General features: G+C 37.4%; 38 protein-coding genes. 21 read left to right on the top strand and 17 right to left on the bottom strand.

Annotation, left to right across the window (positions count from 1 at the left end):
- Positions 1 to 98: 98 nt before the first annotated feature.
- The 5 genes from HDC90_RS22075 to HDC90_RS22055 form a co-directional block, all read right to left on the bottom strand.
- Complete coding sequence (locus HDC90_RS22075; RefSeq protein WP_184470292.1) at positions 99 to 1,217, bottom strand: GNAT family N-acetyltransferase; 1,119 nt, start codon at positions 1,215 to 1,217, stop codon at positions 99 to 101.
- Positions 1,218 to 1,289: 72 nt separating this feature from the next.
- On the bottom strand, positions 1,290 to 1,481 hold the full coding sequence (locus HDC90_RS22070; RefSeq protein WP_057935224.1) for a hypothetical protein: 192 nt from the start codon (positions 1,479 to 1,481) through the stop codon (positions 1,290 to 1,292).
- An 88-nt stretch (positions 1,482 to 1,569) separates the two neighbouring features.
- Positions 1,570 to 2,136 (bottom strand): SMC-Scp complex subunit ScpB, encoded by a 567-nt coding sequence (scpB, locus tag HDC90_RS22065; RefSeq protein WP_184470290.1) that lies wholly within the window; start codon positions 2,134 to 2,136, stop codon positions 1,570 to 1,572.
- A 251-nt stretch (positions 2,137 to 2,387) separates the two neighbouring features.
- Positions 2,388 to 5,393, bottom strand: coding sequence for a sensor histidine kinase (locus tag HDC90_RS22060; protein WP_184470289.1), 3,006 nt, complete (start codon positions 5,391 to 5,393; stop codon positions 2,388 to 2,390).
- A complete protein-coding gene (locus tag HDC90_RS22055; RefSeq protein WP_184470287.1) occupies positions 5,383 to 6,168 on the bottom strand; it encodes a LytTR family DNA-binding domain-containing protein in 786 nt (261 codons plus the stop codon). The genes HDC90_RS22060 and HDC90_RS22055 overlap by 11 nt, the downstream gene beginning before the upstream one ends.
- A 125-nt stretch (positions 6,169 to 6,293) precedes the next feature.
- Between HDC90_RS22055 and HDC90_RS22050 the strand changes: the two genes are divergently transcribed.
- Both HDC90_RS22050 and HDC90_RS22045 read left to right on the top strand, forming a co-directional pair.
- Entirely contained in the window at positions 6,294 to 7,028 is a 735-nt protein-coding gene (locus HDC90_RS22050; protein WP_184470285.1) for a ferritin-like domain-containing protein, read from the top strand.
- 19 nt (positions 7,029 to 7,047) lie between these two features.
- On the top strand, positions 7,048 to 7,938 hold the full coding sequence (locus HDC90_RS22045) for a ferritin-like domain-containing protein (RefSeq protein ID WP_184470283.1): 891 nt from the start codon (positions 7,048 to 7,050) through the stop codon (positions 7,936 to 7,938).
- 263 nt (positions 7,939 to 8,201) lie between these two features.
- Here the strand turns inward: HDC90_RS22045 and HDC90_RS22040 are convergent, their stop codons facing one another.
- Entirely contained in the window at positions 8,202 to 9,326 is a 1,125-nt protein-coding gene (locus HDC90_RS22040) for a CofH family radical SAM protein (RefSeq protein ID WP_184470281.1), read from the bottom strand.
- Positions 9,327 to 9,561: 235 nt separating this feature from the next.
- Here HDC90_RS22040 and HDC90_RS22035 point away from each other — a divergent pair, with 235 nt between their 5' ends.
- Both HDC90_RS22035 and HDC90_RS22030 read left to right on the top strand, forming a co-directional pair.
- Entirely contained in the window at positions 9,562 to 10,806 is a 1,245-nt protein-coding gene (locus HDC90_RS22035) for a pitrilysin family protein (protein WP_184470279.1), read from the top strand.
- A complete protein-coding gene (locus HDC90_RS22030; protein WP_184470277.1) occupies positions 10,799 to 12,082 on the top strand; it encodes a pitrilysin family protein in 1,284 nt (427 codons plus the stop codon). The genes HDC90_RS22035 and HDC90_RS22030 overlap by 8 nt, the downstream gene beginning before the upstream one ends.
- A 110-nt stretch (positions 12,083 to 12,192) precedes the next feature.
- Here the strand turns inward: HDC90_RS22030 and HDC90_RS22025 are convergent, their stop codons facing one another.
- The 4 genes from HDC90_RS22025 to HDC90_RS22010 form a co-directional block, all read right to left on the bottom strand.
- Entirely contained in the window at positions 12,193 to 12,474 is a 282-nt protein-coding gene (locus HDC90_RS22025) for a pyrimidine/purine nucleoside phosphorylase (protein ID WP_184470275.1), read from the bottom strand.
- Positions 12,475 to 12,482: 8 nt separating this feature from the next.
- On the bottom strand, positions 12,483 to 14,378 hold the full coding sequence (locus HDC90_RS22020) for a DUF3857 domain-containing protein (protein ID WP_184470273.1): 1,896 nt from the start codon (positions 14,376 to 14,378) through the stop codon (positions 12,483 to 12,485).
- Positions 14,378 to 16,381: a DUF3857 domain-containing protein gene (locus HDC90_RS22015; RefSeq protein ID WP_184470271.1), complete on the bottom strand. Its 2,004-nt coding sequence runs from the start codon at positions 16,379 to 16,381 to the stop codon at positions 14,378 to 14,380. The genes HDC90_RS22020 and HDC90_RS22015 overlap by 1 nt, the downstream gene beginning before the upstream one ends.
- A 140-nt stretch (positions 16,382 to 16,521) precedes the next feature.
- Positions 16,522 to 17,529, bottom strand: coding sequence for a sterol desaturase family protein (locus HDC90_RS22010; RefSeq protein WP_184470269.1), 1,008 nt, complete (start codon positions 17,527 to 17,529; stop codon positions 16,522 to 16,524).
- Between the two features lie 227 nt (positions 17,530 to 17,756).
- Here HDC90_RS22010 and guaB point away from each other — a divergent pair, with 227 nt between their 5' ends.
- From guaB to HDC90_RS21985, 5 genes are all read left to right on the top strand, one after another.
- Positions 17,757 to 19,226: an IMP dehydrogenase gene (gene guaB / locus HDC90_RS22005; RefSeq protein ID WP_184470267.1), complete on the top strand. Its 1,470-nt coding sequence runs from the start codon at positions 17,757 to 17,759 to the stop codon at positions 19,224 to 19,226.
- Positions 19,227 to 19,592: 366 nt separating this feature from the next.
- Positions 19,593 to 22,172: a TonB-dependent receptor gene (locus tag HDC90_RS22000; RefSeq protein WP_184470265.1), complete on the top strand. Its 2,580-nt coding sequence runs from the start codon at positions 19,593 to 19,595 to the stop codon at positions 22,170 to 22,172.
- 383 nt (positions 22,173 to 22,555) lie between these two features.
- Positions 22,556 to 23,149: a TIGR00730 family Rossman fold protein gene (locus HDC90_RS21995; protein ID WP_184470263.1), complete on the top strand. Its 594-nt coding sequence runs from the start codon at positions 22,556 to 22,558 to the stop codon at positions 23,147 to 23,149.
- Between the two features lie 119 nt (positions 23,150 to 23,268).
- Positions 23,269 to 23,730: a MaoC family dehydratase gene (locus HDC90_RS21990; protein ID WP_167294853.1), complete on the top strand. Its 462-nt coding sequence runs from the start codon at positions 23,269 to 23,271 to the stop codon at positions 23,728 to 23,730.
- 61 nt (positions 23,731 to 23,791) lie between these two features.
- Complete coding sequence (locus tag HDC90_RS21985) at positions 23,792 to 24,331, top strand: hypothetical protein (RefSeq protein WP_184470261.1); 540 nt, start codon at positions 23,792 to 23,794, stop codon at positions 24,329 to 24,331.
- Here HDC90_RS21985 and HDC90_RS21980 read toward each other — a convergent pair.
- Complete coding sequence (locus tag HDC90_RS21980) at positions 24,328 to 24,804, bottom strand: DUF1801 domain-containing protein (protein ID WP_255497809.1); 477 nt, start codon at positions 24,802 to 24,804, stop codon at positions 24,328 to 24,330. The two genes, HDC90_RS21985 and HDC90_RS21980, sit on opposite strands and share 4 nt — an antisense overlap.
- The gene (locus HDC90_RS21975) at positions 24,791 to 25,222 is read right to left on the bottom strand and encodes a DUF2721 domain-containing protein (protein WP_184470259.1); all 432 of its coding nucleotides are present in this window, start codon (positions 25,220 to 25,222) and stop codon (positions 24,791 to 24,793) included. Before HDC90_RS21975 ends, HDC90_RS21980 begins: the two co-directional genes overlap by 14 nt.
- A 238-nt stretch (positions 25,223 to 25,460) precedes the next feature.
- Between HDC90_RS21975 and HDC90_RS21970 the strand changes: the two genes are divergently transcribed.
- From HDC90_RS21970 to HDC90_RS21945, 6 genes are all read left to right on the top strand, one after another.
- A complete protein-coding gene (locus tag HDC90_RS21970; protein ID WP_184470257.1) occupies positions 25,461 to 27,089 on the top strand; it encodes an acyl-CoA carboxylase subunit beta in 1,629 nt (542 codons plus the stop codon).
- Between the two features lie 268 nt (positions 27,090 to 27,357).
- Entirely contained in the window at positions 27,358 to 28,518 is a 1,161-nt protein-coding gene (locus HDC90_RS21965) for a dipeptidase (protein WP_184470255.1), read from the top strand.
- 173 nt (positions 28,519 to 28,691) lie between these two features.
- On the top strand, positions 28,692 to 29,648 hold the full coding sequence (trxB, locus tag HDC90_RS21960; RefSeq protein WP_184470252.1) for a thioredoxin-disulfide reductase: 957 nt from the start codon (positions 28,692 to 28,694) through the stop codon (positions 29,646 to 29,648).
- A 996-nt stretch (positions 29,649 to 30,644) separates the two neighbouring features.
- The gene (locus tag HDC90_RS21955; protein ID WP_184470250.1) at positions 30,645 to 32,555 is read left to right on the top strand and encodes a beta-N-acetylhexosaminidase; all 1,911 of its coding nucleotides are present in this window, start codon (positions 30,645 to 30,647) and stop codon (positions 32,553 to 32,555) included.
- 60 nt (positions 32,556 to 32,615) lie between these two features.
- The gene (locus HDC90_RS21950) at positions 32,616 to 33,242 is read left to right on the top strand and encodes a hypothetical protein (RefSeq protein WP_184470248.1); all 627 of its coding nucleotides are present in this window, start codon (positions 32,616 to 32,618) and stop codon (positions 33,240 to 33,242) included.
- Between the two features lie 141 nt (positions 33,243 to 33,383).
- Positions 33,384 to 33,755, top strand: a complete 372-nt coding sequence (locus HDC90_RS21945; RefSeq protein ID WP_184470247.1) for a diacylglycerol kinase family protein — start codon at positions 33,384 to 33,386, stop codon at positions 33,753 to 33,755.
- Here the strand turns inward: HDC90_RS21945 and HDC90_RS21940 are convergent.
- The 3 genes from HDC90_RS21940 to HDC90_RS21930 all read right to left on the bottom strand — a co-directional run bounded on the left by HDC90_RS21940 (position 33,744) and on the right by HDC90_RS21930 (position 35,479).
- Positions 33,744 to 34,310, bottom strand: coding sequence for a DUF922 domain-containing protein (locus tag HDC90_RS21940; RefSeq protein ID WP_184470245.1), 567 nt, complete (start codon positions 34,308 to 34,310; stop codon positions 33,744 to 33,746). The two genes, HDC90_RS21945 and HDC90_RS21940, sit on opposite strands and share 12 nt — an antisense overlap.
- 85 nt (positions 34,311 to 34,395) lie before the next feature.
- Entirely contained in the window at positions 34,396 to 34,995 is a 600-nt protein-coding gene (locus HDC90_RS21935) for a hypothetical protein (protein ID WP_167294843.1), read from the bottom strand.
- Positions 34,982 to 35,479 carry an RNA polymerase sigma factor gene (locus HDC90_RS21930; RefSeq protein ID WP_086546642.1) on the bottom strand — a complete coding sequence of 166 codons (498 nt, stop codon included), beginning with the start codon at positions 35,477 to 35,479 and terminating at the stop codon, positions 34,982 to 34,984. Before HDC90_RS21930 ends, HDC90_RS21935 begins: the two co-directional genes overlap by 14 nt.
- Before the next feature lie 303 nt (positions 35,480 to 35,782).
- Here HDC90_RS21930 and HDC90_RS21925 point away from each other — a divergent pair, with 303 nt between their 5' ends.
- The 4 genes from HDC90_RS21925 to HDC90_RS21910 all read left to right on the top strand — a co-directional run bounded on the left by HDC90_RS21925 (position 35,783) and on the right by HDC90_RS21910 (position 39,783).
- Positions 35,783 to 37,168 (top strand): dicarboxylate/amino acid:cation symporter, encoded by a 1,386-nt coding sequence (locus HDC90_RS21925; protein ID WP_184470243.1) that lies wholly within the window; start codon positions 35,783 to 35,785, stop codon positions 37,166 to 37,168.
- A gap of 91 nt (positions 37,169 to 37,259) precedes the next feature.
- Positions 37,260 to 37,760, top strand: a complete 501-nt coding sequence (locus HDC90_RS21920; RefSeq protein ID WP_184470241.1) for a hypothetical protein — start codon at positions 37,260 to 37,262, stop codon at positions 37,758 to 37,760.
- A 161-nt stretch (positions 37,761 to 37,921) separates the two neighbouring features.
- Entirely contained in the window at positions 37,922 to 38,284 is a 363-nt protein-coding gene (locus tag HDC90_RS21915; protein WP_108201046.1) for a BlaI/MecI/CopY family transcriptional regulator, read from the top strand.
- 5 nt (positions 38,285 to 38,289) lie between these two features.
- Entirely contained in the window at positions 38,290 to 39,783 is a 1,494-nt protein-coding gene (locus HDC90_RS21910; RefSeq protein ID WP_184470239.1) for a M56 family metallopeptidase, read from the top strand.
- Between the two features lie 153 nt (positions 39,784 to 39,936).
- On the opposite strand, the gene HDC90_RS21905 is transcribed toward HDC90_RS21910, so the two are convergent.
- Positions 39,937 to 42,597, bottom strand: coding sequence for a carboxypeptidase-like regulatory domain-containing protein (locus HDC90_RS21905; protein WP_184470237.1), 2,661 nt, complete (start codon positions 42,595 to 42,597; stop codon positions 39,937 to 39,939).
- Complete coding sequence (locus tag HDC90_RS21900) at positions 42,594 to 43,550, bottom strand: GLPGLI family protein (RefSeq protein WP_184470235.1); 957 nt, start codon at positions 43,548 to 43,550, stop codon at positions 42,594 to 42,596. Before HDC90_RS21900 ends, HDC90_RS21905 begins: the two co-directional genes overlap by 4 nt.
- A 714-nt stretch (positions 43,551 to 44,264) precedes the next feature.
- Here HDC90_RS21900 and rplU point away from each other — a divergent pair.
- Positions 44,265 to 44,576 carry a 50S ribosomal protein L21 gene (gene rplU, locus HDC90_RS21895; RefSeq protein WP_039476071.1) on the top strand — a complete coding sequence of 104 codons (312 nt, stop codon included), beginning with the start codon at positions 44,265 to 44,267 and terminating at the stop codon, positions 44,574 to 44,576.
- 52 nt (positions 44,577 to 44,628) lie between these two features.
- Positions 44,629 to 45,045, top strand: coding sequence for a 50S ribosomal protein L27 (gene rpmA, locus HDC90_RS21890; RefSeq protein WP_167294835.1), 417 nt, complete (start codon positions 44,629 to 44,631; stop codon positions 45,043 to 45,045).
- Positions 45,046 to 45,235 lie beyond the last annotated feature (190 nt).

Genomic DNA, 45,235 nt, shown 5'->3' with positions numbered 1-45,235 from the left:
AAGGTCATTAGTGTTTATTCGCATAAATCATAATTAGCTATTTACAAAGCTAATTCTGTTACCGAATTACTAAACCTTTACAGCAATGACGATTTGGTTTAAAAGATTTTCCGCATAGTGAGGTGCTTTTTGCCGAAAGTTGCGCCCGTAGCTTTATGTATGGCAATCATCTGTTCATTAAAATCGCCTACCCAACTTAATTCGAGTTCTTTGTACTGGTTTTTAGGTAATACATATTCTCCCAAACGGATAAAAAGAACTGATTCTAAGCCATGTTTCTGGAATTTAGGTTTAGTACCCATCACAATGGCCCGCATGCGCGTAACCCCCACCCAGCGGCGGTAAGCAAACTTTAATTTTTCGATTAAACCCAGTTTTCCATCAAAACCTTTAATCATCTGGTTTGCATCAGGAATCAATACTACAAATGATGCTGGTTCGCCATTAAAGTATGCAAACTGGATCAAATGTTCATCCATAATGGGCTCCATACTTTTAAAGCTCTCTTCGAGGGTTTCTTTTTTAATAGGAACAAAGTTTTCAAAATTTTGCCAGCCATCATTGTAAATTTCCATTAAATCATTAATGTATTTACTGGAATTGGCTTTGCTGAAATACTCGAAAGTATAACCCGGTTTATTTCTTACCCAGTTGGCAATTTTGGTAAAGCGCTCCGGAAAAGGAATAGTAAGGTTAATATGATTGGTTAATTGCTCATATTCCGTAACAAAGCCATATTTCTCGAAAAATTTCTGGTAGTATGGAAAGTTATAGTTCATACCAAACGATGGTGGAGTGAAGCCTTCAACCAGTAGGCCCCAGAAGCTATCATTTTCGCCAAAATTAATCGGACCGTCCATTGCTTTCATCCCATTTTCGGTTAACCAGTTTTTAGCTGTATCGAATAAAAGAAAGGCCGCTTTTTCATCATCAATACATTCAAAAAAACCCATCCCGCCGGTTGGCTGGTCGTAATGGTAAGCTTTTTTCTCATTTATAAAAGCTGCTACACGGCCAATCAGTTTTCCTGCATCGTCTTTTAAAACCCAGCGCGTACATTTTCCATGCGCAAAAAAGGTGTTTTTTTTAGGATTAAAAACATTTTCTACTTCACTATCCAACGGACAGATCCAGTTTTTATCGTTTTTATACAGGATTTTTGGGGTGTCTAGAAAGTCTTTTTTTAATGATGAATTGCTTACGGATATAACTTGCATGGGCAGATTTTAAAATTAAAAAGCATCCTACCAAGCGGTCGGATGCTTCTTCAAATATATGCTTTTTAAATATTAATAATCGTCGTCGTCATCGTCGAAATTATCGAAATTATCAAGATCATCTAATGGCATATCAAAATCATCATCGTCATCATCTTGAGGCTTCTTTTTTGTTGTTTGAATATCGTCATCTTCAAGATCATCATCTTCGTCTACCTGTTTCTTAGTAGTCGGCTTAGTTGGGAGTTTCTTTGGCGCTTTCATAACACAAAAATAAAAATTGCTTTTATAGTTTAAAAATACAAAAAAACTTTTTTTAATAACAACCTGGAAGTAAATTAATTAATTTATTTTATTCCACATTTTCTCCTACCGCATTTTCCTCTTTTACGATATCTTTTAACTGAGGAAGCTGGTTTAGGTTATTTAAGCCAAAATAATCCATAAATAATGTACTGGTGCTGTACAGGATAGGTCGGCCGGGAGTTTCTGCTTTTCCATCGATACTGATTAGCTCTTTTTCCAATAGGCGTTGCACTGAATAGTCTGAATTTACACCTCTTATCTGTTCAATTTCTAGTTTAGTAATGGGCTGGCGGTAAGCAATAATGGCCAGTGTTTCCATAGCGGCCTGACTTAGTTTTTTCTTTGAGCGATGTAACTGAAGCTGGTTAACCGTTTCATGGTAATCTTTTTTGGTGAGAAACTGATAACCATTGTTTAAGAATACCAATTCGATAGCTAAATCATCATGGCTATATTTTTCCTTAATCTGCTCTATGCTATCGAATACTTGAGCTTCGGTAAATTCTTCATTGAAAACTGCATTTAAGGCAAGTATAATTTCTTGTGTACCTATGCTTTGGCTGGAAGAAAATACAAGGGCTTCGATGTGCCTGGTGATGTTGTGATTGGGCATATACAAAAATAGAATTTTTGATCATAAAAAAAGCGGTCTCGCTTTTAAAAACAAGACCGCTTTCAACACACAAATGAAACCTGAATTAAGATATAGTTTTAGGTTAGGTTATTAAATATCTATATCAATTCTATAAGAACGTCTTTGATAAACACTATCGTTTATTGCTAACACAAGTTTAAGGCTAAACGAGGTTGGATCAAGATTCTATTTAGTGAGTGGTATTAATAATTGAGTAAACGGTAAATTCTCTATTTTAACGGTATAGAAATGGATACCGTTGTACCATTTGTGGCATTCTGCCTAACATTTAAGTGTATAGGTTTTGCTCCAATCTGACCTAAAAGGTGCAATCTTTCTTTGGTTAGCTGCATGCCTTTACTAATATGTGTTTCCTTTTTATTCTTTAAGGAGTTATCTATTCCAATCCCATCATCAATAATTTCGATGTTAAGATAGAATTTATCTTTCAGTTTAATGTTGATCAGAATTTCGCCACCAGTTTCTTTTGGCATAATGCCATGCCATATTGCATTTTCTACGTAGGGTTGCAGCAACATAGATGGGATAAAGGTTTCTTCTTTGTCGATATCTTCATCCACATTAAAAATATAGGCTAATTTATTACCAAAGCGGTTCTTCTCCAGTTTCAGATACAGGTTTAGGTATTCTAGTTCTTCTTCAAGTGATATATAGCTCTTTGTACAGATTTCCAGGTTTTTTCTGATCAACCTGGCAAATCCCGTTAAAACTTTATTGGCTGAAGCTGTATTCTGCGTATTTATATAATGCTGAATGGAGTTCATCACATTAAATACAAAGTGTGGATTCATCATCGCCTGCAAAGCCTGCTGCTCCAACATGAGTACTTTGTTTTTTAATAACAATTGTGCTTGCTCCTTATCTTTTTGCTTGCGGGTAATGTAAACGGCTACCTTGTAAAAGATATAAGCAACTAACAATATTAAAATAGATAAAAACCATAGGCTTTGCCAAAAATGCTTTTTAATGGTAAATGCGATTTTTGCCGATTCGCCCCAATTCCCATTTTGGCTTTTTGCATTTACTTCAAATACATAATCGCCTGATTGTAGCGAGGAAAAATCCAATCGCCTGGTACGGGTTTCTACCCACGCTGAATTTTCATTTAGACGGTAACGATAGGTAATATCGCTGGTTGTAAAATCGACTGCACTAAAGGTAAACAGAATGGTATTGTTACCAGTTTCGAAAGTAAAATTGTCTTGATCAACCGGTAAACGTTCGTTGTCTTTAATAATAGAAGTAACGTACACCTTAGGAAGATTCCTAACGATGTTTTTATTATTGTATTTAAATAAGATTAGGCCTTTGTTTGTTGCAAAATAGGCAGTGCTATCATCAATGAACAAACTGTTGATATCATCACTTAAAAGATCTTTACCATAGTCGAAATTAGCTACGGTGGGTTGACTGGGATAATCGGCTATTTTGTTAACACCTTTATTGGTTAATACCCATATTTCATTGTTTTTTACAAATATTTTGGTGCAGATATTATTGGTTAGGCCATCTTTTTGGGTAATCTGCCTGGTAATCTGATCGTTCTTATAAAAAATTAAACCATAGCCGTCAGTAGCTAAAATTAATGTACCATCGGCAAGCTGTTGAATGTCGTTTATCCTTTTGGTAAGTAGGGGATGATTTTCGTAGTGTTTAATTAGTTTCCCTTTCGAAAATTGAGAAAGTCCATTAATATTCGAAAACCACAAATTGCCTTCCCGGTCATAAAAAACATGATAAGATCTATCTTTAAAAAAATCTTCTTTTTCGCGGTACTTTGCAGCATTAAACTCAAATTTGTTTCTTCTGTCTGATAAGAAAACAACACCCGATGATAAGGCTAGGGCAAGGTGATTGTTATTTTCACCCAAGCTAAAGTGTTTAATTACGAACATCGAGTTATTAGATTCCTTCAAATAACTTACCTCATTACTGCTGTTATAAATATTTTTGAAAACACCCATTCCATAATCGGAAGCAAAATATATAGATTGGTCTTTTGGGTCGAAAGTAATCTGTTTAATGGTTTTGTATTTCTTAAAATCATCTAACCCAATTTCATCAACCTGATAATTGTTGATGGTTAATACGTCAATTACAGCATCATCTGTACCCAGCCACAGGCGGTTTTTCCCGTCTTTGGTAATGCTTTTGATTACGTTGCTACTCAGACCAGATTCTGCATCGATAATCGATAACCGGTTATTCGCATTAGGAAGCATGTAAATTCCCTGATTGGTGGCAAACCACATATTTTGGTTATTATCCTTGATGACCTGATTAACCGAAATATCCTGAAGATATTGCACTGTTTTTCCACTTTTATCGAGTACAAAGGCGCCATTGGCATTCGATAACCAAACTTCTTTGGTTGTAACGTCGTAATAAAAATATCCCGACATGTTCTTGATCAGATTCTGAGGGATAGGGATGAGGTCGTTGATGCTTCCATGCCTATATTGTTTTAAGCCCCCACTGTCTAGGTAAAATAAAGATCTGTGGCTACTGTTCGCAGCAGTCATGTACGAAAGGGGCTGCACTTTTGAGCTGATTATGGAAAAAGTTTTTCCATTAAATTTCTGTACGCTTAAGTCGCTGTACGCAAATATATTACCTTGCTCATCCTCGTGGATAAAGGCATTGATAAATTTATCGGTTAAATTAGGAGAAATATATTTTTTGATGGTTTTACCATCCCAGCAAACAATCAGGTTGGCATTTGTTCCAAGCCAGATCCGGCCCGATTTATCTACTAAAAAGGAAACAATTACAGTATTAAAGTTTAGTTTTTTAAGTAGTTCATCGTTATCCTGGTTATAAAATTTTCCTTCTTTTAAGTAACTCAGCTGACCATTCAGGGCGAAAAACCACAATCGTCCCTCTTTATCTTCCTTCATCTGAAGGATTTGGGTATCTGGAAGTCCGTCTTCTATGGTGAAATTCTGAAAATTTGTGCCGTCAAAACGGCTCAATCCATTATCGGTGGCGATCCATATAAAACCTTTTTTATCTTGTAAAATGTAATAACAGTTATTGCTGGCGAGCCCGCTTTTAGTATTATAATGAGGGAGATAAGTGGTTTGGGCGAGCAGTGTTTCTGGTGTGCCAAGTACAATGATCCCGAATAAAAAAGCAATAAAAGCACGGCCGAAGTTTAACCTCAGAATTGCTTTTTGAGCAAATAAAAGCGCTTTTATGCGTAGTTTAATGGTCACTGTTTGCCTTTGTAAATAACTTTATTTTTTCAAAAAAATCGCTTGCTCTTCGTCTCGAAATATTAATGCTTTCTCCATTTTTTAAGAAAACCTGAAGCCCGTTTTTAGAATTATATTCTTTTAAGTGGTTGAGGTTGATAATGCTCGACTTATGGATCCGTACAAATTGGTCGCCCGGCAAAAGCTCTTCAAATTCCCGTAAAACTTTCGAAACCGTTATTTTATCGTGGTTGTTTAAGTGTACAATAGAATAATTACTATCTGCTTCAATATATATAATATCGTCAATATCAATCATTTTAAAACCCTGGCCATAAGGGAGTGTAAGCTTCCTTATTTCCGATTTCGAACTTAAACTTGATGCCAGATTATTGATTCTTTCGTCGTTTTCATTCTGACCTCTAAAGCGTTTAATGTGCTGAAAAACCTTATCTACAGCTATTTTAAGTTCATCAATATCAATTGGCTTTAACAAATAATCCAATGCATTTGCCTTAATCGCTTTTAATGCATATTGATCGTAAGCAGTGGTAAATATAACGGCGGCATTGTGTTTTTGTGCGTCAGGAATCAGTTCAAAGCCGTTGCCTCCAGGCATGGCTATATCCAAAAAGATTAAATCAATAGGGTGGTGTGCCAAAATATCTTTTGCCTCCGTTACAGATCTTGCAATACCAGTAATTTCTACCTGCGGGCAGTTCTGTTGCAGTAAAAAAAACAATGATGATCGGGCAAATTCCTCATCATCAACAATAATGGCTTTTAATGTCGTCATAACTATAGGTTGGTGAATGTATTAAAATGCGCTTATAAAAAAAAATGCAAATCAAAAAAACCAGTGTTCTGATTGTCACGTATGTATCATCAAACGAATTCAAAACCACTAAACATTAGATGAGTATGAAAAACAATGAACTAGAAACAAAAAGTGAACTTCAGGAAGAAAGTTTATTTGACAAAACTGTAGGCAGAAGATCTTTTCTTCAGTACGCAGGTGCAGGCGCTGCAGGTATTGCTTTGGTAGCTGCCGGTTGCAGAAAAGATCGTGGTTACGACAATCCGGTTATGGGTGGTGTAACGTTAGATTTTAAAGATGATTTCGGTGTGTTAAATTATGCTTATGCTTTAGAGCAATTAGAAGCTGCATTTTACATACAGGTTGCGAATAGCAATACTCAGTTTACTGGTACTAATGCTGCAGCAAAGAAAGCATATTTTCAGGATATCCAGTTTCATGAAATTGCCCACAGGGAGTTTTTTAAAGCTGCTTTAAGTACAGCTGCAATTGGAAGTTTAGAGGTAGATTTTTCATCAATTGATTTTACCAGCGAAGCTAGCGTTTTGGCTGCCGCTATGGCTTTTGAAGATTTAGGTGTTTCTGCTTATAACGGAGCAGGGCCAAGAATTAAAAACGGAACTTATTTGTTATTAGCCGGTAAGATTGTTTCAGTTGAAGCCCGTCATGCGGCCTATGTTCGTGATTTGATTTCAAACGGATCATTTGCAGACCTTAATAGTCTTGCTTCATTGGGAGCCAATAACTCAGCTGGATTGGATGCCGCTTTAACACCAGATAAAGTTTTGGCTGCTGCTCAGAAATACATCAAAACCAAAATTAATGTAATCAATCTTTAATTTTTAAAATCAGAAAATCATGAATATCGTAAATATATTAGAAGAAATTGAAAAAGTTGACGGTGAAATCTATGAGAGATTAAATCCGAGAAGAGCCGCGATGAAAAGCTTTTTCAACATAGGAAAGAAAATTTCATTAGCTGCAATGCCTTTAGCTTTGGGCTCCATGTTTCAAAAAGCTTATGGACAATCTACTTTGCCATCAGGAGTTGTTGATGTATTAAACTTTGCACTATCATTAGAGTATTTAGAATATCATTTTTATAATCACTGTATTGTAGGAAAAACTCCTGGATCGGCAGTAATTGATGTGACTTTTAATTTTCCTAACGCGGCCAGCCAAGCTGCCATCACGACCATTCGCGATCACGAAAAAGCACACGTTGATTTGTTGGTAGGTGCTTTGGGTAGTTCTGCCCGCGCACCAATTGCTTATGCCGACACAGATTTTAGAGCAGGTGGGACATTTGCTGCCGTATATTCTGATTATAATACCTTTTTAGCGGTAGCTCAAGGCTTTGAAGATACGGGAGTAAGGGCATATAAAGGGCAGGCAGGAAACCTATTGGTTAGCCCTGGCGTGTTACAAACAGCTTTGCAAATCCACTCAGTAGAAGCCCGCCATGCATCTCATATTCGTCAAATGCGTACTGCTGCAGGTTCTGCCGTTTATAAACCATGGGTTAGCCTTGGTGTTTCCGGACAAGCAAATGACTCAGGTGTTGCAGCTGTTGATGCTGTTTATGCCGGTGAGGATTTAACTGTACAGGCTGGGGCAAATATTGTAGGTATTGGTGGTAATGCAGGCATTACCAAAGCAGCTGCTGTAGAAAGTTTTGATGAACCTTTAGATAAAGCTAGTGTAGTTACCATAGCCAACTTATTTTTAAGAGACGGTAAAAAACTATAACCGTACTCTAAAATGTTGACATTATTGATTAGGTAATGTTTAGTTTAAGGTAGGGGAGTAGAGCTTTGATTCTACTTCCCTTTTTTGATTAGAATTTTCAAGATTATGAGATTTTTAGGATCGATAAGGAAATAAGCATGTCTTTTCTTCTGCCTGCATTATGGAATAAAGAATTAACTGCTAGTAAACCTGTTGCTATTGATCATTGTAAGTTGGTCACTGATCCTTTCATTATCCGTCTCAATTCTTCCTTGTTATATCATTTAATAGGTGATCACCTGTTCTTCTAAATGCTCAGGCAAATCTCTGTAGTTATATTTTTGTCCGCGTAACTGAGGTTCAAAGCCTGCTGCTTTAATAGATTGCTGAATGCCGTTCGCCGTAAAACGGTGTGGTGCACCTGCAGCCGATACCACGTTTTCTTCAATCATAATCGATCCAAAATCATTTGCTCCAGCATGTAAACAAAGCTGAGCGGTGGTTTTTCCAACGGTTAACCAACTGGCCTGAATGTTTTTAATATTTGGCAGCATGATACGGCTCAACGCAATCATACGGATATATTCATCGGCAGTTACCGTGTTACTGATGCCACGGAGCCTTTTTAATAAAGTACCATCATCCTGAAAAGGCCAAGGGATAAAGGCTAAAAATCCGTTTGCATCGGCAGGTTTTTCGCTCTGTACCTGGCGGATCCAAACCAGATGTTCAAAACGTTCTTCTATAGTTTCCACATGGCCAAACATCATCGTTGCCGAAGTAGTGATGTCTAATTGGTGGCATGCACGCATTACATCAAGCCATTCTTGTCCGCCACATTTACCTTTCGAGATTAAACGCCTTACACGATCGTTTAAAATTTCTGCACCAGCACCTGGAAGAGAATCCATGCCAGCTTCCTTTAATGCTTTTAACACCTCGGTATGCGTCATGCCTTCCAGCTTTGCAACGTGTGCAATTTCTGGTGGGCCTAAAGCATGCAATTTTAAATCAGGATATAATTCTTTTAATTTTCTGAATAAGTCAGCATAAAATGCTAAACCTAAATCGGGGTGGTGGCCACCCTGTAATAATAATTGATCTCCACCTAAGCGGAAAGTCTCTTCAATCTTTACCTTATAGGTTTCGATATCAGTAATATAACTTTCATCATGCCCAGGCCTGCGAAAGAAATTACAGAATTTACAGTTGGCAATACAAACATTAGTGGTGTTTACATTACGGTCTATCTGCCAGGTTACTTTGCCACTGGGCACTTGGATTTTTCTTAGCTCATTGGCTACAAACATTAAAGATGCAGTATCTGCATTGTGATATAAATGTACACCTTCTTCGAGGTTTAAAAAATCAAAATGTAATGCCCGTTGTAGTAAATCGGCTGTATTCATAGTACAAAGATAATGAAAAGGGAGGGAAGGTTGAAGGTATAAGGTTTAAGCTTTGTAAAAAAAGTAGAGCATGCGGAGTAGAGAACAGTTGGCGAATTACATTGGACGGAGAATTACATCATCCGTTTTCATCCAACATCATTTATTTGTCCGTCATTTGCCATTTTACATTCTCCATCATTTTCCATGTTCCAATTTCCCTTAAAACAATATCTTTACGGTTCTAAAAATAAATATGGTAGATTTTAATCGTTTTACACTAGCCAATGGCTTAAAAGTTTTGGTGCATGAAGATGCTACTACGCCAATGGCTGTTTTAAATATTTTATATGATGTGGGTGCCCGTGATGAGGACCCAGAAAAAACGGGTTTCGCACACCTATTTGAACATCTGATGTTCGGCGGATCGGTAAACATCCCTAATTATGACGAACCTCTGCAACGTGTAGGAGGTGAGAATAACGCTTTTACAAGCAACGACATCACTAATTATTACATCACATTGCCTGCAGAAAATATAGAAACTGCATTTTGGCTGGAGAGCGACCGTATGCTGAGCCTGGCTTTCTCTGAAAAAAGCTTAGATACCCAGCGAAATGTGGTAAGCGAGGAATTTAAGCAACGTTATCTTAATCAGCCTTATGGTGATGTTTGGTTAAAGTTGCGTCCGCTGGCTTATAAAAAGCACGCTTACCGCTGGGCAACTATCGGTAAAGAACTTTCGCATATCGAAAATGCGACAATGGATGATGTGAAAGCATTTTTTAAGAAACATTATACCCCACAAAATGCAATTTTAGTAGTAGGTGGCAATGTAAAAACTGAAGACGTGAAAAAACTCGCCGAAAAATGGTTCGAACCTATTCCGGCAGGAGATAAATATCACCGCAATTTGGTACAGGAAGCCCCTCAAACCGAAGCCAGAACAGAAACGGTTAAAGCTAATGTACCCTTAAATGCAATTTATATGGCTTTTAAAATGCCAGGACGATTAGATCGGGATTATTATGCCTTTGATTTATTATCGGATATTTTATCACGGGGACAGTCTTCGCGCTTGTACAATAGCCTGCTAAAGGAACAGAAACTTTTTAGCGATATCAACGCCTATATTTCTAACAGTTTAGATCCGGGTTTATTTATTGTTGAAGGTAAATTGGTAGAAGGTGTAACCATCGAAACGGCAGAAAAGGCAATCTGGGTTGAACTGGAAAAATTAAAGGCCGAGCTGGTTTCTGAAACTGAATTAACCAAAGTAAAAAACAAAGTAGAATCGGTACTTGTTTTTTCTGAGATGAGCCTGCTCGATAAAGCAATGAACCTGGCTTATTACGAATTATTGGGCGATGCTGCTATATTTAACCGGGAAACCGAAGAATTTTTAAAAGTAGGGGCAGCAGATATCAAAAGGATATCTAACGAAACTTTTAACCATACATCATCATCTACTTTATATTACCTAACTGAAGAAAATGCTTAACAGACAACAAGCGCCTGATTTTAAGCAGGTATCTACAATAAATTTTATCCAGCCTGAAAAAAAAGTCCTAGATAATGGTGTACCCGTTTTTACTATTTACTCTGGAGAACAGGATCTGGTACGTATCGAATTTATTTTTGATAACGTAAACTGGAAACTCGAAAAACCATTACAGGCTATTGCGGTAAGCGCATTAATCAATAACGGAACGAATAAATTATCGGCAAAAGAGATAGCTGAACAAATTGATTTTTATGGTGCATTTTTCCAGACAGAATATGCCCAGGATCAATCATCGGTTACGCTGTATACTTTAAATAAACATTTACATTCGGTATTGCCCATTGTGAAAGATGTTTTATCTGAAAGTCAGTTTCCACAGCACGAGCTCGATATTTACATCCAAAATCAAAAACAAAAGTTACAGGTAAACCTGAAGAAAAATGATATCCTTTCGAGAAAGGAATTTGCCCATGCTTTATTTGGCGATACGGCCTATGGGGTAAATATTAAAGCAGAACATTATGATGCCTTGCAACGTGAGGATCTGGTTGATTATTTTAAAGCTGCCTATGCTCCTAATAATTGTACCATTGTGATATCTGGTAAGTTTGATGATACTGGGTTTAATCTTTTAAACAAAGCTTTTGGCCGTGATTGGGAAAAAAGCGATGCAGTAAAGAATAGCTTCAGTTTTACTTTAACAACAAAACAGTTTGTTTATACCGAAAAACCAGAGGCATTACAATCAGCTATCCGCATAGGCCAATTGGCCATAAACCGTAAACATGAGGATTTCTCTGGACTTCAGATTTTAAATACTGTTTTAGGTGGGTATTTTGGTTCACGTTTAATGAACAACATCCGCGAAGATAAAGGTTATACCTACGGAATTGGCTCCGGAATTTCTTCGCTGCAGCAGGCAGGTTATCTTTTTATTGCTACCGAAGTTGGTGCTGATGTATGTTCGGCTGCTTTAACTGAGATTTATAAAGAGATAGAGATCTTGAAAAATGAACCAGTAGGGGAAGAAGAACTGAACCTGGTTCGGAACTATATGCTCGGATCAATGTTGGGCAGTTTGGAGAATGTTTTTTCTCATGCCGATAAATTCAAGAACATTTATTTTGCAGGCTTGGATTACGATTACTATACAAAATATATAGAGAAGGTGAAGACTATAACTGCCGAAGAATTACTTGTTTTGGCCAATAAATACCTTAGAACCGATCATTTTACAGAAGTGGTGATCGGAAAAAAAATAAGTGTAAATTAAGCGCCTAGAGGTCGTCATTTCGAGCGGAGTGCAACGAAGTCGAGAAATCTATCGGGATAGATCTCTCCATTCCACTGCGTTTCAGTTGAGATGATGACCTTGATATAAATCTATCTATACTGGCATAAATATGCCGTTTGTACAGTAGCTTTTACTTTGAAAGATGAATTTGCAGGAACTTCGAAAGTGCTGCCTGCTTTAATGCTTTGCCAATCTATAGTATTTGGTAAAAGAGCTGTTAGTTCGCCTTCTATAACATGCATAATTTCTTTCTGAGCAGTTCCAAAAGTATATTCCCCTGGATTTATAATGCCGATAGTCGATTTTCCTTCAGCGGTTTCATAGCCTAACGATTTAACGTTGCCATCAAAATATTGGTTTTCAGTAATCATGTGCTAATTTATAAAGTTTTCGCTAAAACTGCTTTTTGTTTATCAGCCTGGTAAATCTTTTTGTAAAAGTCTACATATTCACCATATTTTTCTGGTGGATACTTTTTATCGTTCATCGTTTGTGTTCTATTATAAACAATCATATTATCCTTAACGCTAAATTTCGCTGTGTACGATCCAAACTCAGAGTTAATTACAATATCTTTTGGAATAAACTCTACATTATAGCCTTTTGGTAAGATATAACTAATTTCATCATCATCATTATAACTAAAGGGAACAGCAAAGTATGTTTTTCTTGCTTCTACTTTAAGTGGAACGCTCTCACGGCGGTTAACCTGGTTTACCACCAAAAACAGTTTATCTCCACCTTTGGTTAACAATGTATTGGTTTTAAAGTTAATCTCTTCGGTAAGCACAGGCACTGTTTTATCTGGTTGTGTATACTTATAGCTAATGAGCTCAGCCACTGAAATGGGACTCTCTTCTATTATTTTTTTTCTGAGATCAACAGGTTCCATCAATGTCATCGAAAAATTTTCTTCAAACTGCGCGTTGCCATAAGTAGATTTTATCTCAGCGCTTGCCGTGGCGTCTTCAGCTAATGTAATTTTGGTTTTTCTGACCTGATAATTTTCTTTGGCATTATAAGCAGGGGTATGCACTATTTTCCCTCCACCTTCAGTAACCATCAATACATTGCGGTCAGAGTTGCTATAGCCGATAAACCCCATTGGTTTATATTGGCTGGTACACTCTAAAAATGTGGTATCTTTTGCTAACGGAACACATAAAATCATGTGGTTTGCCTGCCCCATACTCGAGTAATTCGGGTTTAAACTAGGCATATCATTTCCGATGACAATTAAATTTGAGGCAATTCCCGCTTCGTTTAGTAAGGCCTTCATATAATTAGAAAGCGCTTTACAATCGCCGTAATTTACCTGTGCAACCTTTTCTGCTAAAATAGGTCTAAAACCACCAATGCCCAATTGAACACTTACATAACGGGTGTTTTGTTGCAAATGGTTATACAAAATTCTGATCTTCTCTTTTGGCGTCTTGGCATCTTTGATTAAATTCTGTACCATTAATTTGGTTGTTTCAGGAAGTTTATTTCCTCCCTGATTTAAGGTGAAAAGCCATGAACCGAAATTTTTCCAGTTATCGAAATTACCTGTCGAACCATCATATTCAAACTGATTAGGTGAGGCTTTTACCCATGCAGAAATGTTATCAATACCTGTACTTAGAGGTTCTTCAGCAACTGCTGCAACATTGGCACTTTTCCATTTGTACTGTATCTTTTCTCCATTAATTACTGAGTCGGTCTGTAAATTCGAACTCGTAATGTACCTCATTTTATAGCTTTTTGCCTTCTGGATAGTGTAAGCCGATTTTTCTACTGATACTCCAAAACCTTTCAGGTCGTGCCACGAAGGAAAAGAAAGCAATCCGTTATAGTCCTGACTATAGCTGTACTCTATTGTGTAGGGATAAGTTATACTTACAAATTTCAAGAGTTTAAGCCTATTGTCTTCGAAGATAGAAAAATCCGAAATCAGGCTTTGGTCTTTGATGTCTGAACTTTTATAATCTTTTACTTTTTTTCCTGCTGCATCGTAAAGGGTAGCCCTAATGTTGTATATACTGCTAAACTTATCGTAAACTTTAGCCATTTCACCATATTCTTCGCCAGCCTTGTTTAAAATGGTTATCGCCACTTTATAATCCATTTTTGCCTCACCTAAACCCTTAACATCAAAAAAAGATTCTTCGTTTCTAATTACAACAATAGCATCTTTTTTCAGGTTTTCAGGGATCTTTGCTACATCGTAATCCATCTGTGCTAACGCACTATTAATACTTACAAGGGCAAGCGCCAAGCTTAAATAGTATTTCATTATACTTTCTTTTTAAATACGATCTGTTCGGCCTGTTTTTCTACAACCGTTTTAAATAATTCTTTTAAATCGAAATATTCTTCAGGCGTATAAAGCGATTTACTTACATTAATGATACTTTTCACCATTAGAGTTTTACCTTCGGTCACATAATTAATGGTAAAGGTTCCGTTGTCTTCCGGAAGTTTGTAAATACCTCCTTTAGGAAGTTTGTCTATTTCGTAATCATCTGGGAAGTTCACTGTAATGCGATAGCTTTCTTTGAATGGATAAGCAAAATCGACCGGGAATTTTCGTTGCTCCAGTTTAAATAAATTTTCTTTAGTTCTTTCGAAGAGAAGAGGCGTAAAATACACCAGATTCCCAGCTTCTTCTACATTATCTTCAATCACAACGTCCATATTTTCTGTTAATAACTCGTCGAGATTATCCAAATTGTCGATCTTATATGTCGAGATTTCAAGCCCGGCTTTATCTTTTTTGAAATTTTTAATAAACTCAGTCTCGTTATTTGTTTTTCTATACTTGTTTCGAAGATTTAACGCTGCATAACCTTTTGAATATTGGTTAATCTTTCCGGTTAATTTATGGTCTTTATCAAGCGTCATATTGTAAACAAAAACCTTTTCGCTCGATACACTTGGTTCTGTAGAAAGCCACTTTCCATTAAAACTTTTTAAATCCATGTAAAAGCCCTGGTGACTCAGATTTTCATAATCTAACATGCCTGCGGGAAGATCTCTATCTGTAGCATCAAGGAAATAAAGTGTATTTCCGATCTGTGTAACACCAATTACATTATTGAATGCCGATACAACCGGATAACCTGGGTGTTCGCCATTTTCCCTTGTGCTGATCAGAACAGGAAAGGCCTCAATTTTAGCTTCTTTTAATAAACTCAATAAAGCGAGGTTAATATCCGCAGATGAACCTGTTTTCTTTTCGAAAATGCTTTTTGGATTGGTTTCGTTAGCATACTTCGAATATTGTTTATTCCATTTTAAGTTGTTTTTAACATAGTTGAAAATGAGTTTCACTGCAGCAAGGGTATCTTTCTCTCCTTTTAGAATGCCCGGCAGTACAGATTTGGCATAACTGTTTTTGTTAATAAAACCACCAAAGTTTTCGTCTTCTGCCAACCCATTGATGATTTTTGGCCACGAGCCATTAAAGTCTTGATACATTGCGCCGGGAAATTGGGTGCCCCTAAGTTCAAATTCAATTTTAGGGGTATAATCATCCATAGTAGTTACATATGGCTCCTCTTTTAAGGCCGGTACATTTGCCGCGCAATATTTGTCGTAAGCTGCATTAGAACTTAAGCCTGGAATATAGGATGCAGTTGCAGTTTCATGAACTGGATGCTCAATTTGGTAGTATCCACTCGTATTGGTTTTGTATATAAAGTATTCCGGAATTTTAACGTTGTACTCAGACCATAATGTCGGAATACTTGATTGGAATTTCCACCCGCGGAGTGTAAATGTAAAATCTGATCTAATTTTATATTTAAACTCGATAATCGATCCCTCTTTAACATTAGGTAATGCAAATTTTTTGATTACATAATTTTTGTTAAACTCTTCGGTAAACTTGGCATCCTTATTCAGTTTACTGGTAACCATTTTGCCATCAACCATATTATAGGTTGCAGCATCCATAAAACTGAGATCCTCTTTTGCTGAGTTACCATTTCTGTAAAGTTCTACCTGGAAATTAGCCAGATCGTAACCATTTTTGTTTAAGATTTTGTAACGGATATGTCGTTCAAATACATAAATAAATCCTCCAGTGGAGTTGTATTCGAAATAACAGTCACCAACATCGAACAGTTTAATTGCTGAGGCAGAAGAGTCCGGCCCAGATGCTTTTACTTCGAATTCTGTCGGTACAATTTTACCAAACTTGAATTCTCTTTTTACAGGTTGAGTAGTTTGGGCATAAAGGGTTCTAACTCCAATGCATAGCATTAAAGTCAGAAATTTGAGAGCATTTTTCTGCATTTATAAAATTAGTTTTTTGGTTGTGCAATATTAAAAAGATTCATCGAAATATGATCAATTAATTGACAACATATTTTATATACTTTAAAATTAGTCTATATGGCCATGCAAAATTTTATAAATTGCTGCTGTTTTCTTATTTATGGCGTGGCCATTTCAGTTTTGTAGGTTTTCAGATATTCTGTTCTTACTATTTTTGCTGTTTTATGGTCTTTGGTGTGACTCCATCCCGGAGGCATAAAAATGTATAGAAACTTGTTTTTAATACCCGGTGCATGCCAAACATCTTTGGCCAAAAGAATAATTTCGCCGAAATAAGCATCTAAAAAACTGTGTTTTTTCATCTCCCTGGTAATGCCATATTCAATTTTTATCGTTTTATCCTCTTCCTGATAGGTTTTAAAAATATGGTCCCAGATGGGCAACAGGTTGCAGAAGTTGGTATCCATATACAATGCATTTTTGGCATGGTGTACACGATGATGTGAAGGAGTAAGGATTATTTTATTTAAAAAACCGAAACGGCCATCCTTAGAAATATTTTCTCCAATATGGATAAAAGAGCCCCAAACCGCATCAATAAACATAATTAAAAAGAGGAGTGAAGGACTTACACCTAAAAGAATACAAGTTGTTGTTCTAATCAGGTCTGCATATGGTGCTTCAAGAAAAAAGTGAGCAAAATTTACCGATAGATTCATGGTTTCTGGTGCATGATGAGTAGAGTGCAAACACCAAAACAGCCTAACTTTATGTGCTAAAAAATGGTAAATGAAATGACCAAATTCCCATATTACATAACCATAAATAAGCCAATACCAGGTAATTTCGGTTTTAAAAATGGCATATTTTCCGAATAAACCAATGCAGATGGAAACCATTCCGATTGAAATAATACGACCAATAAAGGAGTTGAAAACCAGCGAAAAGAAAGAGATACGGTAATCTACCACCTTAAAACGGCGGTAAAATGCCATTCTAATGATTTCAAAAACCAATAGAAAAGGAATTAAGGGACCAATAAGTGCACTAATTCCATTCCAGCTCATAAACTGGCTATAATCATTAGTTTGCAACAACTGTAAAAGTGCCGATAGGCCGAAAAAGCCAATCAGCCATTCCTTTGTTCCTTCAAGAAAATCGATCATGTTTATATATTTGGTTCGATGAATTTATACAAATCTCGAATTTAATCAAACTAAATCGATAAATAATTAGCGCGATTAGCCCTTAGCAGTTCCTGAAAACCTTGTCAATTTAGCGATGCTGCAATTGTCAGGCAAGCTCAATATTTAAGCATTTTTATCTTTATGCTTTTATTTTCCCTTAATTTTTGTATCTTTGCCTGGCAAATAATAATCCTAATTTATTTGCTATGCAACTCGATTCCACAAAATTTATTGCCACAGGTTTAACGTATGACGATGTACTTTTAGTACCCGCATATTCGGAAATTCTGCCCCGTGAAGTAAATACAGCCACTTTTTTAACAAAAAAAATTAAACTTAACGTTCCATTGATTTCTGCAGCAATGGATACTGTAACTGAAGCCGAACTAGCCATTGCCATTGCGCAAAACGGCGGTATTGGTATGCTACATAAAAACATGACTATAGACAGACAAGCTGCGGAAGTACGTAAAGTTAAGCGTTCGGAAAGCGGTATGATCCAGGATCCTGTTACCTTATTGGAAACAGCTGTAGTAGCCGATGCTTTCAAGATCATGAAAGAGCATAAAATTGGTGGTATTCCGGTTGTAAGTAGCGATAATAAACTAGTGGGGATTATTACAAACAGAGATTTACGTTTCCAAAAGGATATGAAGAGACCGATTTCTGAGGTAATGACTAAAGAAAATTTAATCATTGCGCCAGAAGGAACTACTTTGGTTCAGGCAGAAGAGATTCTTCAGAACCATAAAATCGAGAAACTTCCGGTAGTGAGCAAAGATGGTTACTTAAGTGGTTTAATTACTTTTAAAGATATTTCTAAAGTTAAAAATTATCCTGTTGCCTGTAAAGATGAGCGTGGCCGTTTAAGGGTAGGTGCTGCGGTTGGGGTTACAGCCGATACTTTACAGCGTGTTGATGCTTTGGTTCACGCTGGTGTTGATGTAATTACCATCGATACAGCTCATGGCCATACCAAAGGTGTAGTTGATAAATTAAAGGAAGTTAAATCAAAATATCCTGATTTACAGGTGATTGTTGGTAATATTGCTACCGGTGCTGCTGCGAAATTTTTAGCAGATGCTGGTGCTGATGCCGTTAAGGTAGGTATTGGTCCGGGTTCTATCTGTACCACCAGAATTATTGCAGGTGTTGGCGTTCCTCAGTTATATGCTGTTTACGAATGTGCCAAAGCTTTAAAAGGTACAGGTGTACCTGTTATTGCTGATGGCGGTATTAAACACACCGGCGACATAGCCAAAGCGATTGCGTCGGGTGCAAGCACAGTGATGGCAGGTTCGCTATTTGCAGGAGTAGAAGAATCGCCAGGTGAAACCATTATTTACGAAGGACGTAAATTTAAGTCTTACCGTGGAATGGGGTCAATCGAAGCAATGGAGCAAGGCTCTAAAGACCGTTACTTCCAGGACGTGGAAGATGATATTAAAAAACTAGTTCCAGAAGGTATTGTTGGGCGTGTGCCATTTAAAGGTACTTTAGCTGAAGTAATGTACCAGTATATTGGTGGCTTACGTGCAAGTATGGGTTATTGTGGAGCGGCAACTATAGAAGCTTTACAAGAAGCGCAGTTTGTACAGATTACCGCTGCTGGTATGCGCGAAAGCCACCCGCACGATATTACCATTACTAAAGAAGCACCTAATTACACCAGATAAGGTTACGGCATAAGTTAAATATAATATCGAGATATTTAAAACAAAAAAACGGGGCATCGGTTTACGATAGCCCCGTTTTTTGTTTTAATCGCCCGTCCTGAACTTATTTTAAGATCTTTTATGCTAAACCCCGCAGTTTTCTAAAATCCGCATAGTCTTTAATTAATACAAAAAACACAAAATAAAATTTGGTAGATAAAAAAAATTAATATATTTGTCGACTAAATCTATAGGATTTATATAATAATTATGAAGACAAATCAAAAAACACGCTCGTATTGTTGTTGTAGCCACTCTAAAACAGTAATCGAATACTTTCGAACGAGTCATTAATCAACAACATTTAAACAAACTATATAACTAATCATGAACAAAAGTTTACTTTTTCTCTTTTCATTTTTACTTGCGGCAGGTTTCGCTTTTGCGCAAAGTCCTGTAACTGGAGTAATTAAAACAACCAATGGTGCTGTAATTCCTAATGCAACCGTAAAGGTAAGGGGAACAAACCAGGCCGTAGTGGCCGATGAAAAAGGTGCCTTCAGCATTAATGTAAAACAAGAAACACCGTTTTACCTTCAGGTAAGTTCGGTAGGCTATAAACCACAGGATTTTCAGATACTAAAACTCCAGGATACTCCAATAGAATTGGTTTTGGTAGACAATGCGCTACTAGATGAGATCGTGGTAACGTCTAGAAGGCGCTCGGAGGTTTTACAGGATGTGCCGATTCCAATTACGGTTATTGGCGGCCGTGCAGCAGAAAATGCAGGTGCTTTTAACGTTAACCGTTTGAAAGAATTGGTACCTTCGGTACAGTTATATGCATCGAATGCCAGAAATACCACCTTAAATATCAGGGGGTTGGGTTCTACTTTTGGTTTAACCAATGATGGTATCGATCCTGGGGTGGGTTTTTATGTAGATGGTGTTTATCATGCACGTCCGGCTGCTACCTCTACCGATTTTCTTGATATTGAGCAGATCGAAATTTTGCGCGGCCCGCAAGGTACCTTATTTGGTAAAAATACAACAGCAGGTGCATTTAACATCACTACAAGTAAACCAACTTTAACACCTAGTGCAAAAGTAGAATTGAGCGCTGGGAACTATAATTTTATTCAGGCCAAAACATCCGTTTCTGGTGCAATTGCTAAAGATCTTGCTGCAAAAATTTCAATTTCTGGTACACAGCGCGATGGTACCATCTGGAATACGAGAGAAGAACGAAGATACAGCGGACAAAACAACCTGGGCTTTAAAGGTCAGCTATATTATACCCCTTCAGAGAAATTACAGATATTGTTAAGTGGTGATGTAAGCATTCAGCATCCGGCAGGCTATCCGTTGGTAATTGCTGGTGTTACCCCAACCGAAAGAAGTGCATACCGCCAGTATGCTAAAATTGTTTCTGATTTAGGCTATCAACAACCTAAAATCGATCCTTTTTCAAGAGAAATCAATACCAATACCCCTTGGAGACACAACCAATCAATCGGTGGTATATCCTTAAATGTAGATTACAAAATCGGCAATGGAACACTTACTTCAACCACCGCCTGGAGATTCTGGAACTGGGATCCTACAAATGACCGGGATTTCTCAGAATTGGCAGCGTTAACCAAATCGCAGGGTACTTCACGTCACGATCAATACTCGCAGGAAGTAAGATATGCGGGTAATATTACCGACAAATTAAGCGGAGTAATCGGTGTTTATTTCTTGGGTCAGAATTTAAAAGGTTTGTCGCAAACAGAAGAGGTAGGTAAAGATCAATGGAGATTTGTACAGACCAGCAATACCGGAAGTCAGGCTTTATACTCAACACCGGGTTTATTGGATGGTTTTGGCATTAAAACCAACTCTACCATCAAATCGTTAAGTGCGGCTATTTTTGCGCAGGTTGATTGGGAAGTTTTAAAAAACCTGCACGTGTTGCCAGGTTTAAGGTATACATATGATAAAAAGGATGTTGATTATGATAGGGTTACCTATGGTGGTTTACAAACTAATGATGCAGCATTATTGGCGCTTAAAGCAGCTGTATATGCAAACCAGCAGTTTACAACAAAGGTAGATAATAACAATTTATCGGGTAACTTTACCGTATCGTACCGCCCAACTCATGAATTAAACGTTTATGGAACTTTTTCTACCGCTTACAAACCGGTGGGTGTTAACGTAGGTGGTTTGCCAACTACCTCAACCGGAGCAGCCGATTTATCAGTAGCTGTTGTTAAGCCTGAATATGTGCAGCACTATGAATTAGGTGCTAAAACAAAGCCGTTTAAAGGTGCTATTATAAATATTAGTGCATTTAATACCGATATTAAAGATTACCAGACCAACGTTCAATCGCCACAACTGGGCGTAAATAGAGGCTACCTGGCAAATGCTGAAAAAGTAAGGGTAAAAGGATTGGAAATAGACGGTACTTACCAGCTGGAGAGATTTTTAACTTTAAATGCTGCTTTGGCTTATCTAGATGGCAAATATGTGAAGTTTACAAATGCTCCTCTTCCCTTAGAAGAAACCGGGCATACCGAATTGGTAAATGGTGTTGCTACCCAAGTGGCATTTAAAGATGCATCGGGAGGTAGATTACCAGGTATTTCGAAATGGAATATTTCTGGCGGTTCGGAACTTAGTACAGCAGGTAATTTAGCAACTAGAGCGGGTAGGTATTTCATCGCTGGTGATGCCAGTTATCGTTCAGAATATTCTTCAAATCCTACACCGTCAAGCGTACTGAATGTTAAAGGTTATGCTTTATTTAATGCAAGGTTAGGTTTCAAATCAGATAAGTTCTCTTTATTTGTTTGGAGCAGAAATATCGCAAACAAAAATTACTATGAGCAATTACAGGCTGCAGCAGGCAACTCTGGTTTATATGCAGGTGTATTGGGCGATCCGAGAACTTACGGAGCAACCATCCGTTATACATTCTAATATCTAAATCAATCTTTTCTCTCTTATATTTGGTTAGAAGGAGTGGCGTAATGCCGCTCCTTTTTTGTTTTAGGGAGAGCAGGTTTCTTTGTCTTTCGCTTATGGTAGTCCTGCTGTGCGTTTTACTTTGCCAATGAAGAATTGGCTGCGTGTTCACTTCCATCAGGTCTATTTTACATTTGCCAGTGGTTCTTGTGCGGATCAAAAGCACTAGAAATTAATTTTCTCTGTGACTAGGAGAACTGGAGGTTGGAATGAAAAATTAAAATAAGCTATTGCTTTTGGTGGTTTAAGCTTCAAAAAATATACCTGTAACAGCTTTGTGCAGAATTAAAATTTACAGAAAGCCGATAAAGTCTTAACTTCGGTAAATTTTTAACTAAATGAATAAGCTTAATTCGGTTTGTGTGTATTGCGGCTCAAACTTTAATGGCGATATAGCGCTACGTAATGCAATAAAGCAATTGGCAGAAACGCTTGTTAAACAGCAGATCAGATTGGTTTATGGAGGAGGAAGCGTTGGTGTAATGGGCGTTTTAGCTAACGACGTATTGGAGTTGGGTGGTTTGGTAACGGGGGTAATTCCTCAGTTTTTAATGGATAAGGAAGTAGGTCATCAGGGTTTAACAGAAATGCTTGTTACCGAAAATATGCATCAGAGAAAACAGAAAATGGCCGATTTAAGTGATGGTTTTGTGATTTTGCCTGGTGGTTTTGGTACGCTTGAAGAATTTTTTGAAGTGTTAACCTGGTTGCAGCTCGGTTTACATAACAAGCCAATCGGTGTATTAAATGTAAATGGTTTTTACGATCCCTTGTTTGCCCAAATGGATATGATGGTACAAAGTAAATTTTTGAAACCGGCCAATCGCGATTTAGTTTTTAATGAAGCAAATGCTGACATTTTAATCGATAAAATGGATGACTTTTCTGCCATTCCAGATGAGGTTTGGTTTAGAGAAAGAAATTTGAGTTAGAAGAAGTATCAAGTAGAAAGTATCAAATAATAAGTATCAAGTAGCGAGCATCAAGTAATACTAAGAAATTATCAATCCGCCACACGCAAAACGCTTGGCGCAAAAAAAATATATACCAAATGCAAATCATCACCTCCCACGCAGAGTTTGAACAATACCTTGGCAAGGAATTAGGCGTTTCTTCATGGCACACCATTACACAAGAACAAATTAATAAATTCGCCGATGCTACATTAGATCATCAATGGATTCATGTTGATGAAGAAAGAGCCCAAAATGAAGGTCCTTTTAAAGCAACAATAGCACATGGTTATTTAACTTTATCGTTAATCCCTTATTTATGGAAAGAAATAGTTGATATCCAGAATTTAAAAATGGAGATCAATTATGGGATTGAAAGTTTAAGGTTTGCACAAGCTGTTACCGTAAACAGCAAAGTAAGGCTTAAAGCAAAATTGGCTTCTATCATTAATCTTCGCGGTGTAACTAAGGTAAATATGGGTATCGAAATGGAAATTGAAGACCAGAAAAAGCCTGCATTTAGTGGAGAGGTTGTTTTCTTATATCATTTTATCAACTAGCTTATTGCCATGTAGCGGATTGTTTATTTTTAACGTTTAAATTAGAAAAAGCAATGCACTCATGATAAAAATCTTTAAATTCTTAAGTATCGTTTTAATGAGCCTGTTTATCCTATGCTGCCAGAGCAATAAGGAACAACATGTAGCAGCTGATTCATTCTTGCCGATGCAGATTGGCAATTTATGGTATATGAATGCTCAATCCTATACCGAAATTCAGGATACTGTTCGCATCAACAAAAAGCTTTTTTACAAGTTTTATTCGTTGGTAGGAGGCGATGCAGTGAATATAATTTATTTAAGGATCGACGAGCAGAATAAATTGATTGAAGGTTATCCTGATAGTCCTTTGAAAACTTATATCAGGGCTGATTTTAATGCAAAAATAGGCGATAAGTTTTTTACTACCGGAAAAAAGGATGAAAATGATAACGAAGTAACCGTGGTTCAAAAATCGGATACCGAAATGACTTTTTCGTTTGATCCTATTTATCATCCAAATTTAAAAGGCCACCCATCGCTGGTAAAATATATAAAAGGTAAAGGCTGGGCAGAAAACTTTAAAAAGTTAAAAATTAATGGAATAGTTTATCAAAACTAGCTTTTACGTTTATATACTTTTTCATATTGCTCAATCCATTGCTCGGGCGTAACCTTTCTGATGAGCTCGGCAATGAGTACATATGGAATATCGTCAGTTTTTTTAAAACGGACACAGCCTTTTCCCATATCTAATTTGTATTTGCTGTGTTTCGGATATTGTGCCTTAAACCATTCCAGTAAATCAGTAAAGGCATATAATCCTAAGTGATGCATTACAATAAAATTCTTTTGCGAACCAATGTTGATAAAAGGTAAAGCCTGTTCTGGTGTACAGTGGTAGCCGGGAGGGTAGAGAGATAATGGAATAATATAGCCCAGCATACCATAAGTAATTTTTTCTTCAAAACCTTTTGGCAGGTTTTCTAAAATGGTATCCCTCAGTTTTGAAACAGGTGTTTTTCTTTCTTCAGCAATACTGTTTAAATATTCTTCTGGTGTATTAATGGCCATCTGCGTACTAATTTTTATCAAATTTCTTTTTTAACCTGCTTACTATCGAGGGATTATCCAATTCTTCTAAACTGCTCAGCTCCAATTCCAGTGCCTTTGTACTGATCTGGATTTCAATTAATGATATCATAAAAAATATCAAACTCAATGCAAAAAGAATTTCGGCAACCGTATTCCATTCCAGGTAAATAAAAAACATACAAAAAAGACAGCTGGCAAAGCTAAGTACGCCAAAAGCCTGCATGTTTTTGATTAACCTTAATCGGTAACGCAAATTTTCAATCTGTTGATGAAGCGCCACATTTTTATCGCCATCTTCATATTTCGATTTTAAACTTCTTACCAAACTCGCCAGTGCCAGAAACCGGTTGGTATAAGCCAGCATAATCAAGCTAATGGCAGGAAACAATAATGCCGGTATATTTATGGTTAGTTCCATTCTTAGGATTTACCCAAAAATATCATTTTAAAAGGATATCTCTCACATTAACCGCGAAGGACGTAAAGTTTAGCAAAGAGATTTATTATAGCTGAAGGAGAAATCTGTATTTTTCATTACTTTTTCTTTGTATACTTTGTAGTTAAAAAACTTAGCGCACTTTGCGGTTAAGCTACCGCTAGACCAGAAACCGTTTTGGTTAATACTGTTTTTCTAAAATTAAATTTAAATTGCCGTTATGAATATCGAATTCAACAAAAACGAGGATGTAAATAAACAGCTGGTTTACGAGCTTAAAACCAGACTCAAAAAAATATACTTGGGCGGTGGCGAAAAGAACGCTGCAAAACAAAAGGAAAAAGGCAAGCTGCTGGCCCGCGAGCGGATTGCTTATTTAATTGATAAGGATTCTAATTTTTTAGAAGTTGGAGCCTTTACCGCTGATGGTATGTACGCCGAGCAGGGTGGATGCCCTTCGGCAGGAGTGGTGTGTGGTATAGGTTATGTAAGCGGGAGGCAATGTATGATTGTAGCCAATGATGCCACTGTAAAAGCCGGAGCCTGGTTCCCCATGACCGCAAAAAAGAACCTTCGTGCGCAAGAAATTGCCATGGAGAACCGCCTGCCTGTAATTTATCTGGTTGATAGTGCCGGCGTATATTTGCCTATGCAGGATGAGATATTTCCAGATAAAGAACACTTTGGAAGAATGTTCCGTAATAATGCCATCATGTCGGCAGAAGGGATTGTGCAGATTTCGGCCATAATGGGTGCTTGTGTTGCAGGAGGTGCCTATTTGCCGATTATGAGCGATGAAGCGATGATTGTGGATAAAACCGGGTCTGTATTTTTAGCAGGCTCTTATCTGGTAAAATCGGCCATAGGGGAAGAAGTTGATAATGAAACTTTAGGTGGTGCCACTACACACTGCGAAATTTCTGGTGTTACCGATTATAAGCATCCCAATGATCAGGCTTGTTTAGATAGTATCAGGAATATCATGAGTATGCTGGGCGCTCCTCAAAATGCTGGTTTTGATAGGGTAAAACCTGCTAAACCTAAAGAAAAAGAAGAAGAATTATATGGTATTCTTCCTGATAACCGCGATAAACCTTATGAGATATTGGATATCATTAACCGTTTGGTAGATCAATCTGAATTTGAAGAATACAAAAAAGGTTACGGACAAAGTATTGTTTGTGGTTTAGCACGTATTGATGGTTGGGCTGTTGGTATTGTGGCTAACCAGCGCAAAGTGGTGAAATCGAAAAAAGGGGAGATGCAGTTTGGCGGTGTAATTTATTCTGATAGTGCCGATAAAGCTGCCCGTTTTATTATGAATTGTAACCAGAAGAAAATTCCATTGGTTTTTTTACAGGATGTTACTGGTTTTATGGTAGGTAGCCGATCAGAACATGGTGGTATTATTAAAGATGGTGCTAAAATGGTTAATGCTGTTGCTAATTCTGTTGTGCCAAAGTTTACAATAGTATTGGGGAATTCTTATGGTGCCGGCAATTATGCAATGTGTGGCAAGGCTTACGATCCGAGGTTGATTTATGCCTGGCCCACAGCAAAAATTGCAGTAATGGGTGGTTCGCAGGCTGCAAAAACCTTGCTTCAGATTCAGGAGGCATCTTTAAAAGCCAAAGGCGAGGTAATTACACCAGAAAAAGAGATGGAGTTGTTAAAAGAAATTACTGACAGATATGACAGCCAAACTACACCTTATTATGCTGCGTCGCGCCTTTGGGTAGATGGCATTATAGATCCATTGGAAACCAGGAAGGTTATTTCGATGGGGATTGAGGCGGCCAATCAATCACCAATTACGAAGAAGTTTAATGTTGGAGTGATACAGACTTAGTTATGATGTGTTGTCAGATGTTACCATCTGACAGTTAATTACTACCTGCATTTTTACACCTTTTAGGTGCTGTCAGATGTTGCCATCTGACAGTCGGCGGTTATATTTTTTACCACCTGAGCCATCTTAGTACACCTGAGTTTTGAGCACTTAACGAAATTCTTATGTCCACTCCTGAATGAACTATAGTGACTGTTACTTGATTCTTAGTGGTAAAAGAACTATCAAATAAACTTAAGTGCCGAAACAATTAATACTATCTTTAAACATGAAGAATATTTACCTTTTTCTTGGCCTAGTTGTTTTACAAATCAATCTTTTTGCTCAAATTTCTAAAATTCATCAAGATGCAATTGTAGTGGATACCCACGGAGATATACTCTTCAATCAGATCAAATCGGGTATTGATATTGGTAAACTTCAGCCAAAAGGAAATTTCGATTTAGTGAGGGCCAGACAGGGCGGTTTGGATGTTCAGTTTTTCTCTATTTGGTGCGATGAAACTGGTGGATATGCTGTGGCTAACCGTGAAATAGATTCGCTTTATAGTTTAACTAAACGCTATCCCGATAAAATTAAATTGGTAACAAGCGCTAAAGAATTAGAACAAGTGGTTAAGCAACAAAAACTGGCTGCAATGATTGGCGTAGAGGGTGGACATATGATCGAAAACCGGCTAGATTATATCGATAGCTTAGCAAAGCGGGGAATGGCCTATCTTACTTTAACCTGGAACAATAGTACATCATGGTCGAGTTCGGCAGCCGAAGAAACTTCGGGTAAAGTAAAACCTGAAAATGCAGGCTTAAATAATTTTGGAAAACAGGTTGTAAAACGGTTGAATAAACTAGGGGTAATGGTCGATTTATCACACGTAGGTGAAAGAACATTTTATGATGCCATCAAAGTTTCAACTAAGCCTGTAATTGTTTCTCATAGCTGTGCTTATGCAATAAATCCCGTTCCGCGGAATTTAAAAGACGATCAGATTAAAGCTGTGGGCAAAAACGGTGGGGTAGTCTGTATTAATTTCTACAGTGGTTTCTTAGATTCTACATTTAATACTAAACAGAAAGCTTTCTTTGCTAAATATGATAGCGAGCTTAAAACATTGAGTGCTACATATGGTAGAAGCAATGCAATAGATACATTAATTTATAACCATCAGGTTGATGCTGATGCTGCACGTCCGCCAATATCGTTGCTGGTTAAACATATCAATCATGTAGTGAAATTAATTGGCATTGACCATGTAGGCTTGGGTGCCGATTTTGATGGCGCCGAATCCTTCCCTCTGGGAATAAATAGTGTAGCAGATTACCCTAAAATTACAGAAGAACTCATTAAAAATGGGTACTCTGAACGGGATATCAAGAAAATTCTGGGAGGTAATGTTATTCGCTTGATTAGAGGAAATAAAGGGGAGTAATTTTTTGTGTATGTGCAATCAGTATCAGATGGAAACATCTGATACCTAAAACAGCGCTTTTCGCTTGGCTTATGATGTTAATAAGTAAACTATGTTGACAATGTGCACTTGCCAGCAAATATTTAAAGCATTAAATTTGCGCTACGATTAATGAATTTCAAACACACAATATAATGTCACAAGAAAACGAACACGTTCAGTGTTTAATTATAGGTTCAGGTCCGGCCGGTTATACTGCTGCAATTTACGCAGCCAGAGCTGATTTAAAACCAATTATGTATACCGGTATGCAAGCCGGTGGGCAGCTTACGCAAACTACAGATGTGGAAAATTTTCCAGGCTACCCACAGGGAATTATGGGGCCAGAAATGATGGAAGATTTCCGTAAGCAAGCAGAGCGTTTTGGTACCGATATCCGTTTCGGTTATGTAAGTTCGGTAGATTTCTCTTCAACACCACATAAAGTAGTGGTTGACGAAATTAAAACCATTACAGCTGATACGGTAATTATTGCAACTGGGGCTACTGCCAAGTGGCTCGGATTGCCAAGTGAGCAACAATATAACGGTTTTGGGGTTTCGGCCTGTGCAGTGTGTGATGGTTTCTTTTTTAAAGGTCAGGATGTAGCCATTGTAGGTGCTGGAGATACTGCAGCTGAAGAAGCAACTTATTTAGCAAAACTTTGTAAAACGGTGCACTTATTGGTGCGCAGAGACGAGTTTAGAGCTTCTAAAGCTATGGTTAGCCGTGTATTGGCTACACCAAATATTGTGGTTCATTACAATACCGAAACGCAGGAAATTTTAGGTAATGGTAAAAATGTAACCGCAGTTAAAGTTTTGAATAACAAAACAGGTGTTGAGTCTGATATCGCTGTAGAAGGTTTCTTTGTAGCTATCGGTCATAAGCCGAATACTGATATCTTTAAAGGCCAGTTAGATATGGATGAAACAGGTTATTTAGCTACTAAACCTGGTTCTACTTTAACCAATATCGAAGGTGTTTTTGCCTGTGGCGATGTGCAGGATATGTATTACAGGCAAGCGGTTACTGCTGCAGGTTCTGGATGTATGGCCGCGCTCGATGCTGAAAGGTATTTGGCCGCTAAAGAACATGCTGTAGAAGTATAAAAATATTTTAATGTAATTTTAAAAAGAGAAACTAGCAACGGTTTCTCTTTTTTTGTGCTATAATCTTCAAAGCTTAATGCTAAACTTCTTGTTTTTCGGAAAGCAATTGCAGTAGTTCTTTTTATTGTTCACCCTGCTTTCCGCTTGTAGTCCCGATTAGAAAAAAATCGGGAGCTACCGCGTCAATCCCTTAGGTTTAAACACTCAGGTTTGTGCTTCTATTAAGGGGTGAATGGCATGCTGCCTAGAATAGATCTTCTAGGCTTTGCGACCCCAAATAGTTGCACTGGCTGTGCCACCTAAACCCGATCAAAGCGTGATGCCAATTCCTTCAAATTGGCAGAAGCGGGAGCGGGACTATCGTTGCTCATATGCTGCTGTATCTGATTTCCCAAAAAAAGTCAGTTAGCCTAAGACAAAATCGTCATGTCGATTGGAACGCAGTGCAATGAAAAACTGTCGGTAAGAGTTCTAATGTGGCTTCTCTTTTTTGTGATTGATGTTTTTTCGGAAAGCAAGTACAGAGGTTCTTTTTATTGTTCGCCCTGCTTTCTGCTTGTAGTCCCGATTAGAAAAAAATCGAGAGCTACCGCGTCAATCAGGTTTAAATACTCAGGTTTGTGCTTCTATTAAGGGGTGAATAGCATGCTGCCTAGAATAGATCTTCTACGCTTCGCAACCCCAATTAATACCACTGGCGATGCCACTTAAACCCGATCAAAGCGTGATGCCGATATTTCCATCGGCAGAAGTGTAACTATTGTAACCTGAATGCTTCTGCATTTGATTTTCCAAAAAAGACTCAGATTTCTATTATAATCGTTTATCAGAAACATTGGAAAAACGTTTTAATATATATTATTTAGATTTATGTGCGTTATGCAGTGCAGTCAAACGGTTGATCTGGATTGTAACAAGAATGTGGGATTCGGAATCTGCTCATAATCTTTATCTTGGTTCAAATAATCAAATTAAGTTATAAAAACCAAAACACAAATGAACAAAGCATTATCGATTTTTATTGGAGTATTAATCAGTACAAGTGCATTTGCGCAGAGCGATCCCAATATGGGGATCATACCTGCACCGGTAGCCATTACCAGGGCAAACGGAAATTTCGTATTAGATAAAACCACGGTTTTAGTAAATCAAAGCATCGATGGCGCAAAGATGGCTGATTTATTAAATGCCTTTATCGTTACCAAGGCAGGTTTTGCTTTAAGGGAAGCTAAAATTACTCAACCTAACCAAAAAGCTATTATTTTAACATCTGTTGGAGCAGATCAATTGCCTGCAGAAGGTTATACCATTAAAGTTACACCGAAACAAATTGTTTTAACCGGAAAAGGTGCAGGTCTGTTTTATGCCGTTCAATCGGCTATGCAAATGCTGCCAGATAAAGTTGCCGATAAAATTACTATCCCTGCCGTTAATATTAATGATTATCCGCGTTTTGCTTACAGGGGAACGATGTTGGATGTAAGCCGTCATTTCTTCCCGATTTCTTTTATCAAAAAGTACATCGATCAGTTGGCTTATTATAAAATCAATACTTTTCACTGGCATTTAACTGACGATCAGGGCTGGAGGCTGGAAATTAAAAAATATCCAAAACTAATTGAAATCGGTTCTTCACGTAATGGTACTATAATTGGTAACTACCCTGGCAATGGCAATTATCTTACCCCGGTAAAAGGTTATTATACGCAAGAAGAGGCTAAAGAAATTGTTAAATATGCTGCTGCTAAATACATCACCGTAATACCTGAAATTGAATTACCCGGTCATGCTTCTGCAGCAATTGCCTCGTATCCAGAATTAAGCTGTTTCCCTAACCGCGATACTTTTATTAGCGATAAAACACCATGGGCGGGAAGCAGAAAAGGAAAACAGGTACAACAGACCTGGGGTGTATTTGATGATATTTTTGTGCCTTCGGAAAATACCTTTACTTTCTTAGAAAATGTGTTAGATGAGGTTATCGCTATTTTCCCTTCAAAATATATCCATATTGGTGGCGATGAAGCACCTAAAACTTATTGGAAGGAATCTACCTTTTGCCAAAACCTGATGAAGGAAAAAGGTTTGAAAGATGAGCATGAATTACAGAGTTATTTCATCCAGACCATAGAAAAACATGTAAATGCAAAAGGACGATCGATTATAGGCTGGGACGAGATTTTAGAAGGCGGTTTGGCGCCAAATGCAACTGTAATGAGCTGGAGAGGTGAAGATGGTGGAATCGCTGCTGCACAACAAAAACACGATGTAATTATGACGCCAGGTTCTATGGGCCTATATATCGACCATAAACAGTCTAATTCTCCTGATGAGCCGGTAACCATTGGTGGATTCGCTCCTTATCAAAAGATTTATGCTTACGATCCGATTCCGAAAGTATTAACCGCTGATGAGCGAAAATACATTAAAGGTGTACAGGCAAATATGTGGTCTGAGTATATTAAAACTACAGCTAAAGTAGAAAACCATGCATTCCCTCGTTTATTGGCCTTAGCCGAAATCGCATGGTCGCCGGTTGAGCGTAAAGATTTGAAAAACTTTTCTGAGCAGCGTTTACCTGTACATTTGGCCCGTTTAGATAAAATGAATATTAATTTCTGGATACCTACACCAATTGGACAGAGCGATAAACCTTTAACTGGTGGAGAATTTACAATTGATTTAAAAGCACCTGTTGCCGGAGCTAAAATTTATTATTCTATTGATTTATCACGTCCGTCGGAAAATGCATTTTTGTACACCTCGCCACTTAAAATTACTGTACCGCAAGGCGAAAAAAGAGTATTAAAAACAGTTGTTGTTGCGCCAAGTGGTAGAAGAAGTGTAGTTACAGAAACTGTTTTAAATAATGGAGCATCAGAAGTTAAAGCAGATGCAAAGAAATAAATTGTTGCTTTAAAAAGCTAAAATACTTAATTTGGGGCAACCAAAACGTCCCCAAATAGAATGAAACTACAGAAATATACATTACAGCATCTTTTGTTAATAACAGGGATGCTGTTTTGTTTTGCATGCACTGAAGAAAAACCAAAAGAAATTAAGACGGAAGCTACAAAAGTTCAAAAGAACCCTTTTCCTTTTTATAAGGATATAGAAGTAAAACCAGGATTAAATTTCGAAATTGTGAGCTGGGGAAAAGGGGTAGACTCTATAGGGGGATACCAGATTTTAATGTCTGATTCGGTTCGTAATAATTACAGGTCTGCTGCCATAGATCGTAAAGGTATTTTGATCGATGCCTGGAATATGGATTTAGACAATGATGGAAATCCTGAATTTTATATTCAACTCTTAAGCAAAAAAACAGTTTCAGATTTAAATGTTTTTGAATATGCAGGTGGCAATTTCAATAAAATCAGTTTCCCTTCTTTAACCGCCAGTCAAAAGAAAGGTTATACTGGAAACGATAATTTTTTTATCAAAAATGGAGACTTATTCCGTTCTTTCCCGGTAAAAGATAGCACAGATAGCACTAAAACGATCACCAAAACCTATCAATATAAACTAAGTGGAAATAGTTTTTCTACTAGCGAGGTAAAGCCTGAGGAGGGAAAAGCTAAAAGTAAGGTTTAGGGTTTAAGGTGGACGGTTTAGGATAAAAGGCGTAAGGCGAGGAGTTATCCTTGAAGGATCGCCATGCTAAACTTGTTTCAGCATCTACTTATTTAGATATAGATCCTGAACTAAATTCAGGATGACGAATTTCAATAAACAATGAACAACCAAAAATTTTCAATTATCGATCGTATTAAAAGCTTTAAATATGCCTTTAATGGTATGAAGTTATTTTTCGTTAACGATCATAACGGTAGAATTCATTTGTTTGCAGCAGTAATAGCCATCGGTTTATCTTTTTACCTTAAAATATCCAGTTTGGAGTGGATTGCTATTCTATCCGTTATTTCTGCTGTTTTTGTAGCCGAGATGTTAAACGCTGCTATTGAAAAACTGGCCGATGTAGTTTCACCAGCGTATCATCCCAAAATTAAAGTGGTAAAAGATTTGGCTGCCGCTGCAGTTTTGGTGGCTGCGTTTCTGGCGGTAGCTGTTGGTTTTATGGTCTTTATTCCAAAACTATTTTTGTAATTCGGCCATAGCAGTCCTCGATTCTTCTATCTTATCCTGGATAATCTCATCCCATCGGGCCTGCATTTTATGATTACTGCCATGCTCGGTCTCTTCGTCATAGTTACGTTGCATGGTGTCAAAATAATTGCTGATCTGATTGGCGAGTTCAGATATTTGGGCTTTATAGTTGCTTACAGAATAGTTTCTGTTCTTCAATACCCTTTCGGCTTCTAAAAGTAAAATATATTGAATATCGGCATGTCCCTGTTCGTGGTGTAAAAGACTGGCCCTAATTTCGGGGTTTTTAATTTTATCCCATTTTACCCACGATCTGGTTTTATCTATACTCACATCATTTTTAAGCTTAATAACAACACGGTTACGGTAAACAGTACTTTCATAACTATACTTCCAGGTCATAGCAGTTAAAGCAAAAAAGGGCGAGCGCATATCGGCCTTACCTTTAAAGTGCGTTTCCCAATTCAGCTGAACTGGCTGAGTTAAATCTTGTTTAAAGGCAAATGAAAAGGGCAGGGCCAATAGTAATAATATCGGTATAATCAGTTTTTTCAAGGTCGTAATTTTTTTCAACGATGTCGCACCACGATCATCAGGATTTTGTGTGTTGAATTTTACAACGAAAAAACCGTGCCTAAAATTACTCTGTAACAGAAATCTGTCCGCTAATGCGTTCAAATTTCTCAATTAATAAAGCTATCCGTTCTTTTTCTCTGCTCATTACAGCCTTTCGCAATATTGTTGAGCAGAATAGTATCCACGAAAAAGTTAGCACAATTGCAGCTACTTTTTGTGGCATACTCAAATAGGTTAAAATTTCAATGAAATAAAATATAATTCCCAGCGATAATGCAATGGCATAAAACCAATATAGCGAATTGTAAAGTTTGAAACGGTTTAATTGATATGTTTTTAAGTTATTCAGGTATTCGTGCGGGTGTGCAGTAGCATCATTTTTCGCAATTAAACGGTGATCGCGATATAAGATAAGTGTATATACACCAATGGCAACAATGGTAATACTGATACCAACATGGGTTGTCCATGATTCGAAATGCATAAATATCCACAGTGCAGCAATGGCAATAAAAGATGCCAGCATTCCAAAAATATTTAAAGCAGATTTTAGCTTTAATCCATTTACTTCTTTCTTCGCTTGTTGTAACATCTCATCAGCAGAAACTTTAACTTCTACCTCGTGCTTTTGCCACAACTCCTGTATTTGATCAAACGCTTGCATACTGGCTATATAGTTCTGTTAATTTTTGTTTAATTCGGTGAATTTTTACCCTTAAATTGCCTTCGCTTATTCCTGATATATCGGCAATTTCGTGGTATGGTAACTCATCAAGTACCATCGTTATAATCAAACGGTCATTCTCTTCGAGCTTCGATATACATTTATAGAGTAGGGCAACCTGTTCATTTTTCTCTGAAAACTCCTCTACCTTATTTTCTATAATGTTATCTGTTAATTCATCTTTTGCCTGTCTTTTTTCTGATCTCAAATAGGTTAAACAAGTATTTACTGCAATTCTATAAATCCAGGTAGAAATTAAAGATTTGTTCCTGAACTTATCCAGATTTTGCCAAACCTTTAAAAAAGTTTCTTGTAAAAGATCATTTGCAGCGTCGGTATCGCCAGTATAACCATAACATAAATGGAATATCTTTTTGGAATTTGAATCGAAGATCTCTTTAAATAACTTGTCTTTTTGTTCCATTTAGGGGTTTATAGTTGCGTTTTAGATGATGATGTGTATTTTTTGTTACAGCAGAAATCAAAAATAATATATTTTTTAACGTCATTGAGTTAAAAGTTCTTAACCACAAATGCACATGTATAAACAGGGATTTTCATACCTGTGCGCATCCTTTCCATCTCTGATTAATTTTTTTCTTCTTTGCCGAGTGGTTTAACTCACCAAGATTGATACATTTTTTGGTCTCACCTGTTATCAAAATTTGTTACACGCTGTAAATATCGTAGTTTTACCAAATTAAGTTGCCACAAACTTTTTATATTCATGAAGAAAAACAAACTCACGCTTTTTATTTTTATAGCGCTGATTGCAGGTATTGCACTGGGCTATATCTTAAATGTAAATTCCATTAATGTTTACAACCAGAATATCCTTAATGCTGATGCAAAGGTTAAAAGTATAGAAGTAAATATCGCAAAATCGACCGATACGACCAGTGCGGTTTATACACAGCTCAAAGCTGATAAAAAAGCCGCCGCTAAAATCAAAAAAGAAAATGAAGGGATCAGAGAGAAAAAACTGGAATTTTTTACCTTGTTGAGTGATATTTTTCTGCGCCTGATTAAAATGATTGTTGCTCCATTGGTATTTACTACCCTGGTTGTGGGCGTTGCTAAAGTAGGCGATATTAAAGCTGTAGGCCGTATTGGCGGTAAAACGTTGGGCTGGTTTTTAACCATGTCGTTAATGTCGCTTGTACTGGGAATGATTTTGGTGAATTTGTTTGAGCCCGGAAAACACATGAAATTATCGCTACCTGATCATTTGGTTGATACTGGGATACAAAAGGCAGCCATGAGTGTAAAAGATTTTATTGCCCACGTTTTCCCAAAAAGTATTGCCGAGTCGATGGCAACCAACGAAATTTTGCAGATCGTTGTGTTCTCCCTGTTCTTTGGTGTAGCCACCGCTGCCATTGGCGATTTAGGGCAAATTGTGATTAAGGCTTTTGATGCCATAGCACATGTAATCTTAAAAATGACAGGCTATGTAATGAACTTTGCACCATTAGCTGTTTTTGGCGCCATGACGGCCATTATTGCCAAGCAGGGATTAAGTGTGTTAAATACTTATGCCATTTTTATCGGTGAGTTTTACTTTGGTTTAGCCATTCTTTGGGGATTATTGATATTCCTTGGCTTCCTGGTACTGAAAAAACGTATTTTCCGTTTGGTAAACGATATGAAAGAGCCGGCAGTACTGGCTTTTAGTACAGCCAGTAGCGAAGCTGCTTACCCTAAAACCATGTTGTTGTTAGAACGTTTTGGCTGTAAAGATAAAATTGTAAGCTTTGTGCTGCCATTGGGTTACTCTTTTAACCTGGATGGCTCGATGATGTACATGACTTTTGCTTCTTTATTTATTGCACAGGCCTATGGCATTCATTTAGGTTTCGAGCAGCAAATTTCTATGCTTTTAATCCTCATGTTAACCAGTAAAGGAATTGCTGGCGTACCGAGGGCATCATTAGTGGTAATTGCTGGCACTATCGCGAGTTTTAACATTCCGGAAGCAGGACTAGCTTTGTTAATTGGTATCGATCCTTTGTTGGATATGGGCCGTTCGGCAACTAATGTTGTTGGAAATAGCATTGCTACAGCTGTTGTAAGTAAGTGGGAAGGGGAGCTTAAAGAGAGTTCGGAGGCCTAAGTTGGGAGTTTAGAGTCAAAAACATGTAATCATTCAAATTATTGCTCATTAATAATTCAGTAATTTATTCATTCAATAATTAATATAAAAAGTGTCAAGCAGGGGAAAAAAAATATTCTTAGCCATTACCATTATCGTTCCGATGATCATTTATTGCTATATCTATTACAAGCCAATTATACAGAATGCGCCTTTCCGTAAGGACGATTTTGTGTCAATGCAGTATAGCTATGGCTTAAAAGATACTTTGGAAAACACATACGATTCAAAAACTGGTGTTTACAGGTACGTAAATAATAGGGATTCAGTGGTTAACAAAAAGTTCTTTTTAACGAGCAATGATGTGTTATACATGCATAGAAAAGCAAATGAAATTGGCCTTTGGAATTTTCCAGATACTATTGGTAAAAAAAGTGATAAATCGAGGTTAGTGCCGCGTTACGATATTACTTTCAATTATAAAAAAAAATCAAAACACGTAATCATTTATGGCGACTTTGATGGCAATCCAAAATTACTGGATGCTGCGGTACAAATGAGAAAAATCATTCAGGAAACTTTATTACAAGCTGAAAAAAGAAGCGGGAAGTAGGTTATTTAAAAGTCCTCAGTCTATAGTCTTGAGTCTGAAGTCGAGGAAGGAAAATACAATGCACAAGGTCGTCATTTCGCTGCACTTCAGTTGAGATGACGACTTTTTTGTAATAGTTTTATTTTAGGATATTTTCGTATATTTACGATATATTCGTAATAATGGAAAAATTAACATTACAGGAAGAGGAAGCTATGCTGGCTGTTTGGCAGATAGGTAAGGGGTTTATCAAAGATTTTATGGATGTACTTCCCGATCCGAAACCACCATATACTACACTGGCATCAACCATCAAGAATTTAGAACGTAAGGGTTACCTGATGAGCGAACGTTTTGCCAATGCCAACCGCTATAGTGCAAAAGTTAAAGAGGTAGAATATAAAAAGCGCTTTATGAGTGGTTTTGTGAATAATTATTTCCAAAGTTCTTATAAAGAATTAGTTGCTTTTTTTGCTAAGGACAAAAAAATCAGTGCGGAGGAACTTAAAGAGATTATAAATTTAATAGAGAACCCTGAAAAGTAAATGCCATGCCACATTTCTTTATCATCTTATTGAAAATTAATCTGGTGCTGGTCTTGTTTTCGGCAACCTATTACCTGGTATTGCGAAGGCTAACTTTCTACTCCATCAACAGAGTATTTCTGCTGTTTGGGATCGTCTTTTCTTCTGCCTATCCATTTATTAACCTCACCGATTTTTTTGCTGTTCAAAAAGCCGTACCTGCCTTCGTTCCACAATTTAATCAACAGGTAAGTAAATTGGTGCAACAAGATACTGTTTCTATATTTTGGCAAGGTTTAACCGTACTTTTTTATGTTGGGGTTGTGTTAATGGCCATGAGGCTATTGGTACAGTTTCTTTCACTTTACAAGATGCATAAAAAATCTTCACCAGATCAGTTAAATGATTATAAAGTACGGATTTTAAATGATGAAGTAAGCCCATTTAGCTTTTGGCAAACCATTTATATCAATCCGCGTTTACATAAAAAACAAGATTTGGGTAATATTCTGGAGCATGAACGTGTGCATGTAGAAGAATGGCATACTTTAGATATTATTTTGGCCGAGATCTGCGTGGTTTTTTACTGGTTTAATCCAGGGGTTTGGTTAATGAAAAAGGCGGTAAGGGAAAACATTGAATTTATTACCGATGCGAAAATTTTGAAGAAAGGTATTGATAAAAAAGCTTATCAGTATAGTTTGTTAGACGTAGGAACATTGCAGCCATCTGTTGCTATCGTGAATAATTTTAATTTGTCTGATCTCAAAAAACGGATTAAAATGATGAATGCGAAACGTTCTTCGAAAGTAAACTTAACCCGGTATTTATTTGTGCTACCTGTATTGCTTTGCGTTACACTTGCTTTTACCATTAATAAAAAAGTAATGCAGAAAAGTTTAGTTCCCTTTAGTAAAATGGTGGTTAATGTTATGCCATATAAGGAGGATAGGTCTGTTGTACCGGCCAAAACGAGTACAAAAATAAGGAATAAGAGAAAAGCAGCTTTACCACTGATAAAAAAAATAGATACGGCAAACAAGGTGACTTTTGTTTTTAAAATGATCGGAAAGGAAGGAGATTCAGTACAGCATCAGATAGGTGAGGTGATGAAAAAAATGGTTGGCAATGTTAAATTCGATTTTAAAACAGATGGCAACCTTAGCAAAAGAACTTTTGTTAAACATTTTAGTTTTACCGATTCGGTACCTACCAATGAGAAAATTGAACAGGCTATTCTGGCCGGCCAGGCAAACAAGGGCCCTGAAGGTTTGACTGATATCAAAGGGAAAAAGATAACCGCTGTTTTTATCATGAAATCTACTCTCAATACAAAAGGAAGTGGTGGGGATGGAAAAGACAAATCAGAAGTAAATGAATCGTCAGCTATCAGTACCGGTTATTATTTAAATGGGAAAAAGGTAAGCCAAGCAGAGCTGGAAAAGCTTAATCCGAATATGATTATGGGGATCAAAATGGATCAAAACAAGCAGTTTATTCAGATTACTGCTAAACCTTAATCACTTGCTTTTTTTTTCGCAGTTCGGACAGAATTTGCTAATCCAATAAATGTTTCTATAATGATTTGCGTTAATCGCCTTAAATCAGCAGCGGGAGATAGTTAGCATATTGCCATTTCTCCCGTTGGTCAAACAGATTTCAGATCAAAATACTTAGAAATTAAACGTAGCCTTTAACATGGCCACCCTTCCAGGAATATAATATGTTCCAGTTGTAAGTGAGTTTGCCGAAAGATAAATAGCATCAAAGCTTTTAATATTGGTAAGGTTGGTGATTCCAAATTCAATATCGGTTTTCATTTTTAACCATTTATACCGCATGTTCGCATCGGCAAAGAGGTACTTCAAATCGGGCTGCGATGATTGCTGGGTTAAAAGATGTTCTGCAGATAGATTTATATAAAGATTTTTAACCGTAGTAATGGCTAAAGCAGACTGTTGCCTCAATTGTTTAAAATTGGTCTTTATCCCATCTGCTACCAGGGCTTTATTATCGGTAATAGCAAAATTAGCCCCGTAAGACCAGTTAATGAAGTTGCTAAGCTTCGCTTCAATGCCAACTTTATAAACCATGGTTTGCGTATTAAATGGTAGAAGTGCATTATTCTGCAACTGACTGTATTTGCTTTGTGCAAAACTTACACCAGCGTTTATTGTACTTTTTAAGCTAAACAGGTATTTGCTTGCATTTGCGGCTAAAGTTAGGCTGCGGATATGGTTATTAAGTGGCAATACGATCTTCTGCTGAATATTGTTGCTTAAGTTGTAGGCCGAAATGGTGCTCAATTCTGTATCACTATAATTGGCCGTTAGGTTAGCAAACAGCATTTGCATGGCTTTTCTAAAATTAAAGCCCGCCCCAACATTATGCGATTTGGATTCAGCAACCGGCGCATCGTTCGAAAACAGCGAGCGGTAATTTTTTAAAATAGTACCACGGTAAACATCGTTAATGCCTCCGAGGTCATTTTTGAAATTATAATTAGCCGTTATATAGTTTTCGGTACTGGTTTGGTATTTTACATTAAATGCGGGATTTATAAATAGTTTGTTCAGGCTGTTATCCAGCTGGTTTAGTGCATCACTGTAGTTGATCCGGTTGTAACTTAACGGTAAGCTTAAACCTGCTTTTAGCTTATCAGTACTGTACTCATAGGTGGCCTCGGTATAGAGTTTGGTTTTTAACCAGTCAAGATCATTTACTGTATTGCCGGTAACTGGCTCTGTTTGCTGGTTGTTTTGTGTACGATAAAGTTCCGAATTAAGCCGTTGCTGTTGCACATTGAACCCCGCTTTATAAGTTTGAACGAAATTGTTTTTTACAAAGGCGAAAGATGCATAGTTATTGGTGTACCAGGTTGGTATTTTAATATATTGTGTTAAACCAAGATAACTGTTTCCGTCGTTTAGGATGTCGGCATTTAGTCCGGGTGTAATATTTAATGTTTCTGGTTGTGTAGTCCGGTTTAAAAAGGAGTAGAGGTTAATTACATCTTCCGATTTTAATTTTTTTCGGTAATTAAATTCGTTCGATAAATCGAAGGTCTCCTGTTTAAGCACCTGGTTGGCTGCTACGTTGTTAATTACAAAACCTGATGTGGTTTTAAAAGGCGTATATTCCAATACCAGGTTGTTGTTCAGGTAATATTTATCGGCATTTCCATTTAAGTTAAACTGCGCCCTCAGCTTTTGTGGGTTAATGGCATTGGTCTGCGTTTCCGCGTAGCGGATGGTTTGACCAGGAAGGTAAGTTTCCGAATACTTATTATATTCCTGATGTCGTTGATCATATAAATATGAAATATTAGCCCTTAATTGCAGATCGGGGTTGAATTTGTATAAATTATTAAGATTAATTAACCCCGCTTTATTAAAAAGATACCTGCTTTGCGGTAACGAAGGTACCCCGGCAGCACCTGTTGAAAGGAGTCCGCTAGGTTTATCGTTATCCAGTTTTTTTAAATAATCAGATAAATTGTGTGCAATGAGGTCGCCACCCGGATCGCTGCCAATGTTATTGCCTTTAATGTTGTTAATAAACTTCAGTTTTTTATTAAACAGCATGGCTGTCAGGTTTTCGTCAAAGCGGTTGGGCATGCCCGCGCCAACCGTAGCGTCGCCCATTACTTTAAGCTTGGCTTCATCTTTTATCACCAGGTTTAAAGCAACGTCATCGCTCATGTTATTTTTTCGCATCATTTTAATGGGTTGGTCGTTTTGGATTACCTGTACCTTATCAACCGCGCCATGGGGGATACTTTTGGTGCCAATATTATATTTATCGTCGAGCAAATTATCACCATCCACATAAAGGTTCGAAATCGATTTGCCGTTGTAGCTAATCTTGCCGTCCTCAGCAACCTCAACGCCGGGCATTTTTTTCAGCACATCACCAATACTTCTGTCTTGTTTATCTGCAAAATCAGAAGTGCGGTAATTTAAAGTATCGCCCTTGGCTGTTAACGATGGCCGGTTTTTAACATTAACCGTTTCAAGTGTGGTTTCGCTGGGTTGTAAGGTAAGTTCGTAACTTTTAGTGGCATCTGTTATCGTGGTAGTTAGCTTTTTATAGCCAATACTCGACGCTTCGATTTTGTAGCCCCCAATCTGGTCGTTTTTGAGCTCCATGCTAAAGGTACCGTTTTTGTTACTGCGTGTAAAGCTAATGATGTTGCCTTCAGTATCCTTTAAAGTTACATTAACCGATTCGATACCCTTACCATTGGCATCTTTTACTGTACCTTTAAGTGGCTTTTGGGCAAAAACTGAAAAAGCTGCTAGCAACAGCCAATAGGTTAAAGCGAGCTTTCTCATTTTTTGTCATCAATTTCTATCGGATTGTTAACTTCGGCTTTAACTGCAGCTGTTCCTACAGGGCGGGGCGCCTGGTTGCTCCTGAACGAACCCTGCATGCCATTTGCAGCCATTTGTGCCTGCATAAAGCCCTGTGGATCCTTATCACGCGCTGCTTTAAGTTTATCCAACTCTTTGCGGGTAGTTTTTATGGCATCAGCAGGTAACTTAATTTCGGCTCCAAGGTAGCTCGTGCTTACATCTATGCCCATAATTTTTACTGAACCCACTCCGCCATTTGGAGCTGCTATTTTAACGTCGCCATCCGAATTAGCTGTAGCATCTGCATCTTTTACATTTTCAAGCCCTGCAAATTCAAATTTCACTTCCTTTTTATCGTCATAAGCTTCTATAATTAAGCCAGGTAGGCCATTTAATTTCCACGGACCGCTTTGAAAAGGAATTTCGGTTGCAAACCAGGCTGTCCAATTACGCCCTTTAAAATGAGTAGTTGCTTTCTGGCAGGCAACTCCCGAAAAGCTCATCGTATCTTTCAAAATCTTCCAGTCAATTTTTGGAGCGGTTTCTTCAATAAGGTAATTGTTAAATAAGCGCTCTTTGGTAATCATTTTATGTTCATTGGCAAAAAAGAAATAATCTTCCTGGGTAAGCGGGGCTTTCATTTCACTTTTTACTTCAATTTTTATGTTGCCATTGCCCGTTTGGTTCTTAATCTGCTCCTGTATCTGCTTTTGGGTATTTAATGCCTGGTTCAGCTTATCGTAACTGGTATACACAGAAGCATTTTTACCGGTTACCAGCAGCATATTTTCCTTACGGGGTTTATCTCTTTGAGTTGTATCTGTAACGTGGGTAAAAGTATATCTTACTCTTGCCAGGGCCTTATCAGGGCTTTGGGCTTTTGCCGAAATGGTTAAAGCCGTTGCTAAAAAGATGGTTAGGGTTAGTTTCATGAGTTTTGTTTTTAAGTGTCTATTTAATTTTCGTAAATCTACGAAATATTCGTAATAAGCAAAATGCTTTAACATTTTTTAACGAAGAGCAGATGTAAAATGGATGATGGTAATGAAAGGTGGCACATATTAGTCACGAAGATTCTTAACACAAAAATTCTTTTCAGTATATCATCTTCAACGGAGCCGAAAGATCTACTTCGGAGCTTGAATAGCGCAGAGGCAAATGTTTTTTACAACTAGGAAAGGAACAGGTAGTGGTTCTTGGCGTGGTTTGGTCCCGCTCGCTTTATCCAGATGAAAAAATCGGGACATTCGCTACAATACAGGTTTAGTGACAAGGGTTTGTGCACCCTGCAACCCAACAAATGAAATACTGGGGTGGCCACCTAGCCCCGGTTGCAGCGTTACCTTACAGCAACGAGGTACGAGGCAGCGAAGCGTATAAGCGGAAAACGGGAAAGGAACAGAATGTTTTGTACGGACATTGCGCTCCAAATCATGTTAGTGTTTTTGCTGCACCAAGGAGCAGGAAAGCTCAAGAAATTTTCGAAAAATGTAATTTAAAATCAATCTTGAAATCCTGAAACCTTCCAAATCCTAATCTTGTACGATTTTAATTAAAAATATTTTTGATATGTGTTTGTGTGTTAATTGAATTTGTTCTATATTTGCACCTCGTTAAATAAAAATTAAAAAACTAATATTTAAACAATGTACGCAATAGTAAATATAGCAGGGCAGCAATTTAAAGTTGCTAAAGACCAGCACCTTTTTGTACACAGACTACAAGGAGATGAAGGCGCTAGTATTGAATTTGATAATGTATTGTTGGTTGATAACGGTGGTGCAATTACTGTAGGTGCTCCTGCAGTTAAAGGTGCTAAAGTTTCAGCTAAGATCGTATCTCATTTAAAAGGTGATAAAGTAATCGTTTTCCACAAAAAACGTAGAAAAGGTTACAAAAAGAAAAACGGTCACCGCCAGTTTTTCACTAAGATTCAGATCTCTGACATCACGTTATAATTAATTGTTAACCCAATAATCCGCTTTTTTGCGGGTTACAAAATATAAAATCATGGCACACAAAAAAGGAGCCGGTAGTTCGAAAAACGGACGTGAATCGCATAGTAAGCGTTTAGGTATTAAAGTTTTCGGTGGTCAGTTAGCTATCGCAGGAAACATTTTAGTACGTCAACGTGGTACAAAACACCATCCTGATAAAGGCGTAGGTATTGGTAAAGACCATACTTTATTCGCTTTAGTTGATGGTACTGTTGTTTTCAAAAAGAAACAAGATAACAAATCATACGTTTCTATTCTTCCTATCACTGATGCGGAGATCGAAGCAGCAGTAGCTAAAGCACCAGTTGCTAAAAAAGCGGTTGCTAAAAAAGAAGTTGTGGCTGAAGAAGCTGCTCCTGTAAAAAAAGCTCCAGCTAAAAAAGCTGCTAAAAAAGACGAAACTACTGAAGAAGCTGCATCTGCAGAGTAATTGGTAACAAGTTATAAAAGGAAAGTCCCGACGTAAATCGGGGCTTTTTTTGTTGGTAGAGTTCATTAGTTCATGGTTGATAACCATAATGTTTAGGATCAAGCGGAAAAGTTGGGGGGAATAAAATAATTTGTTTCTTTGTGGTATTACAACAATTATAACTTCCCTTGAATCAAGCCGAACAAACCCT

Origin of the sequence: Pedobacter sp. AK013 (assembly GCF_014205835.1) — a bacterium.
Lineage (GTDB): Bacteria > Bacteroidota > Bacteroidia > Sphingobacteriales > Sphingobacteriaceae > Pedobacter.
Note: the sequence above shows the minus strand (reverse complement) of the source record. Positions and strands in the feature narration are given on the sequence as shown.

What these genes read in the sequence shown, in the direction of transcription:
- HDC90_RS21950 (WP_184470248.1), top strand. Translation starts at nt 32,616, where the DNA reads ATGAAACTACAGAAATATACATTACAGCATCTTTTGTTAATAACAGGG.
- HDC90_RS21905 (WP_184470237.1), bottom strand. Translation starts at nt 42,597, where the DNA reads ATGAGAAAGCTCGCTTTAACCTATTGGCTGTTGCTAGCAGCTTTTTCA.
- HDC90_RS22040 (WP_184470281.1), bottom strand. Translation starts at nt 9,326, where the DNA reads ATGAATACAGCCGATTTACTACAACGGGCATTACATTTTGATTTTTTA.
- trxB (WP_184470252.1), top strand. Translation starts at nt 28,692, where the DNA reads ATGTCACAAGAAAACGAACACGTTCAGTGTTTAATTATAGGTTCAGGT.
- rpmA (WP_167294835.1), top strand. Translation starts at nt 44,629, where the DNA reads ATGGCACACAAAAAAGGAGCCGGTAGTTCGAAAAACGGACGTGAATCG.
- HDC90_RS21930 (WP_086546642.1), bottom strand. Translation starts at nt 35,479, where the DNA reads ATGGAACAAAAAGACAAGTTATTTAAAGAGATCTTCGATTCAAATTCC.
- HDC90_RS21935 (WP_167294843.1), bottom strand. Translation starts at nt 34,995, where the DNA reads ATGCAAGCGTTTGATCAAATACAGGAGTTGTGGCAAAAGCACGAGGTA.
- HDC90_RS21985 (WP_184470261.1), top strand. Translation starts at nt 23,792, where the DNA reads ATGATAAAAATCTTTAAATTCTTAAGTATCGTTTTAATGAGCCTGTTT.
- HDC90_RS21910 (WP_184470239.1), top strand. Translation starts at nt 38,290, where the DNA reads ATGCCACATTTCTTTATCATCTTATTGAAAATTAATCTGGTGCTGGTC.
- HDC90_RS21965 (WP_184470255.1), top strand. Translation starts at nt 27,358, where the DNA reads ATGAAGAATATTTACCTTTTTCTTGGCCTAGTTGTTTTACAAATCAAT.
- HDC90_RS22020 (WP_184470273.1), bottom strand. Translation starts at nt 14,378, where the DNA reads ATGAAATACTATTTAAGCTTGGCGCTTGCCCTTGTAAGTATTAATAGT.
- HDC90_RS21955 (WP_184470250.1), top strand. Translation starts at nt 30,645, where the DNA reads ATGAACAAAGCATTATCGATTTTTATTGGAGTATTAATCAGTACAAGT.
- guaB (WP_184470267.1), top strand. Translation starts at nt 17,757, where the DNA reads ATGCAACTCGATTCCACAAAATTTATTGCCACAGGTTTAACGTATGAC.
- HDC90_RS22070 (WP_057935224.1), bottom strand. Translation starts at nt 1,481, where the DNA reads ATGAAAGCGCCAAAGAAACTCCCAACTAAGCCGACTACTAAGAAACAG.
- HDC90_RS22050 (WP_184470285.1), top strand. Translation starts at nt 6,294, where the DNA reads ATGAAAAACAATGAACTAGAAACAAAAAGTGAACTTCAGGAAGAAAGT.
- HDC90_RS21925 (WP_184470243.1), top strand. Translation starts at nt 35,783, where the DNA reads ATGAAGAAAAACAAACTCACGCTTTTTATTTTTATAGCGCTGATTGCA.
- rplU (WP_039476071.1), top strand. Translation starts at nt 44,265, where the DNA reads ATGTACGCAATAGTAAATATAGCAGGGCAGCAATTTAAAGTTGCTAAA.
- scpB (WP_184470290.1), bottom strand. Translation starts at nt 2,136, where the DNA reads ATGCCCAATCACAACATCACCAGGCACATCGAAGCCCTTGTATTTTCT.
- HDC90_RS22000 (WP_184470265.1), top strand. Translation starts at nt 19,593, where the DNA reads ATGAACAAAAGTTTACTTTTTCTCTTTTCATTTTTACTTGCGGCAGGT.
- HDC90_RS22035 (WP_184470279.1), top strand. Translation starts at nt 9,562, where the DNA reads ATGGTAGATTTTAATCGTTTTACACTAGCCAATGGCTTAAAAGTTTTG.
- HDC90_RS22025 (WP_184470275.1), bottom strand. Translation starts at nt 12,474, where the DNA reads ATGATTACTGAAAACCAATATTTTGATGGCAACGTTAAATCGTTAGGC.
- HDC90_RS22015 (WP_184470271.1), bottom strand. Translation starts at nt 16,381, where the DNA reads ATGCAGAAAAATGCTCTCAAATTTCTGACTTTAATGCTATGCATTGGA.
- HDC90_RS21990 (WP_167294853.1), top strand. Translation starts at nt 23,269, where the DNA reads ATGCAAATCATCACCTCCCACGCAGAGTTTGAACAATACCTTGGCAAG.
- HDC90_RS21900 (WP_184470235.1), bottom strand. Translation starts at nt 43,550, where the DNA reads ATGAAACTAACCCTAACCATCTTTTTAGCAACGGCTTTAACCATTTCG.
- HDC90_RS21975 (WP_184470259.1), bottom strand. Translation starts at nt 25,222, where the DNA reads ATGGAACTAACCATAAATATACCGGCATTATTGTTTCCTGCCATTAGC.
- HDC90_RS21945 (WP_184470247.1), top strand. Translation starts at nt 33,384, where the DNA reads ATGAACAACCAAAAATTTTCAATTATCGATCGTATTAAAAGCTTTAAA.
- HDC90_RS22055 (WP_184470287.1), bottom strand. Translation starts at nt 6,168, where the DNA reads ATGACGACATTAAAAGCCATTATTGTTGATGATGAGGAATTTGCCCGA.
- HDC90_RS21995 (WP_184470263.1), top strand. Translation starts at nt 22,556, where the DNA reads ATGAATAAGCTTAATTCGGTTTGTGTGTATTGCGGCTCAAACTTTAAT.
- HDC90_RS22045 (WP_184470283.1), top strand. Translation starts at nt 7,048, where the DNA reads ATGAATATCGTAAATATATTAGAAGAAATTGAAAAAGTTGACGGTGAA.
- HDC90_RS22075 (WP_184470292.1), bottom strand. Translation starts at nt 1,217, where the DNA reads ATGCAAGTTATATCCGTAAGCAATTCATCATTAAAAAAAGACTTTCTA.
- HDC90_RS22030 (WP_184470277.1), top strand. Translation starts at nt 10,799, where the DNA reads ATGCTTAACAGACAACAAGCGCCTGATTTTAAGCAGGTATCTACAATA.
- HDC90_RS21915 (WP_108201046.1), top strand. Translation starts at nt 37,922, where the DNA reads ATGGAAAAATTAACATTACAGGAAGAGGAAGCTATGCTGGCTGTTTGG.
- HDC90_RS22010 (WP_184470269.1), bottom strand. Translation starts at nt 17,529, where the DNA reads ATGATCGATTTTCTTGAAGGAACAAAGGAATGGCTGATTGGCTTTTTC.
- HDC90_RS21970 (WP_184470257.1), top strand. Translation starts at nt 25,461, where the DNA reads ATGAATATCGAATTCAACAAAAACGAGGATGTAAATAAACAGCTGGTT.